Raw genomic sequence first — 57,671 nt, 5'->3', positions numbered from 1 at the left:
CGTTCTCCTCGTCCTGGAGCAGTCGCTCCTCCGCCTCGGCGAGGTCCTCGTCGGACTCGGCTTCGAGCTCCACGAGGGCCTGCGCCTCGACGATCATGCGCTGTTCCTCACCGTCCCAGGCCAGCGCCATCGTGCCGACCCGGAACTCCTCCTCGACCGGTGTGTCGAGCGGGGCGGTGTCGGAGATCTCGGTGGGCGTTATGGCGGGCACGGCGGCGTTGCCGCCGCTACGGCGTACGACCTCGTCGAGCAGTTCTTCCATCCGCTCGGCGAGTGCGGCGACCTGGGTCTTCTCCAGGGCCACGCTGGTCACCCGGGATCCGGCGGTGGCCTGGAGGAAGAACGTACGGCGCCCGGGCAGACCGACCGTGCCGGCCACGAAGCGCTCCGGCGGGTCGTAGAGGTACACCTGACGGGACACGTCCTGTCTCCATGGGAATCGTGAGTGCGTGAACGTCCGTGCGGGAGCGTGACCGCGCGAACCGCTTCACCCTACTGCGGCCGACGATCACGGTGCGCCCGCGCCGCCCCCGACCGTGGCCTCGTCGCCCGGCGGTTCCTCGCGCGGCGCCAGGGAGGCGAAGTCACCGGTGTCCCCGAGACGCACGAGGAAGGGCCGCAGCCTGGTGTAGCGGATGACGGTGATGGAACACGGTTCCACGGAGATCCGCTGGAAGAGGTCGAGATGAAGTCCGAGCGCGTCCGCCACGAGCGACTTGATGATGTCACCGTGCGAGCACATGAGGTACACGGCGTCGGCTCCGTGATCGCGCTCCACGCGCGCGTTCCACTCGCGCACCGCCTCGGCGGCGCGGCTCTGCATGGCGCGCATGGACTCGCCGCCGGGGAAGGCGGCGGCCGACGGGTGCGCCTGGACGACCTGCATCAGGGGTTCGTCCATCAGTTCGGCGAGCTTGCGTCCGGACCAGTCGCCGTAGTGGCACTCCCCGATCCGGTCGTCGGTGTGCGCGCGCAGTCCCGGGCGGGCGTCGAGCAGCGGCTGGAGGGTCTCCTGGCAGCGCTGCAACGGGCTGGTGACGACCTCGGTGACCGGGAGGTCGGCCAGCCGCCCGGGCAGTGCGGCGGCCTGCGCGCTCCCGCGCTCGTCGAGAGCGACGCCGGGCGTCCAGCCGGCGAGCAGTCCCTCGGTGTTGGCGGTGGAACGTCCGTGCCGGACGAGGATCAACGTGGGCATGCGAACCAGCGTAGGCGCACCGAGGGGTGCGCACCGGTTTCACAGGAAGGAGAATGCGCTCCGTGATCGTCGACTGCGCCGTCTACCGCGGCGGACACCGTATCGAGGGCCCCGAGGATCTGTCGGACGCCCTGGCCGAGGCACGGGCGGCCGGCGGGTTCGTCTGGATCGGGCTGCACGAACCCTCGGAGAAGGAGTTCGGCCTGGTCACCCAGGAGTTCGGGCTGCACCCGCTGGCGGTCGAGGACGCCCTGAAGGCCCACCAGCGGCCCAAGCTGGAGGTGTACGACGACTCGCTGTTCCTGGTGCTGAAACCGGTCGTGTACGAGCCGCAGAGCGACGCCGTGTCCACCGACGAGGTCATGGTCTTCCTCGGCGACGGGTTCGTGGTGACCGTGCGGCACGGCGAGGGCTCGTCGCTGGCGGCCGTACGGCGGCGGCTGGAACAGGAGCCGCAGATCCTGGCCAAGGGCCCCACGTCCGTGCTGTACGCGATCTGCGACGGTGTCGTCGACCACTACCTGGACGTGGCGAGCGAACTCCAGACCGACCTGGAGGAGCTGGAGGCGGAGGTCTTCTCGCCGGACGGCGGCGCGCGGAACACCGCGTCCCGCATCTACACCTTCAAGCGGCAGATCCAGGAGTTCCGGCGGGCGAGCGGACCGCTGGCGCTGCCGCTGGCCCGGCTCGCGGGCACCGGGCAGTACGGTGCGTCGGTGCCGTTCGTGAACGACCGGGCCCGGCCCTTCTTCCGCGACGTCAGCGACCACCTCACGCGCGTGAACGAGTCGGTCGAGTCCCTGGACCGGCTGGTCTCGGACATCCTCTCGGCGCATCTGGCGCAGACGGGCGTGCGGCAGAACGACGACATGCGGAAGATCTCCGCGTGGGCGGCCATGGCGGCGGTCCCCACGATGATCGCGGGCATCTACGGCATGAACTTCGAGCACATGCCGGAGCTGCACTGGGTGTGGTCGTACCCGGCGCTGATCGGGCTGATGGCGGTCTTCGAGGTGCTGCTGTACCGGCAGTTCAAGCGGCGGGGCTGGCTGTAGCCGCGCGGTGCCGGCCGCGGACCTCAGGCGTACTCGGGTGCGGGGCTGGGGGAGCCGCCGAGCGCGTCGCGCCGCCGGGGCATCTCCAGGGACACCATCCGCCGCCAGCCGGCGAACCGCTCCCAGGCGTAGACGGCGTGGATGCCGGCCGCCAGCAGCGCCGACCTGGCCCTCGACCAGCCGAGGAGGCGTCCCATGTGGGCCATGACGGCGAGGCTGACGTCCCGGTAGACGAGGATCTCGGTCAGCGCGCACTCGCGCAGGGTCCGCTGGATCGCGCGGCCGTGTCCGGCACGGGCGAGGCGCAGGAGTTCCTCGTGGCAGTAGGCGAGGTGGTTGTCCTCGTCGTCGGAGATCATCTTCACGGCGTGGCCGATGTCGGGGTGGTCGGCGAAGTACCTGCGCAGCAGCCGCATCTGTTCGGAGGCCCGCTGTTCGGTGACCCGGCTGTGCGCGAGGTAGGTGACGATGTCGGAGACGGTCAGGCGCTGTTCGCCGCGGAGCTTGTCATGGGCGAGGCCGATGCCGTGCTGCTCCAGGAGCATCGTGTAGTCGGTGTCGGGCGGGACGGGGACGGGGGCCAGGCCCCGCTTCCTGATCAGGGCGTTGAAGATCCGCCCGTGCTTGTCCTCGTCGGCGCCGTGGCGGGCGATCTTGGGAGCCAGCCCGCGTGCGGCCGCCGGGACGAGCGCGGCGATCCGGCCGTTCTCCCAGCCGCCCTGCGCCTCCCCGCTGGCCGCGATGGAGCAGAAGAGCCGGAAGGCCCGGTCGTCGTCGAGGATCTCCTGGAACAGACTCTTGGCCGAAAGCATCGTGGGCACCCTCTCTGCCGGACTCCGGACTCCGCAGGATCCGCAGCACTCCGCAAAGACCGAGTCAAGTGCGGCGCGAGAGGTGGTGCAACAGGTGTGTCCGACGACTGCGCCGAAAGAATGACCCGCCGGGTCACCACGAAGGCGTAACCGCGCGGGCCCGGGCGCGTTGTTCCGCGTGACGGCCGTGGCGGGGAAGACCCCCGAGCCCCCACCACGGCCGCGGAAACGTCCTCGTCACGCCGTGGGTCACGCGAGACCGGCGAGCTCCATGGCCTCGGTGCCCGCGCGGAGCGAGGCGAGCCGCTCGTCGAGCGTGAATCCGGCCGGCGCGAGGGTCAGGGTGGTGACGCCGGCCGCCGCGTAGGCCTTCATCCGGTCCGCGATCCGCTCCACGGAACCGAGCAGCGTGGTCCGGTCGATCAGGTCCTGCGGCACGGCGGCCGCGGCGCCCTCCTTGTCGCCGGCCAGGTACTTGTCCTGGATCTCGGCGGCGGCCTTCTCGTATCCCATGCGCTGGGCGAGCTGGTTGTAGAAGTTCTGCTTGCGGCTGCCCATGCCGCCGACGTAGAGCGCGGTGTACGGGCGGAAGGTGTCGGCGAGCCGCGCCACGTCCTTGTCGTCGCCGACGGCGAGCGGGAGGGTCGGGCAGATGTCGAACCCGTCGAGGGTCTTGCCCGCCTTCTCCCGCCCGGCGCGCAGGTACGAGACGGCGGTGTCCTCGAGGTGGTCGGCCGAGGGGAAGATCAGCAGGGCGCCGTCGGCGATCTCACCGGTCTGTTCGAGGTTCTTCGGCCCGATGGCGGCGATGTACAGCGGGATGTGCTCGCGCTGCGGGTGCACGGTGAGCTTGATGGGCTTGCCCGGGCCGCCGGGCAGCGGCAGCGTCCAGTGCTCGCCTTCGTACGACAGACGCTCGCGGGTCATCGCCTTGCGCACGATCTCGACGTACTCACGCGTGCGTGCCAGCGGCTTGTCGAACTTGACGCCGTACCAGCCCTCCGAGACCTGCGGCCCGGACACGCCGAGGCCGAGGCGGAAGCGGCCGCCGGACAGCGAGTCCAGCGTCGCCGCCGTCATCGCGGTCATCGCGGGCTGACGCGCCGGGATCTGGAAGATGGCCGAACCCACGTCGATGCGCTCGGTCTGGGCGGCGACCCAGCTGAGCACGGTGGCCGCGTCGGAGCCGTAGGCCTCGGCGGCCCAGCACACGGCGTAGCCGAGCCGGTCCGCCTCCTTCGCCACCGCGAGATTGTCCGCGTCCATCCCGGCGCCCCAGTAACCGAGGTTGATCCCGAGCTGCATGCCCGATCCCCTTACCGCTCAGTAACGTCCCTTTGTGCGGAGACCTTAGCGCGGGGGCCTCCGGCCGGGGAGCCGGGTGGGGCGCGGCACGCGGGCGGGTGGCCGAACCGGCGGAGCGCGAAGCGCGGCGAGTGCGGTCCGTCCCCGCGAAATCGGTTGTCCACAGGCAACCCACGCACTACCCCTGGCCAGTAATCTCGGCGACCATGGAGCAGAGGCATCTCGGCCGCACCGGCCTGCGCGTGTCCCGCATCGGCCTGGGCACCCTCACCTGGGGCAGGGACACCGACGAGCACGACGCCGCGGACCTCTTGAAGACGTTCTGGGAGGCGGGCGGCAGCCTCGTCGACACGGCGGACGTCTACGGCGACGGCGAGGCCGAGTATCTGCTCGGACGGCTCATGGAGGGCCTCGTGCCACGCCGTGACCTGGTCATCTCGACCAAGGCCGGCAGCGTGCCGGACCCCGACCGGCGCTTCGACGGCTCGCGCGGCCACCTGCTCTCCGCGCTGGACGCCTCGCTGGCCCGCCTCGGCACGGACTACGTCGACCTGTGGCACATCCACGCCTTCGACCCGGACACCCCGCTGGAGGAGACGCTCCAGGCTCTCGACCTGGCGGTGGGCAGCGGCCGGGCGCGCTACGCCGGTGTCTCCAACTTCTGCGGCTGGCAGCTCGCCAAGGCGGGGACCTGGCAGCTGGCGGCGCCGGGGATCCGCACCCGACTGGCGAGCACGCAGCTGGAGTACTCGCTGCTCCAGCGGGGCGTGGAGCGTGAGGTGCTGCCGGCCGCGCTGGACCTCGGGATAGGACTGCTGCCCTCCTCGCCGCTCGGGCGCGGGGTCCTCACCGGCAAGTACCGTCACTCCACTCCCGCGGACTCCCGGGGCGCCTCCGAACACCTGGCGCCGTTCGTCGCGCCCTATCTCGACGACACCGCGAGCCGCATCGTGGACGCCGTGACGACCGCGGCGGACGGGCTCGCGGTGACCCCGCTCCAGGTCGCCCTCGCCTGGATCCGCGACCGGCCCGGCGTGGCCGCGCCCATCGTCGGCGCGCGCAACGCGCAGCAGCTCACGGCCGCGTTGTCAGTGGAGGCCCTTAGTCTTCCTGACGAGATCTGCCGGGCGCTCGACGACGTGTCGGCGCCCGTGCACCGCTATCCCGATCACGACTGGAGCACGCTGTGAGCACGGAGCCGGAGACCACGGAGGACGCCGGGGCACCGACCACCGCAGACCCGGAGGCCCAGGGCGCCGCCGCGGCGTCGGCGGTCCCCGCGGAGGACCCGGGGGACGGCATCGACGCTGCGAGCGGGGGCGGATCGGAGGCCGGGGACGGTACCTCGGCGTCCGCCGGAGCCGACGACCGTGACGGCACGGCACGCGAAGACGACGGCGACGGCGACGATACGGCCGCCACGGCCGCGGCCGGCGGGGAAGCGGGCGGGGAGGCCGGCGTCCAGTTGTCGGAGGCCCAGGCCGAGATCGCGGCGCAGCAACTGGAGCGGGAGCGGATCGAGCGGCGCAAGGCCGAGAAGTCGGGGCCCATCGACAGTGGGGCCAAACTCAGCGGGACGGCCGCCGACCTGCTCGCGGCCGTGCGGGCGGTGGAGAGCGGCGAGAAGCCCGTCACCACCGCGTTCGGCGGACCGGAACCCACGCCGCGCCGCGCCGCCCCCGAGCCGGTCCGGCGCCCGCAGCCGGTGGCCGCGGCGACCGGGGGCCTCGCGTCGGGGCCCGCGCCGGACTCGGTGGAAGCGGTACGGCAGGCACTGGCCGAGGGCGGCGCGCCCGAGGCACTGGCGGTCCAGGTCGCCACGGCCCTCGGCGAGGGCGCGGACGACATCCTGCGCGCCGATCCCTGGCAGCTGTTGCGGATCGCCGGAGTGCGGCCCGAGCAGGCCGACGGGTTCGCGCGGGCGCTGCTCGGCGCGGACTGCGCGCCGGACGACGAGCGGCGGGGCCGCGCGGTCACCGCCTGGCTCCTGGAGCAGGCGGCCCTGGCCGGGCACACCGCCCTGGAGATGCCTGCGCTCACGACCGCGCTGGCCCAGCGGGGCGTGCCGGAGCCGGACGCGGCCGTCCAGAGCGCGCTCGCGGAGGGCGAGGCCCTCGTCTTCCAGGACGCCCTGGACGAACCGGGGGCCGCGGCCGGGCGGCGGGCCGACACGGAGGACCCCGAGGAGGAGGAGGAGCCCCGCCCGGTCCGGATCCTGGTCGGCCTGGAGCGGTACGCGCTCGCCGAGGAGAGCCTCGCCGACGCTCTCGCGCGCGTGGTCAACTCCGCGGCCAAGGACGCCGCGGCGGACTGGGAGCCGGCGGCGGCCTCGGCCACCGGCAGCGCGGCGGAGCTGATCCGCGCGGTCGCCGGACACGGCCTGGTGCTGCACACGGGCGGCGAGGCGGCCCGCGCCGAACCGGCGGCCCTGCTCGGCGCGGCCCGCGCGCTGGGCCTGCGCGCCGTCGCGGCCTGCCACACGGCCGACGGCCGCGATCGGCTCGGTGCCACGCTCGACATCGCGCTCGGCGGCGCGGGGGGCGCCGGTGTCGTCACCGTCGCCGGGCTGCTGTCCGGCGCCGAGGGCCCCGGGCGGGACCCGGAAGGCGCGCTGGACCTGGACCTGCTGGTCCTGCTGGACGCGCCGCAGCTCGACGTGGAGAGCGCCGCGATGGTGGCGGAGTCGCTGCCCGACGGCGCCCGGCTGGTGCTGAGCGGTGATCCGGCGGTGCTGTGGTCGGCCGGACCCGGCCGGGTCTTCGCCGATCTGCTCGCCGCGCGGGTCTGTCCGCAGGTCGCCTCGCGCACCCCGGACCCCGGTCCGCTCGGTGAGCTGGTCTCCGGTGTCGGCGCCGGCGAGCTGAACCAGGTCGACGCGCCCGGCAAGGAGATCGTGATCGTGCCGGTGCGGGACGCGGGCGAGGCCGTGCACCGGACCGTGCAGCTCGTCGCCGACTCGGTGCCGCGGGCCTTCGGTGTGCCCGCCGAGCAGACGGTGGTGATCACCCCCGGTCATGGCGGCGCGGCCGGCACCCGTGCGCTCAACGCGGCGCTCAAGGAGCGGCTCAACCCCGGCCCCGGACGGTTCGGCGGCTTCGACCCCGGTGACCGGGTCGTCCACTCCCCCGGTCCCGGGCGCGCGCTGCCGGGCCAGGTGGTCAAGGCCGACGCCGAGGGGCTGCACCTGTCGTGCGCGGGCGAGCCCGTCGTCGTACCGAGGGAGCGGGTGGAGCAGTCCGTGCGGCACGGATGGGCGCTGACCGCGCACCAGGCGGTGGGCGGCAGATGGCCCGCGGCGGTCGTGGTGCTGCCGGGCGACGCCGCGCAGGCGCTCAGCCGGCCCTGGATCTACACGGCGTTCGGCCGCGCGGAGCGGCATCTGTCGGTGGTGCACGGCGTGGAGCAGGCGCTGCCGAAGGCCGTCGCCGAGGCGCCGGCGAAGCCCCGCACGACCCGGCTGCCCGCCCTGCTGCGCAGCCAGGTGCCGACGGCGGGCTGACCGGGTCCGGCCAGGAGCGCGCGGAGCGCGGGGAGTGGCCGAGCAGCGGCGGAACAACGATGACGGCGGCGCCGGGAGAGGTGTCTCCCGGCGCCGCCGTCATCAGCGCCACATCGGCCGAACCGGCGTCGCCCGGCCGGGACCGTCCGGCCCGGCCGGAGCCCGCTAGCGGCGGTCGGCGTCCAGCCGCTCCAGGTCCGGGTCCTCGGCGTCGTCCGGATCGGCGTCGAGGTCGGCTTCGAGATCCGCGTCGAGGTCGTCGTCGACGGCGTCCTCCTGGAGGTCGTCCTCCAGATCGTCGCCCTCGTCATCGGCCTCGACCTCGTCCGGGTCGTCGGCATCGTCCGGGTCATCGGCGTCATGAACATCATCGGTGTCGTCGTCGAACACCGCGCTGACGTCGAAACGGCAGACCACCCGCTGCGGGTCGACCTGCTCGAACGGGGCCTCCAGCCACTCTCCGGGGTCGGCCTGTTCGTCCGCGGCCGTCACCCAGAGCGTGGAGTCGCCCTCCTCCAGTCCGAACTCCTTGTGCCGGGAGGCGATCTCGTCCGGCTCGAACTCGCCGAACAGGATGCCGAGCGCCCCGTGGACCGTACCGGCGACGTCCTCGCCCACGCCCTCGTCGTACTCCGCCGCCTCGACCCGCTGGGCCTGCGCCAGCAGCCGCTGGGGCTCCGCCACGGCGTAGTCGCGGCGGATCAGCACACTGATCGCGCTCGGTTCCTCGGGGCCCGCGTACGGCGGCAGCGAGTCGTCCGCACCGGGGATCTCGAAGGGCGTGACCTCGTCGTAGCGGTCGTAGAGCAGCTCGTCGTAGACCTCGGCGGCCGCGGCCAGCTGGTTGAACGCTTCGTAGACGGCCGGATCGTCCTCACCCGACCTGCGTTCGACCGCGGCCAGGTGGCGGTCGAGCGCGGTCTTGACCGCCTCGGCGGCGGCTCGTACCTCGGCAGCGGTGGGCTGCGCAGCATCAGACATAGTGCAGACGCTATCCGTACCGAGCCCCAGCCCGCACAATAGATGCGATGCCGGAATACGAATTTGTCGACGTGTACGTACCGCGCGGGGTTACCCGCAAGGACGCCACACGTCTGCTGACGGACCATGCCGAGTACGGACACTGGGAGTTGGACCGTCTCAGCCTGATGCGGGACGGCAGCCGCAGGGTGCGGCTGCGCCGGCGGATCATCCGCCAGGTAAGAGCCACGTGGTGAGCTGAGGCGGCGCGACAACGGAGCGGGCCCCGCCGAGGCGGGGCCCGCTCCGTTGTGTCGACCGTCACGTCGAGACCGTGTCGACCCTCACGTGAAGGCCGTGCCGACCGTCACACCGAGGCGCGTGCCTTGCGGTAGAGGACGGCTCCCGCCAGCAGCGCGCCCGCGCCGACCGGGAGGACGAGTCCCATCGGCAGCTCGCTGCCGGTCTGCGCCAGCTGCGCGGTGCCGTGGGACTGGCTGCTCACCGACCGCGGGGCCGGCCGGTTGACGTGCGGAGCGGTGCCCGGCGTCTCGTGGTGCGCCACGGGCGGAATGTTCCGCGTTTCGGGGTGCCCGGGAGTGCCGGGCTCTTCCGGCGGCGTCGCACCGACACCGGAGGGCGGGGTGTGGTGACCGTTGCCGCAGTCGTTGCCGAAGGCGGGGTTGGCGATGCCGATGACGTCCACGCTGTTGCCGCAGACCTCCACCGGCACGTCCACCGGTACCTCGACGTGGTTCCCGGAGCCCACCCCGGGCGAACCGCCGGTGTGCCCACCGGCGTGCGCGCCACCGGACCCACCGTGACCGCCGGAGCCGCCGTGACCGGCATGGCCACCGTGACCGCCGTGACCGGAGCCACCGTGACCGCCGTGGCCCGTGTGGCCGCCACGACGGCCGAAGCCGCCGTGACCTCCATGGCCGCCACGGTCGCCGTAGCCATCGTGATCGTCATGGCCGTAACCGCCGGACGGGGAACCGCCCCCGCCGCGGTTGGCGCATTTGTTGCCCATGGCCGGGTTGAGGACGCCGACCACGTCGACCGTGTTTCCGCACACGTTCACCGGCGCGTTCACCGGTGCCTGCACGGTATTGCCGGACAGTACGCCCGGAGAATTCGAACTGGAGCCGCTCGCCCCGGAGTCGGCGTGGGCATAACCACCGGCGGCGGCCATCGCACCGGTCGCCGCCATCATGGTCATGAGGCCTTTACGGGTGACCTCTCGCATGCTGAATTCCTGTCTTTGACCTTTGCCTGGAAAGACCGGTCGGCCCCGGAGCGCATGGCGCGCGCTCCGGGGCCGACGGCATGGACGACCCTCAGAAGGGCGACGTCAGTCGTTGACGCAGGTGTTGCCGAAGGCGGGGTTCAGCAGCCCGATCACCGAGATCGTGTTGCCGCAGACGTTCACCGGCACGTGAACGGGCACCTGAATGACGTTGCCGGACGCGACGCCCGGGGAGTGCACGGCGGCACCCTGGGCACCGGAGTCGGCGACAGCCAGGCCCGCGCCCGCGAGAACCAGACCACCGGTGGCAGCCGCAGCAGCGACGACCTTCTTGATCATTATTCCTCCTTGTTGGCAAAGCGATCCAAAGCCGCGGATCGCATCACCAGTAACGAGGAGGTCCAGCCGAGGCTACGAGCTAATGAGACCATTCACTCTTCTCAGCAACGACCGCACGCGCTGCCGATTCCGAAGTGTCGTTTCCCCGGGCGCATTCAGGACGCGTCGATGAACCGGTCGAGCACGCGCACGCCGAACTGGAGGCCGTCCACGGGCACGCGCTCGTCGACGCCGTGGAACATGCCGGCGAAGTCCAGCTCAGGCGGCAGCTTCAGCGGAGCGAAGCCGAAGCCCCGGATGCCCAGGTCGTCGAAGGACTTCGCGTCCGTGCCGCCGGAGAGCATGTAGGGGATCGCCTTCGCGGCCGGGTCCTCGGCGAGCAGCGCGGACTGCATGGCGTCCACGAGCGCCCCGTCGAAGGTGGTCTCGACGGCCTTGTCCGTGTGCACGTCCTCACGTCGTACGTGCGGCCCCAGGATCCGGTCGAGGTCGGTCAGGAACTCCTCCTCGAAGCCGGGCAGGAAACGGCCGTCGACGTGCGCGGTCGCCTCGCCCGGGATCACGTTGACCTTGTAACCGGCGTTCAGCTGGGTGGGGTTGGCGGTGTTGCTCAGGGTCGCGCCGATGAGCTTGGCGATGCCGCCGAGCCGGGCGAGGGTGCCCTCCATGTCCTCCGGGTCGAGCTCGGTGCCGAGCGCGTCGCCGAGTTCGTCGAGGAAGGCCCGGGTCGTCTTGGTGACCCGCACCGGGAAGCGGTGCCGGCCGAGCCGGGCGACGGCCTCGGAGAGCTCGGTGATCGCGTTGTCCCGGTGGATCATCGAGCCGTGCCCGGCCGTGCCGGCCACGGTCAGCTTCATCCAGTGCATGCCCTTCTCGGCCGTCTGGATGAGGTAGAGCCGGCGCTGCTCGCTGACGGTGAACGAGAACCCGCCCACCTCGCTGATCGCCTCGGTGACGCCGTCGAAGAGGTCACGGTGGTGGTCGACCAGGTAGCGGGCGCCGTAGGTACCGCCCGCCTCCTCGTCGGCGAGGAACGCCAGCACGATGTCGCGGGGCGGCCGGCGCCCGCTGCGCAGCCGGTCGCGCACGACCGCGAGCGTCATCGCGTCCATGTCCTTCATGTCGACCGCGCCGCGGCCCCACACGCAGCCGTCCGCGACCTCGCCCGAGAACGGGTCGTGGGTCCAGTCGGCCGCGTTGGCCGGTACGACGTCGGTGTGGCCGTGGATCAGCAGGGCGGGCCGGGACGGGTCCTCACCCTCGATCCGGGCCACGGTGGAGGCGCGCCCCGGGTGCGACTCGAAGATCCGCGGTTCGAGGCCGACCTCGGCGAGCTTCTCGGCGACGTACTCGGCCGCCTTGCGCTCACCCGGACCCGAGTGGTCGCCGTAGTTGCTGGTGTCGATCCGGATCAGCTCGCGGCAGAGGTCGACGACCTCGTCCTCGCCGGTGACGCCCTTGGCCGTGTCCGTCTGGCTCACGCTGGTTCCTCCCGCTGTCACTGCTGGTGGTTCCCTTCATCCTCTCTCTCCCCAGCCCGCCGCCCAAGACCGCTCCCGGTCCGTCACACCCCGTTCACGCGGGGCGGGCGGCCGCCCCGGCGACCTGTGATCGGCCACCCCCGAAAGCCTGGTAATGTTTACGTCGTCGCCGCGAGGGAAGCCCCGCGCGACAGACACCTTGTCCGGGTGGCGGAATGGCAGACGCGCTAGCTTGAGGTGCTAGTGCCCTTTATCGGGCGTGGGGGTTCAAGTCCCCCCTCGGACACCAGCCGAATCCCCCCCGGCCGCTCAGCGGCCGGGGGGGATTCGTCGTTTCCGCCCGCGACGCTCGCGGACGGCCGAGTCCGTCGGGTGTCATGGGCCCCGTCGAGGGGGCGGTCTGATTCCGCAAGATTCCTGCCCGCCCGGATCGCCCGGATCGCCCGGAGAAGTGCCAGGTCCCGCCCACCGCTCAACCCTCGCGCCTCCTGCGAACGGCAGTTCGCGCACGACGAGTTCGTCCCGTGGGGCGATGGGTGAGTCGAGCGTGACGAAGTAGTCGCGGCGGGCGGTGAAGCCCTGGAGGGCGTTCATGTAGTAGGCGACCCAGGTGCGGGGGCTGCCGTCGACCGTCTTCACGCCGTAGTTCCAGCTCTGCCAGCGCTCGCGGCGGGGCGGCATGCTGGAGGGGTCGGTGTGCAGGACCGCCCGGGTGGAGCTGTAGCGGACCTTGCCGAGGATCTCCGTCTGGCGGGGGGTCGGGCGCTCCAGCAGGGCGAGGGTCTCGTCGGCGTGCGCGGCGAGCACGGCGTAGTCGTGGCGTTCCTCGCCGGCCGCGGTGGCGACGACGACCGTGCCGTCGGGCTCCTCGCGGACGCGGGTGACGGGCGTGCCGGTGCGGACCCGGCCGTTGACGGCGGACCCTGCGGACGTACTCGATGCTGCCTCCCGAGACCGTCTTCCAGGCCACCGAGCGGCCACCGAGGCCGCCGGGGTCGTGGGACATGAAGAAGGCGATGACGGTGGTGGCGGGCATCTCCCAGATGAGTTCCGCGGGGACCGACCAGACGGCGGTGGCGAGCAGCACGACATAGCCGTACCTGAAGGCGTCGGTGTAGCCGCCGCGGTCGAGGTACTCGCCGAGCGACAGGTCGGTGCGTTTGCGCAGGAAGTCCCGGGGCGCCTCGCGGTGGAAGCGTTCCGCGTCCCGCCACAGGGGGAGGAAGTCCGCCGGGTAGCGGGCGGTGATCTCGTCCTCGGTGAGCTCGAACTCGGCGGTGCCGTAGTCGTATCCGCGGTCCAGGTCGAAGAAGTCGAAGCCGCCGGTGTGGTCGATGGCCCTCGCGCCGAGCTTCTCGAAGAACGCGGTGAGGTCGGGGTACGTACGGGCGTTGAAGACCACGAACGCGGTGTCGACGCCGATCGTCCGGCCGTCCTCGTCGACCTCCACGGTGTGGGCGTGACCACCGGGGCGGTCCTGGCTCTCGTAGACGGTGACGTCGACGTCTTCCGGCAGGTGGTACGCGGCGGAGAGACCGGATATTCCGGCTCCGACGACAGCGACTCGGGTCATGGCGGGTGGGCACCTCGGCTCGAACGGTTCTCCGGACAGGGCACGTTGTGGGAGCGGGCTCGTTGAGCGACGGCCGACGCGCAGAGGGCTGATACCTCTGAAGGGGGCGGTCCGCGAGTTGCCCGGCGGATGGCGCAGAAGAACCGTAGGCCGGGCCGGAAATCGAGGTCAAACGGTCCATCGGTGCGCGGGAACCGCCGATCGAAGGCTCCGATGACGGCCCGGAGGGGGTGTCCGGATCGGCCAGGAGCGCGGCACCGCGGGCGCGGGCCCGGACCGCCGGCTGCGTCCGGGGATGAAGGGCTCGGTGTTCGTGTTCTGGAACACCGAGCGGGACCAGCTACCGGTCGCCTGGGACGAGGCCCGGCGGCGGCTGGACCAGCAGGCCGACAAGGAGGCACAGGCGACATGAGTACGGTTTCGGCCGAGTCCGAGGACGCCGGGTCGGGACACCCGTCGGCCCCCTCGGCACCCCCGGCTCCGTAGGTGACGGCCGTGGCCCGGTACGGCGGCAGCGGTTCGGGGCGCTCGTCGCCGCCGATCGCGGACTCCGTGCGGGAGGCGTTCACGGCGGGTGTGCACAGTTCGCTGTGGGTGGTCGCGGGCGTGGCCTTCGTGGCCGCCGTCCTCGCCTCGGCACTGCTCGCGGGGCGCCGCCCGGCAGCGGGTTAACGGCGCTCCGCCCCAACGAACGGCTCCCGACCGCCGGTTGTGTGGGCCATCTCTCCCCGGCTCGGCAGAACCGCAGGTCAGAGGCGGTCTGTCGGGCCGCCGCAGCCCTCCGTGCACCCCCCGGACGGCCCTCCCGAGTGGCAGCGCCAAAGGCCCGAGCCTAGCGTCGTACTAAGATTTCCGGTTTGTTACGGTGCCGAGCCGGACAACCCCAGGCAGACCTGCGGGCCCGACGGCGCCCCGGAGGCTTCCGGGATCGAGACGCGAGGACCCGATGGCAGCCATACACGAGAGCAGTGTTCTCGGCGTGCTCGACGACGAGATCCGCGCACGGTTCGGCGATCGAGCACGCTTCTCCGGGGGCCAGGCCGCCTCCCCGCGCACGCTCGTCGACGTCTTCGACGCGTCCGTGCGCTCGCACCCCGACGAGCTCGCCCTCGACGACGGCACGGTCCGCCTCAGCTACCGCGGGCTCGCCGTGGAGGTGGAGAAGCTGCGCCGCCGGCTGGCGGCGGCCGGGGTCGGCCTCGGCGACCGCGTGGGCGTCCGCGTCCCCTCCGGCACCAACGACCTGTACGTGGCGATCCTCGCCGTGCTCGCGGCCGGTGCCGCCTATGTCCCGGTGGACGCCGAGGACCCGGACGAGCGGGCCGAGCTGGTCTTCGGGGAGGCTCAGGTGAGGGCGGTCGTCGGCGCCGGTCACGACCTCACCGTCAACGGCCGCTCGGACACCCCGGCGGGCCGCCCCGACGCCGGGCACGACGCCTGGATCATCTTCACCTCCGGTTCCACCGGCAAGCCCAAGGGCGTCGCCGTCACCCACGGCAGTGCCGCCGCCTTCGTCGACGCGGAGGCCGCGCTGTTCCTCACCGACGACCCGATCGGGCCCGGCGACCGGGTCATGGCCGGGCTGTCGGTCGCGTTCGACGCGTCCTGCGAGGAGATGTGGCTGGCCTGGCGCTACGGCGCCTGCCTGGTGCCGGTCCCCCGCTCCCAGGTCCGCAGCGGCGCCGACCTCGGCCCCTGGCTGGTGGAGCAGGAGATCACCGTCGTCTCCACGGTGCCGACGCTGGCCGCGCTGTGGGAGCCCGAGACTCTCAACGACGTACGGCTGCTGATCTTCGGCGGCGAGGCCTGCCCGCCCGAGCTGGTGCAGCGGCTGGTGACCGAGGGCCGCGAGGTCTGGAACACGTACGGGCCGACCGAGGCGACCGTCGTGGCCTGCGCGGCCCTGATGTCCGGCGAGGAGCCGGTGCGGATCGGGCTGCCGCTGCGCGGCTGGGAGCTGGCCGTCGTCGACGAGGCCGGGGAACCGGTGGCGATGGGCGACAGCGGGCAGCTGGTCATCGGCGGGGTCGGGCTCGCCCGGTATCTCGACGCCGAGAAGGACGCGGAGAAGTACGCGCCGCTGCCGTCGCTCGGCTGGGAGCGGGCCTACCGCAGCGGCGACCTGGTGCGGGCCGACCCGGAGGGACTGGTGTTCCTGGGCCGGGCCGACGAACAGATCAAGCTCGGCGGGCGCCGGATCGAGCTCGGCGAGGTGGACGCGGCTCTCCAGGCGCTTCCGGGGGTCGCGGGCGCCGCGGCCGCCGTACGCACCGCCCGCAGCGGCAACCAGCTCCTGGTCGGCTATGTCGTCATCCAGGACGGCTGGGACCAGGCGGCGGCCGTCGAGAAGCTGCGCGCCGAGCTCCCGGCCGCCCTGGTCCCCCTGCTCGCCCCGGTCGACGACCTGCCGACCCGGACGTCCGGCAAGGTGGACCGCAACGCCCTGCCCTGGCCCCTGGAGGGCCTGGAGAGCGGCACCCGGACCGAGCAGCTCTACGGCACCGAGGCGTGGCTCGCCGAGCAGTGGACCGAGGTCCTCGGCATCCCCGTGGCCGGTGCCGGCGACGACTTCTTCGCGATCGGCGGCGGCAGCCTGGCGGCCGCCCAGCTCACCACCCGGCTGCGCACCCGCTACCCGAGCGCCGCCGTCCTCGACATCTACCAGCAGCCGACCCTGCGCAAGCTGGCCCAGCGTCTCGAGGCCTCGGTGCAGAAGGCAGGCGAGAGCCGCCTCATCGCCCCGGTGCCCCGGCGCGCCCAACTGGTCCAGCTGCTTCTGCTCGTTCCGCTGTTCACCGTGCTCGGGCTGCGCTGGACGGTCGCGCTGGCCGCGGTCGGCAACGTACTGCCCGGGTACTCCTGGCTGCCGACGGCGCCCTGGTGGCTGGTGGTGGCCGGGGCCGTGCTGTTCTACAGCCCGCCGGGCCGCCTCGCGATCGCGGCGGGCGGGGCCCGGCTGCTGCTGCGGGGCGTGAAGCCCGGCCGGCACGCGCGGGGCGGCGGCGTCCATCTGCGGCTGTGGACCGCCGAGCGGCTGGCCGAGTTCAGCGGGGCGACCTCGCTGACCGGCTCCTGGCTGGAGCGCTACGCACGCGCGCTGGGCGCCAAGGTGGGCCCGGACGTGGACCTGCACTCGCTGCCGCCGGTCACCGGCCTGCTCAAGCTGGGCCGGGGCGCGGCCGTGGAGTCCGAGGTCGACCTCTCCGGGTACTGGCTGGACGGCGACCGGCTGGAGATCGGCGCCATCAAGGTGGGCGCGCACGCCGTGGTCGGCACGCGCAGCATCCTGTTTCCGGGCGCCCGGGTGGGCAAGCGGGCCGAGGTGGCCCCCGGCTCGGCGGTCACCCGGCAGATCCCGACCGGCCAGCGCTGGGCGGGCGCGCCCGCGGTCAAGCTCGGCAAGGCCAAGCGCAACTGGCCCAAGGAGCGGCCGCAGCGGGGCCGGTATTGGCGGGTGATGTACGGCGTGACGGGCGCGGCGCTGACGCTGCTTTCGGTGGCTGCGGCCGGTGCCGCGCTGCTGGTCGCCCGGCAGTTCGTGACGCCCGGTACCGGTCTCGGCGGGGCCCTGCGGGGCGCCGCGCTCGCGCTGGTGCCCGCCACGCTCGCCTACGGCCTGGCGTACGCGCTGCTGCTGCTGGTGGGTGTACGGCTGCTGAGTCTGGGCCTGCGCGAGGGCACGCACCCCACGCACAGCAGGGTCGGCTGGCAGGCGTGGACGGTCAGCCAGCTGATGGACCGCTCCCGCCAGACGCTGTTCCCGCTGTACGCCGGGCTGGCCACGCCGGTGTGGCTGCGGCTGCTGGGGATGCGGATCGGGCGGGGCGCGGAGGTGTCCACGGTGCTCGCGCTGCCCAGCCTGACCACGGTCGGCGAGGGCGCGTTCCTGGCCGACGACACCCTGACCGCGCCGTACGAGCTCGGCGGCGGCTGGGTGCGGATCGGGCGCGCGGAGATCGGACGGCGGGCCTTCCTCGGCAACTCGGGGATGACCGCGCCGGGCCGGTCGGTGCCGGACGGCGGTCTGGTCGGCGTGCTGTCCGCGACGCCGAAGAAGGCGAAGAAGGGCAGCTCCTACCTGGGGCTGCCGCCGGTGAAGCTGCCGCGTGCCGCAGACGCCTCGGACCAGAGCCGGACCTACGACCCGCCCGCCCGGCTGCTGTGGGCGCGCGGCCTGGTGGAGCTGTGCCGGATCGTGCCGGTGTTCTGCTCCGCGGCGCTCGCCGTGGCGACGGTGGCGGCGCTGTGCGCCCTGGGCGGCTGGGCTCCGGCGCTGTCGGGGCTGGTGCTGCTCGCGGCGGGAGCGGTCGCGGGTCTCATGTCGGTGGTGGCCAAGTGGCTGCTGGTGGGACGGCACCGCGCCGCGGAGCATCCGCTGTGGAGCGGGTTCGTGTGGCGCAACGAGCTGGCGGACACCTTCGTGGAGGTCGTGGCGGTGCCCTGGCTGGCCGGCGCCGTACCGGGTACCGCGGTGATGACGGCGTGGCTGCGCGGGCTCGGCGCGCACATCGGCCGGGGTACCTGGGTGGAGAGCTACTGGCTGCCGGAGACGGACCTGGTGACCCTGGAGGACGCGGCGACCGTGAACCGTGGAAGTGTGCTCCAGACCCACCTGTTCCACGACCGGATCTTGCGGACGGGTACGGTGGTCCTCCGTGAGGGCGCCACCCTGGGTCCTGGCGGGATCGTGCTGCCCGGCAGCACGATCGGGGCCCGTACCACCCTGGGTCCCGCGTCGCTCGTCATGGCGGCGGAGTCCGTCCCCGACGACACCCGCTGGCTCGGCAACCCGATCGAAGCATGGCGTACCTGAGCGCGGGCCTCTCGGAGCCGGTGGGCGACGCAGCACCGGCACGGAGGACCAGTACAGCGCAGGGAGCGGACACGGCAGTGGCAGTTCAGCAGTCAGTGGGCCCGGACCCGTACTTCCCGGACAACGGCGACGCCCGCTACCGGGTGCACCGCTATGAACTCGCGCTGGACTACCGCCCGGGTCCGAACCGGCTGGCCGGCACGGCCCGGATCAACGCGATCGCCGGCCGGGTCGCGCTCAGCGAGTTCCAGCTCAACCTGGCCGACTTCAGGATCGGCCGGGTCCGGGTGGACGGCCGGCAGCCGCACTACACGCACCGCGGCGACCGGCTGCGCATACGTCCCGCCAAGCCCGTGCGGCCCGGGGCGGCCTTCACGGTGGAGGTGCACTGGTCCGGCAACCCCAAGCCGGTCGGCAGCCCCTGGGGCGGCCTCGGCTGGGAGGAGCTGACGGACGGGGCGCTGGTGGCCAGCCAGCCCGTCGGGGCGCCGTCCTGGTACCCGTGCAACGACCGTCCCGCCGACAAGGCCTCGTACCAGATCTCCGTCACCACGCCGTCCGCGTACGCGGTGGTGGCGGGCGGGCGTCTGCTCACCAGGACCACGAAGTCCTCGACGACCACCTGGGTCTACGAGCAGTCCGCGCCGACGTCGAGCTATCTGGTCGGGCTGGCGATCGGCAAGTACCAGACGGTGCTGCTGGGCGATCCGGGGCTCGGCGGGGTGCCGCAGCACGGGCACATACCGGCGCAGTTGCTGCCCGAGTTCTCCCGGGACTTCGCGCGCCAGCCCCAGATGATGGAGCTGTTCCAGCGGCTGTTCGGGCCGTATCCGTTCGACGAGTACGCGGTCGTCGTGACGGAGGAGGAGCTCGATGTGCCGGTCGAGGCCCAGGGGTTGTCGCTGTTCGGCGCCAACCATGTGAACGGGGAGCGCGGTTGGGAACGGCTGGTGGCGCACGAGCTGGCGCATCAGTGGTTCGGCAACAGCGTGTCCATCGCCGACTGGCGGCACATCTGGCTGAACGAGGGCTTCGCGAAGTACGCCGAGTGGCTGTGGTCGGAGCGTTCGGGCGGCCGCAGTACGCACCAACTCGCGGCCGCGGCGCACCGGTTGCTCTCCGCGATGCCGCAGGACCTGCGGCTGGCCGACCCGGGGCGCAAGTCGATGTTCGACGACCGGCTGTACGAGCGGGGCGGGCTCACCGTGCACGCGGTGCGGTGCGCGCTGGGCGACGACGCCTTCTTCCGGATGCTGCGCGGGTGGGCCGTTCTGCACCGGGGCGGCGCGGTGTCGACCTCGACGTTCATCGCGCACGCGGCGCGCTTCGCGGCCGAGCCGCTGGACGACCTGTTCCACGCCTGGGTGTACGGGGGGACGCTGCCGCCGCTGCCCCTGCCGTAGCGGGGGCCCGTCCGGCCCGCCACCGCGGCCCGGGTGACGGTGCAGCACAATGGGGGCATGTCCCGACGCACCCCGCAGCCCCGGCGCCACGGCGCCGCCGACGTCCCCGCCTCCTGCCCCTGCGGTCTCGCGGAGACGTACGAAGGCTGCTGCGGCCGGTTCCACCGGGGCACGGCCGCGGCGCCGGCGGCCGAGGCGCTCATGCGGTCGCGCTACAGCGCCTTCGTGCGGCGCGACGAGGGGTATCTGCTGCGGACCTGGCATCCGCGGACCCGGCCGGCCCGGCTGGACCTCGACCCGGGGACGCGGTGGACCGGACTGGAGATCCTGGGGACGGCGGACGGCACGGCCTTCCACACCTCGGGGACCGTGACCTTCCGGGCCTCCTACCGCGGCGGCTCGCTGCACGAGCGCAGCCGGTTCGAGCGGGTCGACGGGGCCTGGGTCTACGTGGACGGGGAGTTCCCGGACTCGACGGGCTGAACGGACCGACGGGCCACGGGGACTGACGAGCTGAACGACCGGCGGGCTGACCGGACCAGCAGGCCGCGCGGACCGGCGGGCTGAGCGGACCAGCGGGCTGAACGGACCGGACGACCCGCGGACCGTGCCCGATGTCCGGTCAGGGTGCCAGGATGTCCAGTTCCTGGAGCGCGCCCTCCGCGATCTGCCGGGTCAGCTCCTGCGCGCGGGCCGCGTCACCCTCGCGTACCGCCTCCGCGACCTGGACGTGCAGGGTGACGGCCGCCGGGTCGGGGTCCTCGAACATGACCTCGTGATGGGTGCGGCCGGACAGCACCTCGGCGACGACGTCACCGAGGCGGGCGAACATCTCGTTGCCGGAGGCGTTCAGGATCACCCGGTGGAAGGCGATGTCGTGGACGAGGTAGCCCTCCAGGCGGTGACCGCGCGAGTTGGCCACCATGCCGAGGGCGCACTCGGTGAGTTCGGCGCACTGCTCCGGGGTGGCGAACTTCGCGGCCAGGCCCGCCGCGACCGGTTCGACCGCCGAGCGCAGCACGGTGAGCGAGCGCAGCTGGCGCGGCCGGTCGGCGCCGGCCAGCCGCCAGCGGATGACCTGCGGGTCGTAGACGTTCCACTGGGCCGTGGGCAGGACGGTCACGCCCACCCGGCGGCGGGACTCGACGAGGTGCATCGACTCCAGCACCCGGACCGCCTCGCGCATCACGGAGCGTGACACCTCGAAGCGCTGCGCCAGCTCGTCGGTGCGCAGGACGCTGCCCGACGGGTACTCACCCGCGGTGATCGCGGGGCCGAGGGCGTCCAGTACACGGCCGTGCAGCCCCCGGTCCGAAGTGGTCATGCACTCAGAGTACGGGGTGGATCACCGAGCCAAAAAGTCAGACTTATTTGTCACAGACACTTGAATTCGTCGTACCTAATCGGTTTCAGTGTCGTCGACACCAGGTGTCGACGAAGACAGTGAGGCAGTCATGAGTACCCCGCAGGTTGTCGTGGTCATGGGGGTGGCGGGCACCGGGAAGACCACCATCGGTCCCCTGCTCGCCGCCCGGCTCGGCGTTCCGTACGCCGAGGGCGACGACTTCCATCCCCCGGCCAACATCGCCAAGATGTCGGCCGGCGTCCCGCTCACCGACGAGGACCGGTCGCCGTGGCTCGACGCCATCGGCGGCTGGGCCCACGAGCGCGCGGGACTCGGCGGGGTGGTCAGCTGTTCCGCGCTGAAGCGGTCCTACCGCGACCGGCTGCGGGCCTCGGCCCCCGGCCTGCTCTTCGTCCACCTCGCGGGCGACCGGGCCCTCATCGAGGACCGGATGGCGCACCGGCAGGGTCACTTCATGCCGACGGCACTGCTGGACTCCCAGTTCGCCACACTCCAGCCGCTCCAGGCGGACGAGGCGGGGGTCACCGTGGACGTCGCCGGCGGACCCGAGGAGATCACCGCGCGCGCCACGGCCGCGCTGGACGACTTCGGCCGGGGCGCACCGTCCCGCACCCGCGCGCAGTAACCCCTCATCCCCACCCCCTCCATCCCAAGGGAAACCCCCGTGACCAGACTCAGCGTCGAGATGCTGGCGGCGGACAGCGTCGAGCCGATCACCTCGGCCGGCCATGCCCAGCTGGGCATCGCCGTGCTGGCGGGCATCGCCGTCATCGTCCTGCTCATCACCAAGTTCAGACTGCACGCCTTCCTGGCGCTGACCATCGGATCGCTCGCGCTCGGAGCGTTCGCGGGCGCACCGCTCGACAAGGTCATCACCAGCTTCACCAGCGGGCTCGGCTCGACCGTGGCCGGCGTGGGCGTACTGATCGCGCTCGGCGCGATCCTGGGCCGGCTGCTGGCCGACTCCGGCGGCGCCGACCAGGTCGTCGACACGATCCTCGCCAAGGCGAGCGGCCGGGCCATGCCGTGGGCGATGGTGCTGATCGCCTCGGTGATCGGTCTGCCGCTGTTCTTCGAGGTCGGCATCGTGCTGCTGATCCCCGTGGTGCTGATGGTCGCCAAGCGCGGCAGCTACTCCCTGATGCGGATCGGCATCCCGGCACTGGCGGGTCTGTCGGTCATGCACGGGCTGATCCCGCCGCACCCCGGCCCGCTCGTCGCGATCGACGCCGTCAAGGCCAACCTCGGCGTCACCCTGCTCCTGGGCATAGTCGTCGCGATCCCCACGGTGATCATCGCCGGTCCGCTGTTCTCGAAGGTCGCCGCCCGCTGGGTGGACGTCCCGGTCCCGGACCGGATGCTCCCGCCGCGCGCCTCCGAGGACCTGGAGCGACGCCCGGGCTTCGGCGCCACGCTGGCCACCATGCTGCTGCCGGTCGTCCTGATGCTGTCCAAGGCGCTGGTCGACATCGTCGTGGACGACCCCACGCATCGGGTGCAGCGCGTCTTCGACGTCATCGGCTCGCCGCTGATCGCCCTGCTCGCGGCCGTCATCGTGGGCATGTTCACGCTGGGCCGGGCCGCCGGGTTCACCAAGGACCGGCTGTCGACGACGGTCGAGAAGTCCCTCGCCCCGATCGCGGGCATCCTGCTGATCGTCGGCGCGGGCGGCGGCTTCAAGCAGACGCTGATCGACTCCGGTGTGGGCCAGATGATCCTGGACATCTCCAAGGACTGGTCGATCCCGGCCCTGCTCCTGGCCTGGCTGATCGCGGTGGCGATCCGGCTGGCGACCGGTTCGGCGACCGTCGCCACCATCTCCGCGGCCGGACTGGTCGCGCCGCTGGCGGCCGACATGTCGACGGCCCACACCGCTCTGCTGGTCCTCGCCATCGGAACGGGTTCGCTCTTCTTCAGCCATGTCAACGACGCCGGCTTCTGGCTGGTGAAGGAGTACTTCGGGCTGAGCGTCGGCCAGACGATCAAGACGTGGTCCGTCATGGAGACGATCATCTCCGTGGTCGGCGGCGCGTTCGTCCTGCTGCTGTCGCTGTTGATCTAGCGGACCGGCTCCACACGGCGCCGCCCCCGCCGGGCGGCGCCGCACTCCGCCCCCTGCGCCACGGTGAGCCGCTGTCGTCCCTGCCTGGGCGCAGCGCCTTCCCGTGGCGCGGGACAGGTCCCATGATGGTGAGTCCTCTTCTGCGATGACTTCGGGGGCGTCATGGCGGCTTCACTGGGGGTGCGCGTCGCGGTGGTGTGCGTGGCGGGGACCTTGGCGATCCTGACCACGGTCGCGTCCGGCGACGGCAGAGGCCATAGAAACGATTCGTCCGACACCGGCACCTCGGGCGGCGTATCGGGCGCCGCCCCGGACGGCGGCCCGGACGGCCACCCGAGCGGCGGCCATGGCCCTACGGTCACCGGCGGCACGCCGACCCGGTCGCCCTCGCCGGACCCCGCCGGGAAGGACGGCGACGGGGACGGCAGCGGCGGCGGATCCGGCTCCCCCGCCGGGTCCGGAACCTCCGGCGGCGCCGGCTCAGGCGGCGGTGGGGACGTCGTCGGGTTCGGGTGGCTCCCGTGGGGGCCGCATTCGCCGAACACCGGGCAGACGCCCGACCCGGGCAGCCTCTACGACGTCCTCGGCGAGGATCCCTCCCGGTGCGCGGCCGTGCGCGACCGGACCGCGGGGAACGACGACCCGGCCTGGCAGGTCCTCCACGGACTGGCCGAGGCCTGTCTCGCCGTCCAGGGCGGGGACGGCAGCTGGCGGCGGGCGGCCGAGGACCACGCGGCGGTCGGGGGCGGACCGGCCGACTGCAAGGGCGCCACCGCCCACCGCGTGCTGGGTGACCTCCTGCGCTTCCACCGGCGGCACCCGTCGACGACGGTACGGCTGACGGGTTCCTCGCCGGACGGCGGCGAGAACGCCTGCGACTTCCGGATCGTGTCCGTGTCCGTGGGCGACGACCACGAGGCGAGACCCGGCGAGGTGGCGAGGATCAGGCTCCGCGGCACGTTCTTCGACAAGGGTGAGCTGCTGAGCGGGGAGCGCGTCGTCCTCATCGGCGGAACGCCGGTCTCCTTCCCCGAGGACCAGCCCGACCACGCCTCGGAGCCCGGCGACTCGATGACCTTCGACGCCTTCGTCCCGGAGCCGCGGGAGCAGCCGCCCGGACACCCCCGGCCGGTGGAGGTGACCGTCGCGTACGGCGACCGGCCCGAGCAGCGGGCCACCTTCCGCGACGCCTTCGTTCTCGTCGACCCGAACGCGTCGCCCAGTCCCTCCCCCGTCATGTCCTCGACGACCGCACCGCGATCGTCCCCACCGCTCGCGGCCGCCGCCCGCCCTTGAACGGCTCCGCCCGTCCGTGAACGGCTCCACCCGTCCGTGAACGGCTCCGTCCGTTTGCCGCGCGGGCTCACGGGCGCCAGTCGGGGTGCTCCCGCTCGGCCCATCGCGGGCTCACCGATCCGGTCCGCATGCCCCGGCGGGCCTCCGGATCGCCCAGGGCCATGCCGATGTGGCCGGCCACGACGATGCCGACGGTGAGCGCGAGCCAGTCGTGCACGAAGGTCGCGCTGGTCCGCCAGAGCAGGGGCGTGAGGTGGGTGAACCACATGAGCAGGCCCGTGCCGAGCATCACCAGCACGGCCCCGGCGATCCAGGCCGCGTAGATCTTCTGGCCGGCGTTGAACTTGCCCGCCGGACGGGACGCCCGGCGCCGGTCCCGGCGCAGGGCCGCGCGCAGCCAGACCCGGTCGTGCGGTCCGAAGCGGTTGAGGTGTCCCAGGTCGGCGCGGAAGGCCCGGGAGGCGAGACCGGCCAGGACGGGCACGGGCAGCGCGAGGCCGGCCCACTCGTGGACGCGGACCACCAGCTCCCGGCGGCCGACCAGCTCGGCGAACTGGGGGACGTACAGACAGGCGGCCGTCACCACGCAGACGCCCATCAGCACGGCCGTGGTGCGGTGCACCCACCGTTCTGCCCGGGTGAAGCGGTGGACGCGGCCCGGCGCGACGGGCGCCTCAGCTCGTAGGGTCATCGTCCCGTCCGTTCGATCGGCCCACCCAGGCGTCGACGTCGTAGCCGCGGTCCTCCCAGTAGCCGGGACGGACGTCCTCGGTGACCGTGATGCCGGAGAGCCACTTGGCGGACTTGTAGAAGTACATGGGGGCGACGTAGAGGCGGACCGGGCCGCCGTGCTCGTGGCCCAGGTCCTTGTCCTGCATACGCAGGGCGATCAGGACGTCGGCGCGGCGGGCCTGCTCCAGGGTGAGGCTCTCGGAGTACGCGCCGTCGAAGCAGGTGAAGCGGACGGCCGTGCCCTTCGCCCGCACGCCGGCCGCGTCGAGCAGCTCGGACAGGCGCACGCCCTCGAACGGGGTCCCCGGCACGCGCCAGCCGGTCACGCACTGCACATCCCTGACCATCCGGGTCTGGGGCAGGGCGCGCAGGTCGGCGAGGGTGTAGTCGGCGGGGCGGTCGACCAGGCCGTCGATGGTGAGGCGGTAGTTCGCGGCGTCCTTGTGGGGGACGGAGGAGGTGACGGAGTAGTACCGGAAGCCGCCGCCGTTCGGCAGCAGGCCCGTCAGTCCCGTCGGGTCCTTCTCGGCGGCGCCGCTGAGGAAGGACTCCAGGCCGCGTTGCAGGGTGGGCGCGGTGAGCACGCCGAGCGCGCCGAGGCCCAGGGTGCCGAGGAAGATCCGGCGGCCGACCGGCGTGCCGCGCTGCTCCTCGGGCGATTCGGAAGTCACCCCCTCATTCGAACACCCGTGACCCCGGTGGGGCCAGGGATCGCGGCGGCCCGTCAGACTTCCGTAACCACTTCTCACCCACCTCTTGAGGTGCGGTCGCCGGACACGGGGTCACCACCGGGGTCACCGGCCGCCGAGCACGTGGTCACGGGCGGCGCGGAAGGCCGCGCGGGGGTCGCGGTCCGCGTACGCCCAGGGCGCGCGGGTGCCGTGGCCGCCGATGCGCCGGAACAGCACGGCCGCCTCGGCGGTGCGGCCCGCGCGGTGCTCGGCGTGGGCGAGGAAATTGAGGTCGACCAGGTGGCGGGGGTGGCCGTCGTGCTCCCACTCCAGCCACCAGTCGAAGGCGGCCCGTGCCGCCCGCCGGGCCCGGCGGCCGGTCCAGTGCTCCGAGGCGGCCGGGCCGGCGGGCTCGGCGCCGACGGCGGCCAGCACGCGGTAGCGCTCGGCGCGCGCGACGACCGGCAGGATCGCCAGCGGGGAGTCGGCGGGCGCCCGCTCGGCACACGCGTCGGCGAAGCCGTACACCTCGTGGTGCGGGTCGGGGCCGGCGGCGGGGCGGCGCTCGGCGAGCCGGCCGACCAGCAGATGGTGGGCGTGGTGGTGCTCCGGGCAGCGCTTGCGGACCTCCTCGAAGGCCTCGGCCACGTCCTGGTCGCCGCCGAGCGTGCGGTCCAGCAGGAGCAGGCCGAGCCAGGGGGTGGGGTCTGCGGGCGCGAGCGCGGCGGCGACCCGGCTGGCGTCGCGGGCACGCTCCGGCCGCTCCCCGCCGCGCAGGGCGCGCCGGACCAGGGCCAGGGCGAGCAGGGCGGCGGCGGCGGCGGAGCCGGGATCGGCGCGCAGCCAGTCGCGGGCCCCGGCGGCGCTGTGCGGATCCCGGGCGAGGACGGTCACGCGATGGCCGCGCCGTTCCCAGTCGTCACCCGTACGGAGCAGAAGTGAGCGAACGGCCTGCCACCGCCCCTGCCCCAGTGCGGCGCACGCGAGCGCGAGCGCGGTGTCGTCCAGGGCCGCGCCGAAGGTCCGGCCCGGAAACGGGCCGTCGTGGTCACCCGAACGCGGACCGTCGTCGTCAAGGGAAGGCGGGGGTAACGCAGACACCGCGGGACTTACCTCGTGCTCCTCGTATCGCTCGCACGCCTTCGTGCTGCCGCGCACGGCTCGTGCCACCTCGCACCGCCGCGCGCTTCCTCGCGCGACCCGGCCGGGTACCGGCCACGCCCCGGGCCGATCACTCACAGCAAACCCTCAGCCGGCGCATGCAGTCAAGCGCCACGGGAACATGGAACGCGTCAACTTCCCCCGGATGACGGGGAATTGTGATCAACGAGCTGGACGGAACGCGGGTGGCGGGCGGGTTCCGTAGCCCTGAAGGGTGACACTCGGTGTCCTGAATGTGGCGTAGGCCATGGCGTCGAGGCGCGGGGCGACGGACGATGGCGGGACGGCCGCGCGGCCACCCGTGATCGACCGGGTTCCGTGGTCGCGTCAGCCCGGGTTCCGGGCACCGCCGGAGGCGACGTTTCCGGGCACTCCCAGGGGCACCGAGGGCCCTGGGCCGCTAGAGTCGGCCATCGACGACCCCGTGGCCCGGCCGGATGATCGAGGTACGCAGCGTGTCGGTTCTGGTTCTGATTCTCGCCGTGAGTGCGGCCTGTTGCCTCGGCTTCGGGTTCGTGCTCCAGCAGAACGCGGCCGAGAAGGCACCCCTCAGCGACTTCCTGTCGCCCCGGCTGCTGCTGGATCTGATGAGGGTGCCTCGCTGGCTGGGCGGCATCGCGCTGATGGTGGCCGGCCTGGTGCTGGGCGCGATAGCGCTGGGCAAGGGCGAGATCTCCCTGGTGGAGCCCCTGCTCGCGACGAACCTGCTGTTCGCCCTGGCCCTGTCCCGTCACCAGACCCGGCAGCCGCTGGGCCGCCAGGGCTGGGCGGGCCTGCTGCTGCTCGCGGGCGGCGTGACCACGTTCATCCTGGCCGGTGAGCCGCGCGGCGGCCACGCGATCACCGATCCGCTCCGGCACTGGCTCATCATCGGCGCCATGATCGGTATCGCGCTGCTGCTGACGACCTGGGCGAAACGGTCGCGGATGAGCGCGGGCCCGCTGCTGCTGGCCGTGGCGGCCGGCCTGCTGTACGGCGTACAGGACGCGCTGACGCGGGTCACCGGGCAGCGGTTCTCCGCGGGCGGCCTCGCCGAGGTACTGACCAGCTGGCAGCCGTACACCGTGCTGGTGCTGGGCGTGACCGGCCTGGTGCTGGTCCAGAGCGCGTTCGAGACGGCGCCCCTGCGGATGTCCCTGCCCGCTCTGACCGCGGCCCAGCCGCTGGCCGGGATCCTCTGCGGCGTGGGCTTCCTCGGGGACCGGCTGCGCACCGACACGGGCGCGCTGGCCTGGGAGGCGGCGGGACTCGCGGCCATCGTCGTCGGCATCGTCCTGCTGGGTCTGCACCCGGCGATGCCGAGCGGCACTGGCAAGCCCGAGCGGGTCCGGGACCTGCAACCGCGCTGACCCCCGCGCCGTCGGGGCCCTGCTTGGATGGGCCCATGAGCGCTGCTGACGAGATCCTCGACATCGTCGACGAGCACGACCAGGTCATCGGACGGTCACCCCGGGGCGAGGCCTACGCGCGGGGCCTGCGCCACCGCTGCGTCTTCGTCCAGGCCCGCGACCGGGCCGGCCGTCTCTTCGTCCACCGCCGCACCCCCACCAAGCTGGTCTTCCCCTCCCTGTACGACATGTTCGTCGGCGGGGTCGTCGGGGCGGGCGAGGCCTACGACGACGCGGCCCTGCGGGAGGCCGAGGAGGAACTCGGCGTGAGCGGACTGCCCCGCCCGGAGTTCCTCTTCAAGTTCCTCTACACCGACGACGCAGGGCACAGCTGGTGGTCGGCCGTCTACGAGGTCCGCTGCGACCTGCCCGTGCACCCCCAGGTGGAAGAGGTCGCCTGGCACGACTTCCTGCCCGAGGAGCAGGTCGAACGACGCCTCGCCGAGTGGGAATGGGTACCGGACGGCCTGGCGGCGTACGAACGCCTCAGGGAGTACCGGGCACGAGGCTGAGCGGGGCCGGAGCGGCCGGAGCCGCGGTTCTCGGAGCGGGGCGCCCCCCGGTACCGGGGTCGGGTGTCGAGCCCGGGGCGACCAGGGGAGCGCCGTCCGGACGGACCCCCGGTAGTGTCCTGCGCGTGATCGAGTTCGCACGGAACGTCCGGTTGTGGTTCGCCCCCCAGCAGATCCGCGAGGAGGGCGGTACGCCCGACTACCGGTTCTCGCTGGCGAACGAGCGCACCTTCCTGGCCTGGCTGCGCACCGCCCTCGCGCTGATCGGCGGCGGGTTCGCGGTGGACCAGTTCCTGCCGGACCTGCGCTGGGGCTGGCGGGTCGGACTCGCGCTGGCGCTGCTCGCGGCGGGCGCGCTGTGCTCCCTGCGCGCCGTCGACCACTGGGTGCGCTGCGAGCGGGCGATGCGCCGGGGCGAGGATCTGCCGGCGACGCGCTTCCCGGCGCTGCTCGGTGTGGTCGTCGCGGTGGTGGCCGTCGCCATGGTGATCGTCGTCCTGGTCGGATGGGACGGATGACCGACGCCACGCCCTCCCCCGGACCGACCCCGGAACCACGCCCGGACGCCATCCCCTCCCCCGAGCGCACCCCTGAACCACCCCCCGGCCCTGACCCCGCACCACGCCCCGGAGCCACGCCGTCCCCCGAGACCGGCCCCGCACCACCCCCCGGCGCCACACCGTCCCCCGAGACCGGCCCCGGCCCCGGCGCGCGGCCGGAGCGTGATCCCGGGCTTCAGCCCGAGCGCACGCGGCTCGCCTGGCGGCGTACGACGCTGTCGAGCACCGTGGCCGCGGTGCTCGCCGTCAAGGCCTGCCTGCACCGCGGCCCGACGGCCGCCGGCATCGCGGCCTGCGTCCTGTGCTGCGCCCTCTGGCTGGCCTTCCTCCTCCTCGCGCACCACCGCGTACGCGCCCTCGACGCCCCCCGTCCCCGGGCACTGGCCCCGCGTCACGCGACGGCGGCGGTCCTGTGCACGCTCGCCCTGGCGCTGTGCGCGACGGCGCTGGTCGTCTAGGACCGGCGGTGCGGGTCAGGCCACCAGGACCGGACCGGTGGTGTGGATCAGGCCGCGGACGGGCGGTCCGGGTGCTTAGTCGCCGTCCGTGTCCCACTCCACCGTCAGCACGATCTTGCCCCGGGTGTGCCCTTCCTGGCTGAGCCGGTGGGCCTCCGCCGTGCGTTCCAGCGGGAACGTCCGTGTCACATGAACCGTGATCACACCCTGTTCGGCCAGTTCCGTCAGGCGCAGGAGGTCACCGGCGTCGGGGCGCACGAACCAGTAGCGGCCGCCGTAGTCGACGACGTCCGGGTCCGCGATCGACGCGAGCCGGCCCTCGGGGGCCAGAAGGTTCGCGGAGATCTTCGTCGTGTCGCCGCCGACGGTGTCGAAGGCCGCGTCCACCCCGTCAGGGGCCAGGGCGCGCACCCGTTCCGCCAGGCCCTCGCCGTAGGTGACGGGTTCCCCGCCCAGCTCGCGCACGAAGTCGTGGTGGGCCTCGCTGGCCGTGCCGATCACCCGGGCGCCCAGGTGGCGGGCCAGCTGGACGGCGATCGAGCCGACACCGCCCGCCGCCGCGTGCACCAGGACGCTCTCACCCCGCTTCACCTCCAGCACCTTCGTGATCACCTGGTAGGCGGTCAGTCCGGCCAGGGGCAGCCCCGCGGCCTCCTCGAACGAGAAGTTGCGGGGCTTACGGGCGAGGGTGCGCACCGGGGCGGCCACGTACTCGGCGAAGGTGCCCCGGCAGAGGTAGTCCTCGCGCACGTAGCCGATGACCTCGTCGCCGACCGAGAACTCCGGGACGGACATGCCGGGCTGCACCACCACGCCCGAGACGTCCCAGCCCGGGACCACCGGGAAGACGGTGTCGAGGATCCCGTCCAGGTGGCCCTCACGGCACTTCCAGTCGACCGGATTGACGCTCACCGCCCGGACCTTGACCAGCACCGTGTCGGGCCCGACCTTCGGGTCGCGCACGTCCCCGTACTCCATGACCTCGGGACCGCCGTACCGGCTGTAGCTGATGCCCTTCATGGGACCGACCCTCGGGGGTCCCCGGACGCCACGCAAGCCGGATGCCCTGATATGCGGCGTTCGCGTGGCAGCCTGTCGGTCGTCTCCACCCGTACCTCGAAGGTGAGCACCATGACCACCCTGCACCAGGAACACGACTCCCACCCGCACGCCCACGGCGCGGACTGCGGCCACGCGCGCCTACAGCACGGCGACCACGTCGACTACGCCCACGACGGCCACCTGCACCGCGAGCACGAGGGGCACTGGGACGAGTGCGAGCCCGGCGGGCACACCGCGCACACCGGCCACGACCACCGGCACGACGAGAACTGCGGCCACGCGCGCGTGCGGCACGGCGACCACGTCGACTACCTCCACGACGGCCACCGGCACGCCGAGCACGACGGGCACTGGGACGACCACTGACCTGACGCGGGCTGACCGCCCCCCTGGCCCCTCATCCTCATCGCCCCGACTGCTCGACCACCCGTCTGCGCGACTACTCGGCTGCTTGCCTGCCGACAGCCCGGCGACGGAATGTCGTCCTCCACGGCTCCCCGCGAACCCCCGCGGGGAGCCGTCGGCCTATCGTGGCCCCGATCACCTTCGGCCGACCCACTGGACGACATACCGACCGGTCGGCATCATGAGTCGGGTCACGTTCACCCGCCCGTAGGAGCGATGTATGAGCCCCGACCATCCGCCCGGACTCGATCTCGACCGGCTGCGCGGACTGCTCGACCGCGAGCGCCCCGGTCTGGTGCACGGCCCCCTCACCGGCCGGCTGATCGAGGGCGGACGGTCGAACCTGACGTACGAGATCGCGGACGGCGCCTCGCGGTGGGTCCTGCGGCGTCCCCCGCTCGGCCATGTCCTGGCCACCGCGCACGACATGAAGCGCGAGCACCGCGTGATCAGCGCCCTGCACCCGACGGCGGTGCCGGTGCCGCGCCCGGTGCTGCTCTGCGAGGACGAGGAGGTGCTCGGATCGCCCTTCTACGTCATGGAGTTCGTGACGGGCACCCCGTACCGCACCGCCGACCAACTCGTCCCCCTCGGCGCCGAGCGCACCCGGAACGCGGTGCTCTCGCTCGTCGACACCCTCGTCGGACTGCACGCGGTCGACCCGGCCGAGGTGGGGCTGGCGGACTTCGGCCGCCCGGAGGGGTTCCTGGACCGGCAACTTCGGCGCTGGGGAAAGCAGTTGGACGCCTCCCGCAGTCGCGAGCTGGCCGGGATCGACGAGTTGCACGCGGCGCTCGGCCGGGAGCTGCCCGACTCCCCCGCCCCGGCGGTCGTGCACGGCGACTACCGGCTCGACAACGTGTTGATCGGCGAGGACGACACGATCAAGGCGATCCTCGACTGGGAGATGTCGACGCTCGGCGATCCGCTGACCGACCTGGGCCTGCTGGTGATGTACAGCATGCCGCTCGGCCTGCCCCAGTCGCCCGTCTCCACCACCGCGGAGGCCCCGGGCCACCCGACGCCCGCCGAGCTGATCGAGCGGTACGCCGCCGGCTCCGGGCGCGACGTCTCGGCCGTCTCCTGGTACACCGCGTTCGCCTGGTTCAAGCTCGCGGTGATCCTGGAGGGCATCCACTACCGCTACACGCTGGGCCAGACCGTCGGCCGCGGCTTCGACCGCATCGGCGAACTCGTCCCCGTCTTCATCGAGCACGGCCTGACCACGCTCCACGACGGTCTTCAGGAAGGCTGATCCACATGGACTTCGCGTTCGACGCCCGCACCGAGGAACTGCGCGCCAAGCTCCTCGCCTTCATGGACGAGCACGTCTACCCGGCCGAGTCCGTCGCCGAGGAGCAGCGCGCCCTGCTCGCCTCGCCGTGGGACACCCCGGCCGTGGTGGAGGAACTGAAGGCGGAGGCGCGCAGGCAGGGCCTGTGGAACCTCTTCCTGCCCGACGCCGAGTACGGCGCCGGCCTCACCAACCTCCAGTACGCGCCGCTCGCCGAGATCACCGGCCGCTCCCCGCACCTCGCGCCCACCGCGCTGAACTGCGCCGCGCCGGACACCGGCAACATGGAGGTGCTCGCGCAGTTCGGCGACGAGGCGCAGAAGAAGCAGTGGCTGGAGCCGCTGCTCGCCGGTGAGATCCGCTCGGCGTTCGCGATGACCGAGCCGGAGGTGGCGTCCTCCGATGCCACGAACATCACCACGCACATCGAGCGGGACGGCGACGAGTACGTCATCACCGGCCGCAAGTGGTACATCTCCGGGGCGATGAACCCGGACTGCAAGATCTTCATCGTGATGGGCAAGACGGACCCGGACGGCGCCGACCCCCGCCGTCAGCAGTCCATGGTGCTCGTCCCGCGCGACACCCCCGGCGTCACGGTCAAGCGCGCCATGCGGGTCTTCGGCTACGAGGACCACTCGCACGGCGGCCACGCCGAGGTGGTCTTCGACCACGCGCGCGTGCCGGTGTCGAACCTGATCGGCGAGGAGGGCGGCGGCTTCGCCATCGCCCAGGCCCGCCTCGGTCCGGGCCGTATCCACCACTGCATGCGGCTGATCGGCATGGCCGAGCGGGCGATCGAGCTGATGTGCCGCCGGGCCGTCGCCCGCACCGCCTTCGGCAAGGCGCTGGCCCAGCAGGGCGTGGTCCACAACTGGATCGCTGACGCCCGGGTCACCGTCGAGCAGCTGCGGCTGCTGGTGCTGAAGACGGCCTGGCTGATGGACACGGTCGGCAACCGGGGCGCGCACACGGAGATCCAGTCCATCAAGATCGCCACCCCGCGCGCGGTGGTCGACATCCTCGACCGGGCGATCCAGCTGTACGGTGCCGGCGGCGTCAGCCAGGACTTCCCGCTGGCCGAGCTGTACGCGGGCGCCCGCACCCTGATGATCGCCGACGGCCCGGACGAGGTGCACCAGCGCTCACTGGCACGGCGGGAGCTGAAGAAGTACCTGTAGGACCGGAAGAAGCCCCCGGCGGCTTTCCCCGCCGGGAGCTTCTTCTTCGACCCGATGGGTCAGCGCACGTACGGCAGCTCGATTCCCGCCTCCTTCGAGACGGTCTCGTAGGCCGACAGCATCGCCGAGACGTGCTCCTGGACTTCCCGCAGGGAGAACAAGAAGCTCGCCACGCTCGCCGCCAAAGACGTGCGCACATGGCTAAACCAGCTCCGCACCACCTGCCAGTGCTGCGCCCGCAGCCTCGACGCCACCCGCAACCGGCCCCGCTGCTGCGCGACCAGCACATGCTGCGACAAGCGACTCCGCGCTGACCCTCGCCTACATCTACTCCGTCCTCAAGTCCGCCCTGGAGCACGCCGTCCGAGAGGACGAGATCCCGCGCAACTTCGCCCGCAACGGCACACCCCGCCCCGCCGCTTCGAACCCCTCACCGCCGACGAAGCCCGCACCCTGCTCACCGCCGCCCAGGGCCACCGCCTCCGCGCACTGTTCGAACTCGCCCTCCGCACCGGACTGCGCAAGGGCGAACTCCACGACCTCCGCCACTCGACCGCGATCCTCCTCCTGGAACAAGGCGTCGAACTCACGTCATCGAGGAACTCCTCGGGCACGCCCACATCGGCGTCACCGCCACCGTCTACCCCCACGTCCGCCTGCGCCTCCAGCGCGACGCCATCGACCTTCTCGGCCGCACCCTTGGCAAGCCCTCAGAGGCCGCCCCCGACGACGGCGACGAACCGCCACTTTGTGCAGCACCCGTCCGCTGACGTTGCCGTCAGGGCATGCAAGGAGCCCCACCGAGAAGAAATTCGGTGGGGCTCCTTTGTGGCCATCAGAGTTGTGAGCTGGGACTTTGTGCGCTCGCCCTTCGACCCGTTCCGATCTTGACGTGAGTTTCTACGGCAACGTGCCAGACCAAGTCCGGTGAATGCCCCCAGGAGGCACGTGCACTATCCAGGAATGACGTCAACATCATTCTGCGACAGAATCTCAAGAAGTAGATCGAATTTGGAAATTGGCCCGCCAGTAATATCCATTACTGCAGACAAGGAAGAACGCGCGACGGAAATATTCTGCCAAATCAGCCGAACCGGAGCGCCTTGGAGATAATCCTCGAGAGACTCTTCCAATTCGGTAAAACTCTGCCCGATATACCCTCCCGGGCCACGGAAAGCCTCACCAATCGCACAGAAGAAGCTCGCGACATCCTCGATGTCATCACCTCCCATAACAACCTCCCGAGGGGGAACCGAATACTCCCCCTTAGAAGCAGATTCGGCGTACCTGAGCCCGGCTACTTCTAGCCATGCTTCACGGGATCCGACCTGAAGCGTGCACCATTCGCCACGCCGCGGTTGGGAAACGCGGAACCTGTCCCACAGCCTGCGGGCCTCGGCATGCGGAGGCAACCCCGTTTGTGCCGTGACGACTAGATATTCCGGCGTATCTCCGACTACTAGCGTGGCGCCCCACAGTGGGTAGCGCCCCATGGGCCGACCTTCGGTGTCGAGGACAAGGACCTCGATGTCACCCCTAAGCGTCTCGATCGGCGCGTCCAGGGTCGGCCGCACAAGCCTGAAGGTGACTCGGGCGTTCTCGGCTTCAAGGAACGCGCCGAAGTCGTCGTCGCTGTAGCGCCCGACAAAAAACCCTTCCAGATCGCAAGCGAATACGAATGCGTCGCTTTCCTCGAACCGGACAGAATATTTCACCAACAACGTCGCCCTCCTTCCACCGAGAACACGTCGAATCAACAGGAAGGAATAACGGTGATCTTCTTGTACTTGACTATCGGGTCCGTGTAGCCATACTCCCCAAAGCGGTTCGGACCGACGATCCTGTATGTATTACCCTTCCCGGGAACCTCCCATTCGCGCGAGCCCTGGAAACCCGACTGCGCGTGAGGACCCCACTTGGCCGCGTGCCTCGCCGATTCGCGCCCTTGATAAAGCTTTTGAGTAGGATCCGTGGGGCTTACCGTGCGTGGGGTCCCCTGCCCGGCCTTAATCCTGGCAAGCTCGTCCGCAGCCCACCCAGGAACAGTGCTGTCGTTGTGCACCAGCACCGGCGTTGTGCCGGCGAGCACATAGTACGTGTGCAGGTTCGCGATGGTGAGGTTGTGGACCGTGGCCCGGTCGGTCCAGCGGAGGACCGCCGCGATCCGTACCTCGGTTCCCTTCGAGGTGCTGAGGAGTTCACCGGCGGTGAGGTCGGTGGCGTCGACCCACTTGCCCAGTTCCGGCACCCAGAACGGATGGCCGTCGGTCGCGGTGACGGAAGCGGTCAGCTTCTTGCCGTCGACCTCGATGGCCAGGGTGATCCCGACCAGGTGCTTCAGACCCTTGCCGGTGATCTCGGCGGTGACCGTCTCGACGGTGGTGCGGCCGGTCTTCGGGTCGGTGGCCAGGACCTTGTCGCCGGTCCTGATGTCCTCGATGGGCTTGGTGGTGCCGTCGGCCATGAGGACTTCGGTGCCGGGCACGAAGCTGTTGCAGGGGCGTGGGCGTTCCGCACCCGCCGCTCCGCCGAGGTACGCCAGCAGGACCTCGCCGATGATGCCCTTGATGACCTTGCCGCGGGCCACCGCCTTGGCCTCGTCGTCGCACTGGGCGGCGTGGTAGGCGCAGTAGGTGGCGGCGATCTCCTTGGCCACCGCCGGATCGGCGTCGTCGCCCTTGTCGAGGATGTACTTGTACGCCTGCCGGCAGCCCTCACGTCCGTAGCACGCGCTGCCCTTCTCGGCGCTCTCGTAGACCGGGTTGTCCCAGAAGTCGTCCGAGAACTCCCCGATCATGCTCCGGGAGAAGTAGTCCGACAGCTTGGCCATGTCGTTCGTGAGCGGCGTGTTCGACGCCACCCACGCCCGGTGGCGGGCCTGCTGACGCTTGTAGATGTTGCCCCGGTAGAAGTCGGACGTGCCCGTCTTCGGGTCGTAGCCGACTTCCTGCTGCTGATGCTTGGAGCAGTACTTGACGTCGTACTGGCAGGAGTTGGGCTTGGAGCCGATCTCCGTGCCCGCCGGGTCCGAGTAGGTGAGGGGGTTGTTGTCGGCGTAGGTGTAGCCGTGCATCTGCTGCGGGTCGGTGGCCGTGAGGATCGGGTCGACCGACAGGAAGCGGCCCGTCGCCGGGTCGTATTCACGGGCGCCCAGGTGGGTCAGGCCCGTCGTGGCGTCGGCGGTGCCGCCCACGAAGCCCTTGGTGCCGGGCCAGTTGTTCGGCTCGGCGCCGCGGACCTCGCCGAACGGCTTCGTACGGCGCTGGGTGAGCGCCTGGCTGGTGGCGGCGACGGACAACTGGGCCGTGCCGTGGTGGTCGGCCAGGGTGAAGGAGATCTTGCCGTCGTCGCTCTGCACGGCCTGGTGGCCGCCGCCGAGGTCGAAGTAGCGGGTGCCCTTCGCCACGGTCGCGCCCTGCGGCAGGGTGACCTCGGTGGTGCCGAGATAGAGCGTGGTCTCGGTCGGGGTACGGCCGATCAGACGGTTGCCGTCGGCGTCGTACAGGTACTCGGTGACCTTGTCACTGCCGCCCTCCACCGGCTGGGTGACCTTCGCCAGATGGCCCTCGGCGTCCCAGTCCAGGGTCTGGGAGGTGCCGTCGCCGAGCAGACGGGTGTGGGTGTCGCCGATGTCGTCGTAGGTGAAGCTGTCGGTGGACTTGACGGTTCCGGTGGTGTTGTCGACCGAGGCCAGCTTGTGCGAGCCGAGCTTCGGGTAGTTGTAGACGCGCTCGGTGTCCGGCCCGCCCGTGGTGCTGTGCCCGGTCTCGGTGAGCCGGTTGCCGACCACGTCGTAGGTGTAGGAGTCCCAGTAGGGGGCCGGGCCGCCCAGCACACCGGTGGCGGGGGCACTCGCGCAGGCCGTGGTGGCTTGCGTCCACGCCTCGGTCGCGCGACCCAGGTAGTCGTAGGTGAAGCACTGGTTGTCGGTGCCGGAGCGCGAGGTGTCGGAGACGGACAGGACGTTCCCGGCCTCGTCGTACTTGTAGGTGTTGTACTGGTCGACGCCCGCGATGTCCTGACGGTCGACCCTCGAGGTGGCCAGCCGCTGGGTGCCCCACTCGTAGGTGTTGGTCTCGTACGTCGCCTTGCCGCCGGCCGCGGCGAACGAGTACTGGAGCGGCTTGCCCGTGTAGCTGTAGGACGTCGAACCGGCCAGGCTCTGCGGACCGCTGACCCCGATGGGCCGCAGCGTGCCGTCCTGGTAGGTGTAGGCCACGGTGTTGGCCGCCAGCGAACCCGCCTTGGGGTAGCCGACGCCCTCCACCGTGCCGGAGGCGTTGTACGTGGTCGCCGACAGGTAGGTGCCCTGGAGCGCGCCCTCGGTGGAGGGGATGGTCACCGAGGTACGCAGCGGCCGGTACAGCCGGTCGTAGGCGAGCACCTTCGTGCTGTACGCCTGGCCGCCGCTGTAGCGGATGGACTCGGCGAGGTGCCCCTTGGCGCCGCTGACCGTGTCGTAGACCCACTTGGCGCGCAGGGTGCCGGTGGCGGAGCTCTCGCGCAGTTCGGTCTGGCGGCCCTGGCCGTCATGGATATGGGCGAGAACGGTGCCTCGGGCGTCCCTGGTGGTGGTCGGCAGCCCGCGGTCGTCGTAGTCGGTGTGGCCGGCGCCCTTGTCGGGGTCGGTGGTGTCGGTGAGCCGGCCGAGCAGGTCGTACGTCCAGGTCCAGGCGTTGCCGGCCGGGTCGGTGACCTTCGTCATCTCGCCACGCGGCGAGTAGGTGTACCGGGTGCTGTCGTAGGCGGCGTCGGCGTCCCGGCTGTGCAGCAGGCGCGCCTCCGTGGTCTGGCCGCGCGAGTCGTTCAGCGTGGTGGTGGCGGTGCCGCCGACCGGCGGGATGACCGTGGTGCGGTCGCCGCCGTAGATGGTCCTCGTGACGCCGAGAACCGTGCCTCCGTCGCCGTTGCCGGCGACGTGCTTCAGCTCGGTCTCCCGGCCGAGGCCGTCGTAGGTGTGCCGGCTCTGGGTCTCCACGCCCAGCGCGTCGTCGAGCTTGAAGAGGGTCGTGGAGGGCGCGGTGGTGGCGGTGTAGTAGGAGGCGAACTCCTTGGTGGTCAGGCCGCGTTCGTCGTAGAACGTGTCCGTCAGGAGCGTGCCGCCGTCCGGCCCCGGAGCCTGGGTCTGGCGGGGACGCAGGAGGCCGTCGTAGAGGACGTACGAGGTGTCCTGGGCGCCGCTGTTGCCGATGGTCTTCGTGCCGATCGCGATCGGCTTGCCGTCGGTGATGGTGTACGTGAACTCGTAGCTCGGGGTCTGGCCGGTGGTGCGGTCCGGGAGCCACACCTTGGTGTTGCGCCCCAGGGCGTCGTACGCGTAGGTGGTGACCTTGCCGTTGGTGTCCGTCTCGGTCAGCGGCTGGCCGCGCAGCGCCTCGAAGGTCTGTGAGGTGCTCGTCGCGGTGGTGCTGTCGCCCGGGGTGACGGGCGGCATGGTGACCGTGGTGCCGGTGGCGAAGCCCGTGGTGGGGGTGAACGCCGTGGTGGTGGTGCGGCCGTCGCCGCGGGGGGTCCGGGTGAGCGTGCCGCCGGAGGTGACCGTGACGTCCGCGGTCAGGTCCGTGGAGGTCAGCATGCGCCCGTAGGAGTCGAAGGTTGAGCTCGACTCGAGGTAGACGGCCGTGCCGCCGTCGTACTTCTTGAGCTTGGCGACGCGGGTGACGTCGCCCTTCGTGGCCGCCGTGCCGTAGGCGCCGCCGTCGTAGGCGGTGCGGGTGTCGGCGAGGACGTCGGCCGGGCGGTTGGTGGTGGCGTCGCACTCCTTGGCCACCGTCTCGACGCGCACCGGGGTGTTGCGGACGGCGCTGCCCGCCACGTAGGTCGTGCGGGTGCACTGGTTGTCGGCGGCGGTGCTGGTGTCACCGGAGTCGTCGGTCTGGGTGACCAGGCCGGTGGCCGTATCGAAGGTGTCGGTGGTGGACGTGGTCCGCCAGGCGGCGCCCGACCCGTCGTCCAGGGAGGTCCAGGTCCTGGTGTTCTCGGTGCCGCTGAAGTCGGCGGTGACGGTGCCCCAGTCACGTACCTTCTTCGCGGTCTCCTTGTGCCACGGCCGGCTCACCGTCCTGGAGAGCACCTTGCCACCGGGGCCGGAGTAGTTGACCGTCTTGTAGGCGAATCCCGCCGCCGAGGAGTGGTCGGTGATCGGGTCGCCCTCCCCGGATCCCAGGGTGACGCTGACGTCCTTGGTGCCGCCGCTGGTCGTCCTGCGGTCCCCGTCCATGCCGCGCAGGAAGTAGGTGTCGGCCTGCGACTTCATGGCCGAGGCGCCCCCCTGACCGCCCGAGCGGACCCGTACGTGGCCGTAGCCGCGCCAGTCGGACCAGGTCTTGAACTTGTCCTTGGTCATGCCGTCGGCGTCGTCGAAGTGCCAGGCCGCGCCGTCCAGGTAGTCGTACATCGTGACCTGGTCGGGGGCCCCGCCGGTGCGGTCGGTGGAGGTGACCGTGTCCACCACGTACTTGTTGAACCACTGCCGTTCGGGGTCGGTGGTGGAGCTGCCTCCGATGTACTGCGGGAAGCAGCGGGTGGTGTTGGTCTCCGGAGTGGGCAGCGCGTCCGCGTCGCACACCGGGGCCGAGTAGCCGACGTCGATCTGTCCACCGGACTCGTCGGCGACGGTGGAGAGCCGGGCCTTGATGAAGGGGGCCCAGCCGTCGCCCGTCCTGTCCAGCCGGTTGGCGAGCTGGGTGTAGGCGAAGGTGACCTTCGGCAGGGTGATCGTGGTCGTGCTGTCGTGGCCGGTGCGCTGGACGGAGTCGAGCAGCAACTGGTAGTCGATGTCGGCCTGGCCCCAGCGGTGGGCGAGCTTCCAGTCGTCGACCTTGCTGTAGGCGCCGGAGACCAGGACCTCGGTGCTGACGTCGGTCAGCCGCTTGCGGGTGAAGAACACCGGGGAGAGCCGGCCGTTGTCACAGTCCTTGCCGGCGTCGCAGTTCTGGTCCCAGGGGGTGTCGTACCAGTAGAACGCGTCCTTGGTGATCGAGGAGCAGTCGGTGCCGCTGTCCGGGATGCAACGCTCGGAGCTGGTGAAGTCGACCTTGGCGAGCGCCTTCGCCGAGTACACGGCGGTGGACTTCAGGCCGTACTCGATGCGGTCCAGGGTGCCGCCGCGGACGTACGGGGTGTCGTCGGCGGCCTTGAGGTTGCGGCCGTAGGAGTTGGTCTCCTTGTCGTAGTAGTACGCGGCGGCGTTGCCGTGCGTGTCCACGACGTAGTCCAGGTTCCAGCGCCAGCCCTGCTGGCACCAGGAGTCCGCGAAGGCGGTGGCGTGGCAGGGTTCTCCGGTGTCGTCGCCGTAGACGGGGACGGTCCAGGCGGAGTCGGTGGTCTCGCTGCCGCTCGCCCAGCCGGGCAGCCGGTTGTAGCCGAAGTAGTACTGGGTTCCGTCGGGTGTGGTGACGCGCCAGTACTCGTCGTTGCGGGCGCCGTTGGAGCGGACGTCACCGGTGGAGCCGTAGATCCGGTCGATCTTGGTGCCGTCGTCGTTCTTGAGCTTCCAGGAGTTGGTGCCGTTCGGGACCAGTTCGCCGCCGGCACCGTTCAGTTGCAGCACCGCGTTGTCGTAGCCCCAGCACAGGTCGCCGGGCTCGTTGCCGTCGGCGTTCTTGACGTCGTCGTCGGAACAGCCCTTGTAGCGGCGCTCGATGTATCCGGGTGACAGGTCGAAGCCGTCGCCGACCCAGGAGGACTGGTTGTTGGTGTTGCCCGTGCGGCCGTCGACACCACCGGAGGAGTAGGACAGGGAGAGGTTGGGCACGAGGCCGCCCGGCACCTGCGGCACCGCCATCGGGTACGACCAGGCGAAGGAACCGCTGTTGAGGTCGGTGCTCCAGTTGGCGGACGCGGACAGCGAGGTCGCCTTGTAGTCGCCCAGGCCGCCGGCGGAGTCGGCGACCGCCGCGAGCACGGTGGCCGACGAGCCGCTGAGGGTGACCGCGTTCGCGGTCAGGGTCCTGGTCTCGGGGTCGTTGACCGTCTCGACCGGCTCGGCCGTCCGGCACTGCGGCTTCCGCGGGGTGCTCAGCACGCAGGCGGGCAGTTCGACGAGCCTGAGCCGGTCCGCGTAACCGCCGCCGTACGCACCGGCGAAGGAAGAGTAGTCGAGCCCGGCCCGGACCTGGCCGGCGTCCTGCGGGCGCTCGGCACGCAGCGTGAAGGCGGGGCCGTTCAGACCGGCCTTCTGCGCGAACGCGCGGTCGAGGACGCGGGCGGCGACCGTGCCGGTGGCCGCCTTCTTGGCGTTCTTGCCGCCCTTGACGCGCGCGTCGAGCGTCAGGGGCAGGCCCTTGACCCGGGACGCGGACCTCGTCGCCGCCGCGGCCGGGGTCTTCGACAGGTCCACCGTCGCCGCACCGGGCTTCGGCCAGGCGGTGGCCGGCGGCTGCTGCGGGGTGCGGGGGGTCTTCATGACCTTGCGGGGCAGGGCCTTGCCCGCCGGGCCTCCGGCGAGTGATTTCTCGGCGGCGGGCAGTGCCGGCCGGTGCCAGCCGTCGGCGAGTGCCGGGGCGGCGACCCCTTGGAGCAGGGTCGCGGTCATCACCGAGGCCGTGGCCAGGGCGATTTTGCGTCGTGGTGTGCGGAACGGGCGGAAAAGCCGCCGTGGTACGGATCTCATGATCATCCCTCGTAGTCCCCTGAGCGCTTGACCGGGTGCCGCGGGCGCGGCGGCACGGCGGGGTGTGAAGAGCGGGGTCGTCCCCGCGACGCCCGGCCCGTTCGAACGGGGCCCGGGCGTCGCGGGGGATGGTGGCCGGACGGGATCAGTCGTCGCCGGGTACGGCGGTCTCCACGCCCGGCATGCCGACGGCGAGGCGGCTGATCTGCTCGTCGGTCAGCGCACCCTGGAAGGTCCACAGGTCCGACACGGTGCCGGGGAAGTACTCGCCCCAGGTGCTGGTACCGGTCTTGGCGCGGCCGAGCTGGAGGTTCTGCGCGGCCTTGAACGTCACGACGTTCTCGCCGGACGAGTCGATGTCCGTGCAGCCCGCCACATCGGGTTCGCCGTCCTCGTTGCTGTCGGCGCAGGCCACGTCCTGCAGTTCGCCGTTGACGTAGAGGCGCAGGTCGCGCGCGAACCCGTCGTAGACGACCGCCAGGTGGGTCCAGTCCTGGACGCTGAAGAACTGTCCGTTCTCCACCTGGGTGGCGGTGGCGCTCGTGCTGTCGGCGTCGGCGGTCTCGATGCGCCAGCGTCCCGGGTCGGTGTCCGTGGAGCCGGGCACGTAGCGGACCGCGAAGGCGCTCCTGGCCGTTCCGGGCGCGCTCAGCAGGGTGACGTTCCCGGTGGGCTGGGCCGCGGCCTGGACGAAGCCGCTGACGGTGAAGCTGGCGCCGGTGTCGACCGTCGTGGCGCCGCTCGCGGTGGCCGCGTAGTCGTCGACGCCGTCCAGCGTCAGGCCGCCGTCCACCCAGCCGGAACCGGTCGCGGCTCCGTTGAAGAGGGTCATGCCCGCGCCGGTCGTGGAGGCGTCCGGCGTGACCGGCGGGCTGCCGGTGGCCGACTCGAACTTCCAGCGGGCGCCGACCAGGGGGCGCTGCTTGAACAGCTGTTTCACCTCGTCACCGGAGATCGCCCGGTCGTAGAGGCGTGTGTCGTCCATGGCGCCCTTGAGCGGGCTGCCCAGGGTGCCGTCCGCCTTGTAGGTGGCGCCCAGGGTGACCTGGCCGACGGCGAGCCAGGGGGTGGTGAAGGCGGCCGTGGCTTCCAGGACACCGTTGACGTACAGCCGCATCTGGCCGGCGTCCACGTCCTGGACGGCGACGACGTGGTTCCACTCGCCGAGGCGGGCCGCCGCGCAGTTGGTGTTGGCCGGGCACGCGGACTGGGTCGCGCGCACCACCGTGGAGCCGGTGGTGTCGCTCTGCTCCCGTATGAAGACCCAGCCGCCGAGCGCGGAGGAGTGGTAGACCTCGAAGCCGGGGTTGACGGTGCCGGCCTGGGCGATGGCCGTCATCGCCTTGGCTTCCTTGTTCTTGGGCAGTTTCACCCAGGTGGAGACCGCGAAGCTCTGCGCGGTGTCCATGATCGGGCGGCCGGTGGTCGCGTAGTCGTCGACGCCGTCGAACTCCACCGCGCGACCGTTGACGCCGGTGACCCCGGAGACGGCGCCGTTCTTGAGCTGAGCGGCGGCCACCTGGGCGCGGCCGGTCAGCGCGGCGGCGTCCGCGGCCTCGTCCATCGGGAAGACCAGCTTCGCCGGACGGGCGTTGGTCACCGGCAGACGGTCGTGCAGCCGGGTCACCTGGGCGTCGGTCAGCTGGTAGTCGAAGAACTGCGCCTCGTCGAGGGAGCCCCGGAAGAACCCTTCCACGGTCCCGTAGTGGGAGGCGGCGCCGAGGATGGTGCGGCCGCGCGCGTCCCAGGGGGTGGTCGTGTAGGGGGCGGTGGCGACGAGCTGGCCGTCGACGTACAGCTTGAGCAGCTGGCTGGGGTAGTTGAAGGCGGCGACCAGGTGGGTCCACGTGTTGACCCGGGACGCCTGGCAGGCGGTGTCCCCGCTCGCGCAGGCGGGCTGGACGGCCCGGGCCACCGAGGTGCCGGACGCGTCGGTGGTGTGCCGCAGGAACACCCAGCCGCCGAGCGCGGTGGAGTAGTAGATCTCGTAGCCGCTGGTGTTGGAGCCCGCCTGGGCGACGGCGACGGGCGCGCCGGTCGGGTTGCCCGGCAGCTTCGCCCACACCGACACCGAGAAGCTCTTGGCGGTGTTCAGGACCGGGGAGTCGGCGGCCGCGTAGTCGTCGGTGCCGTCCAGCTCCAGGCCGTGGCCGGAGACTCCCTCGCCGCCGGGCTCGGCGCCCGCGTACAGCGTGGCGGGCCACTCGCCGCCCGTGCCGGTGACCTCGCCGGCGCCGGCGCCCTCGTCCATCTGCCAGGACAGCCGGTCGGGCTGACCGGAGCGCACCCGGAAGGTGTAGGTGGTGGGTTCGGAGCCGTTGCCGGCCGCGTCGAAGGCCTGCGCGGTGATGAAGTTGACGCCCGGCTTGGTCGGCATGAACTTGATGGTCTTCACGCCGCCGCCCGTGGTGGTCAGGACGTTGGCGCTGCTGGGCGAGGTGTTGACGCCGAACCAGTACTTGGTGACGTCGGTGGAGGTGGTGTCGACGGAGAAGGTGCCGTACCGCCCGACGCCGTCCCACCAGGGGTCGTTCAGGTCCTCGGAGTCGGACGCGCCGTACTGGGCGGAGCTGATCACCGGCCCGACGGGCAGGCTGGTGTCGTACAGGAAGTGGCAGCCGTGGGAGCCGGTGTAACTCCAGGCCGACCACTGGGCGCCGTCGTAGGAGTGGACGTGCCACTCCACGTGCTTGTTCTTGGGGATGCTGCCGGGCAGCACCATCGAGAAGTCGGAACCGCTCTTCTTGCTGGTGGTCCTGGCCGAGGTCCAGCGGGCCTTCCAGCCGGCGCCGTCACCCGCGTCCCAGGAGGCCTGGAACTGCACGGAGACCGCGTCTCCGTCGGGGTCCTTGACATCGTTGGCGCGGATCGTCGCCGTGGAGCGGATACGCACCATCTTGTCGGAGGCCACGCACGGGCCGCCCGGGCTCATGGTGAGCTGGGAGAGATTGATCTTGTTCGGCGGGCGGTTGTACCGCACCCGCAGGTAGGCGTCGTCGGAGAACCGCTTCCAGGTGTAGCGGTCGCCCTCGTCGCCGGCCCTCATCCCGAAGGTGACGGCCGACCACTTCTTCGCCGCGGCCGTGGCGACGGCGTCCTTCACGTCGAACTCCGCGTCGGCGGCGGAACAGCCGTCGGCGCCGTAGGCGAAGCTGAGGGTCTTGAGGCGGTCGATCCAGAAGTCGGAGTTGTCCTGGCTGTTCCAGGTCGTGGACGAGGAGATGCCCTTCGTCCGCCAGAGCTGGACCTCGCGCTTCTCGCAGGAGGCCGCGTGGGTCTCCCGGACGACGAACTCGGCGGACAGGATCGTCCGGCCCGCGAACTTCGTGGTCGGGATCTGGTAGAAGAGCCTCTTCACGTCGTAGGGGGCGCAGTAGTCCCAGCCGCAGTAGCCCAGGCCCGCGTCGGAGTCGCCGTTGAACTTCCACTGCGGTGAGCCCGCCCAGTACCTGGACACCATGGTCCAGGAGGTGGCCTTGGGCGAGTACCACTGCGGGTCGATGTAGACGGGGTAGACGGTGTCGGAGCCGGTCAGCAGCTCCTTGTCCGGGGTGAGGACGAGTGCGTCCCCGCCGTCGGCGACGTCGACACCGACGCGCTCGACCCGGCCGGAATCGGCGGCTGTCGGCTCGTCGTCACCGGTGGCCGGGGCGGTGGACTCGTCCGTGGCGGCGGTGGCCGTCCGAGCGGCCGCGCCGGCGGTGGTGGCCGCGGTCACGGACGAAGCGGCCCGCGGCCCGCTCGTCCTCGCGTTCGCGGGGTCGGCGCTACCGGCGGTGCGCGCACCCTCCTCGCCGGTGCTGGAGTCCCACATGACCGGCGTCGGCGCCTCGAACACCACGCCGCCCGCGCCCTTGTCGACGGCCTGGAGGCCGCCGTTCGCGGTCTCGCCCACCGCCATCCCGTCGGCGTTCAGCTTCAGTCGCAGCTCGGCGAGTTCCTTGCTGCGCGCGGCCACGGCCGTCTTCACGACGAGGAGTTGTGTGAAGCCGTCGGGCCGCGCCGCGAGGCGCAGGTCCACGTCCGGCAGGATGTCGGTGTAGAGGGCGGTGTCCCCGTCCAGCCGCGGCGCGGGTACGGCGCCCGGCCAGGAGAGTTCGAGCGTCCGGCCCGCTCGGTCGAGGCGCACCAGCGGCCGGCCTTCGCCGCCACCGGAGAACTCCAGCCCGACGGTGGCCGCCCTGGGCGCCACCATCCCCCCGTCGGCCTTGGCCAGCGCGGTGTCGATCGGCTGCCAGTTGCCGTTGATCCGGGTCCGCACCGGGCGCAGGTACTCCCGCGCCTCCAGGTCGCCTTCCGGAGTGGCGTAGACGTCGCTGCTCTCGCCGCGCAGCGAGGCCACCTCGACGCTCTTGCCCGATCGCCTCGCCGTCGCGATCGCCTCTTCCTCGGAGGCCGCGGCGGTGGCCGCGGAGCCACTCCCGGCGCCGCCCGTCCCGGTCGATACGCCCTTCGTCGTCGGCGTACCGGACTGCGGGCGGGCGGCCGCCTCGGCTGGGAGCGCTCCCAGCTGCAGCAGCCCCGCCATCAGGGCGATACCTAAGCCGAGCACCACCTCATGGCCGACTCTCGGGCGCTTCCTACCACCGCTCGACATCCACTCACACTCCCCCACTTGACATGATCAATTCATAGCGTGGGAAAGCTATGGGCGGATGGTGGCGTGGCGATGAAGAGAAGTCGTCCGAACGGTGAATTCCCGGCAGGTCGATGATCAAAAACACCGCACCCGCACGCCGCTGATCGCCGACGGCTCCTCTGAGCCGGACACGGGCCGGTGAGGGCGACTGTGCGCCCCCACCGGCCCCGTTCCCCGAGGTGTTGGTCAGTTCGTGGTCGCCGAGAGGGTCCGCTCCTGCTCGCACTTCAGGCCCCGGACGGTACGGCCGCAGCCCTCGCGGCGGAGCGTGCGCTCGCCGCCGGCGTCACGCCCGGGAGCTTCTGGCGCTCCGGGCGTACCAGGCGCTCCGGGGCCCTCCCCGCCCTACGGACGCAGTGCCCGCAGCAGCAGGTCGGCGAGCTGGTCGGCGACTTCCTGGGCGCCGAGCGGGCCGTCGGGGCGGTACCAGGTGGAGAGGTGGTGGACGGATCCGAAGTGGTAGTCCACGACCAGGTCGGCCGGGGTCGCCGTGGAGAACACCCCGGCCTGCTGGCCCTCCTCGATCAGCGCGCGGAAGCGTTCGTGGTAGCGCCGGCGCTCGGCGCGCACCTGTTTGTTCTTCTCGGGGCTCAGGTGGTGCATCGAGCGGAAGAAGATCGACGCGTCGTCGAGGTTCTCGATGGTCGTGACGACGACGTCGGCCGCCGCGGCCCGCAGCCGCTTCTCGACCGGTTCGTCGGCGTCCGCGAACGCGTCGAGCCGCTCCTGCTGGACGCGCAGCACGCGCGCGTACACCTCGTGCAGGAGGTCGTCCTTGGAGCCGAAGTAGTGGTACAGCGCCCCCTTGGTGACGCCGGCCGCCTCGACGATCTCCTGCACCGAGGTGCGGTCGTAGCCCTGCTCGGCGAAGAGCCGGGTGGCGGCGGCGAGGAGCCGCTGCGGAACCGGAGCTCCGTCCCCGTCGGTCGTCCTGGGCACTGCCGCCACCTGCCTTCCGTCGACGCCTGTCGGCTGTCGTCCACCGGCCTGTCCGCCGACCTCGCTGTCGGCTTGTCTGCTTGTCCGCCGGTTCGTCTACTGACTGTCGTGCGCGCGGGAACGAAGTTCCCGACGGAGGATCTTCCCACTCGCCGTCTTGGGCAGCTCGGCCAGCACCTCCACCTGGCGCGGATATTTGTAGGCGGCCAGTCTCTCCTTGCAGTACGCGGCGAGCTCGTCCGGGTCCGTCTCGGCGCCCGGGCGCAGGCTGATGTAGGCCTTGACGGTCTCGCCGCGGTACCCGTCGGGCACCCCGACGACGGCCGCCTCGCGTACCGCCGGATGCGTGTAGAGGACGTCCTCGACCTCGCGCGGCCACACCTTGAAGCCGGACGCGTTGATCATGTCCTTCTTGCGGTCGACGACGTACAGCCAGCCCTGCGGGTCCATGAAGCCGATGTCGCCGGTGCGCAGCTCGCCGTCCGGGAAGGTCTCGGCGGTGGCCTCGGGGCGCCGCCAGTAGCCGGGCACGACCTGCGGCCCGCGGACGACGATCTCGCCCTGCTCGCCGAAAGGCACCTCCGCGCCTTCGTCGTCGACGATCCGTACGACCGTGTCGGGGCCGGGCACTCCGACGGCCAGCGTGCCGGAGACCGGGTCGACGGGGGCCTCCAGGGCGGGCGGCACGGCCGCGCACGGCGCGGTGCACTCGGTCAGTCCGTAGCCGTTGCGGATGTAGGGACCGAAGCCGGCCCGGAACTTCTCCACCAGGGCGGGCGGCAGCGGGGCGCCGCCGGAGGAGATGTTCACGAAGGAGGAGAAGTGGTCCGGGGAGACGTCCGGGTGGGCGGCCAGGGCCATGAAGGCGGTGGAGGGGCCCACGGTGTACTGCGGCCGGTGCTCGGCGAACGCGTCCAGCACGACGCCCGCCTCGAAGCGGTACGTCAGCACCAGGGTGCCCGCGCTCTCCAGACACGCGCCGAGCTGGCAGACCATCCCGGTGATGTGGAACAGGGGGGCCATCGCGTAGTAGACGGGACCCTCCGGCAGCGCCAGTCCGGTCCGCTGCCGCTCGGCGTTGTACATGATGTTGCCGTGCGTGTTGGTGGCGCCCTTGGGGGCGCCGCTGGTGCCCGAGGTGTAGCTGATCAGCGCGATGTCGGCGGGGCCGGGGTCACGGTCGCGCGGCGCCTTGTGGCCCTGCCGGGCGACGGCCGTGAGGTCGTCGGCGTCCAGGGCCTGCGGCAGCCGCTCGAAGGTCAGCACCCGGGCGTCGCCGCGGGACTGGAAGTCCAGCTCGCAGCCGGTGAGCACGATCCGTACCGGCGAGTCCGCGGCCGTGGCGCGCAGATACGACTCCCAGGCGCGGTCCGAGCAGATCAGCGCCGCCACCTCGCCGTCCCGCAGGACGTGCGCGACCTCCCCCGACTTGTACATGGGGTTGACGGGGACGACGATCGCGCCCGCCTTCCAGGCGCCGAGCAGGGCCAGGACGAAGTGCGGCGAGTTCTGCAGCAGGACGGCCACCCGGTCGCCGCGCTCCAGACCGCGCTCGGCCAGGTGACCGGCGACGGAGTCGCTGAGCTCGTCGACCTCGCGGTAGGACAGCCGGCCGTCGAAGTAGGCGAGGAAGGGGCGGTCGGGGGTCTCGGCGACGGCCCGGCGCAGGGCGTGCACGAGGGAGTCTGCGGGGTCCGCCGGGGCGCGCTGGGCGTCGCTGAGGAGGGCGAGCCAGGGCTTGGCGGCATAACGGGAGTCGGTCACCGTCCGGCCTCCCACTTCTGCTGGAGGTGGTTCATGTTGGTCAGCCAGCGGTCCGGCTCGACGGCCCTGACCTGGTAGTACCCGGCGACCTCGGGGTGCGGCAGGATCAGGAAGCGGTCTTCCTCGATGCCCTTGAAGAGGGCGTCGGCGACGTCCTGCGGCTCGATCGCGGTCGGCTGGAGGACCAGGTCGCCCGCGCTGCCGGTGGCGGCCAGCATGTCGGTGCGGACGCCCTGGGGACAGATGGCGTGGACCTTGATCCCGCGGTGGCGGTAGGTCAGCGAGAGCCACTCGGCGAAGGCGTACGCGCCGTGCTTGGTGACGCTGTAGGGCGCGGCGCCGATCATGGTGAGCAGCCCGGCCGCGGACACGGTGGAGACGAACCGTCCGCTGCCGCGCTCCAGCCAGCCCGGGATCAGCGCCTCGGCCGCGCGCACGTGGGCCATGACGTTGACGTCCCAGGCCTGCGCCCAGACCGGCTCGCCGGCCGCTTCCGAACCGCCCGAGCCGACCCCGGCGTTGGCGCAGTAGACGTCGACCGTGCCGCCCAGCGCGTCCCGGGCGTCGGCGATGACGAGGGAGGCGTCACCGGGAACCGCGATGCCGCCGATCTCGTCGGCGACGGCCCTGGCCTTGTCGGCGTCGAGGTCGTTGACCACGACCCGGGCCCCCTCGGCGGCGAAGCGGCGGGCCAGCGCGGCCCCGATCCCGCCTCCCGCTCCGGTGACGACCACTCCGGCATCCTGCACGGCTTCCACCATCGGTCTCCTTCGACACGACGCGAATCGGCTCTGCTGCCTCGACAGACTAACCGGTCGGTATGCACCAGAGGAAGGGTCTCTGGAGCACCCTAAGGGCCGCGGAGCCGTATCGATGTGCGGTTCCGTCGCACGGCGCGACACCCAGGAACGGCTCGCAACGTCACCTCACGGAGGACCCCCATGCGCCTCTCCCGACGCAGTCTGCTCACCTCGGCGACTGCGGCAACCGTGTCACTCACCCCCACCACCGCCACGTTCGAGCCGAGCAGACAGCTGCGCACCGGCTTCGAGCGGCTCGCCGCGGACGGCTACGCGCCGCTCGCCGGGCAACGCGTCGGCGTCGTCACCAACCCGACCGGCGTCACCAGGGACGCCCGCCACATCGTGGACGTCATGCACGCCGACGACCGGGTGAAGCTGGCCGCCGTCTTCGGCCCCGAGCACGGCTTCCGCGGCACGGCGCAGGCGGGCGGCTCCGAGGGCCGCTACGACGACCCGGCGACCGGGCTGCCGGTCTACGACACCTATCTCAAGAGCGGCCGCCCGCTGGCCGACGTGTTCACCGCGTCCGGCGTCGACACCGTGGTCTTCGACATCCAGGACGCGGGCGCGCGCTTCTACACGTACATCTGGACCCTGTACGACTGCATGGAGGCCGCCCAGCTCGCGGGCAAGCGGTTCGTGGTCCTGGACCGGCCGAATCCGCTGACCGGGCGTGCGGCCCAGGGGCCGGTGCTGCACCGGGAGTTCGCGACGTTCGTCGGCCGGCAGCCGATCGCGCAGGCGCACGGCATGACGGTCGCGGAGCTGGCGCGGCTGTTCAACGAGGAATTCCTCGCCGCGCCGGTGGCGCTGGAGACCGTCCTGATGAGCGGCTGGAAGCGGTCGCAGTGGTACGACGCCTCCGGGCTGCCCTGGGTGCCGCCGAGCCCGAACATGCCGACGCCCGACACCGCGCTGGCGTACGCGGGGACCTGCCTGTTCGAGGGGACGAACCTCTCGGAGGGGCGGGGCACGACCCGGCCGTTCGAACTGCTGGGCGCGGAGGGCGTCGACGGGCGGTGGGCGGCCGCGGTGAACGCGCTGGGGCTCCCGGGCGTGCGCTTCAGGGAGGCGTACTTCGCCCCCACCTTCTCCAAGTTCCAGGGCAAGACCGTCGGGGGCGTGCAGATCCATGTGCACGACCGCGGCGTCTACGACCCCGTACGCACCGGCATCGCGCTGCTGGTGACCGCCCGGCGGACCTGGAGCGGCTTCGCCTGGCGCTCCGACGACTGGATCGACAAGCTGACCGGTTCGGCCCAGGTGCGCACCGCGATCGACGCGGGCGCGGACGCCGATGAGGTGGTGGCGGGCTGGCGGCAGGAGCTGACGGCGTTCCGGCGGGTGCGCGGGAAGTATCTGTCGTACGGATGACCCGTGACGTATGGCCAAGGTCCCCTGTTGGCAGGACCATGCGCCCATAGCGCACCACCACGGGGTACCAGGGAGCCCGTCATGGCAGAGCCGTCGATGAGTGTGACGCCGTACTGGGAGCTCACCTTCGACGCGGACGGCGACGTGGACGGCCCGGAGCGGGACCGGTTGCTGGCCGGGGTGACCCGGCGCGGTGTGCGCGATCTGATCGTCTTCGCGCACGGCTGGAACAACGACCGTTCCGGGGCGACCCGGCTCTACAGCCACTTCTTCGCGCCGTTCCCCGAGCTCGCTCCGACGGCCAGGATCGGGTACGCGGGCGTGGTGTGGCCCTCGATGCGGTTCTGCGACGAGCGGATCCCGGACTTCCCGCGGGCGGTGGCGGCCGAGCCGCCCCGGCGTCCGGCGCTCGACAAGGACACCCGGCACGCGCTGCTGGAGACCTTTCCGGGCCGGGCGATCGTGGTGGAGCAGCTCGCGCGGCTGCTGGAGCAGCAGCCGCGCGAGGAGGCCGAACTGGAGGAGTTCGGGCGGCTGGTCCGGCTGCTGGTGGAGGTGGTGGCGCCCGGTCCGCAGGCCCTGTTCGCGGCGGACACCCTGGCGGAGGGGGTGCCGCAGGACGAGCCCGAGATGTTCTCCGGGTCGGTGGCGGCGCTGTGCGAGGAGTTCGCGCGGGCGCTGGCCGAGGTCGACGCACCGGGCGCGACGGCGGGGTTCGCGGTGCCGAACCCGTGGGACGGGGCGCACGAACTGCTGCGGCAGGGGACGTACTACGCGATGAAGCGGCGGGCCGGGACGGTGGGCGAGCGGGGGCTCGGGCGGGTGGTCGGTCAGCTGGCGGACGCGGCGCCCGGGGTGCGGGTGCACCTGGTCGGGCACAGCTTCGGCGGGCGGCTGGTGGCGTTCGCCCTGCGCGGGCTGCCCGAGGGCGTGCGCACGGTGAAGTCCGTGACGCTGCTGCAAGGGGCCTTCTCGCACTACGCGTTCGCCACCCGGCTGCCCCACGACGCCCGGGCGGGAGGCGTGTTGCAGGGCCAGCAGAACCGTGTCGACGGTCCGCTGGTGTGCTGCCACTCACGCCACGACTCCTCCCTCGGGGCGCTGTACCCGCTGGCGTCCCGGATGGCGGGCGACACGCGGGGCGTGGCCGAGGGCTTCGATCTCGGCCGGGCGCTGGGCGCCAAGTGGGGGGCCATGGGCCATGACGGGGTGCAGGCGGTACCGGGCACGCGGCGGTTGCGGCTCGACGAGGCGTTGCGTGGTCCGCTGCCGGTCTCGGGCTGCGTCAACGTCGACGCGACGGCGGTGGTCAGACGCGGCGGGCCGCCGAGCGGGGCCCACAGTGACATCGTGCACCGGGAACTGGCGCAGGTGGTGCTGGCGGCGGGCCGCATCCACTGATCCGGCCCGCCGCCGTGGTGGGGTCAGCGATGCGAGGTGAACTCCACGACCTGCTGGTAGGTGGGCCGGTTCTGCCAGCTGATGTTGCCGTGCTTGATGCCGCCGAGGGTGCGCTGGACGATCGAGTCGGCGCACCACTGGTTGCCCGCGGCGCACAGGGTGTCGCCGGGGTAGACCTGGGCGGCGGTCTGTCCCGCCGCCTGCTTCAGCGTGCTGATGAGGAGGTCCCGGCAGGCACCGAGGCTGCCGCCGCCGCAGTACTTCTGCCCCAGCGGCCCCGCCACGGGGTCACCGAGCACGGCGCGGACGTCCTTGTCGACATAGCTCCACCAGCCGTACTGGAAGGAGCTACCCGCGTGCGCGCCGGTCGGGCCGTGGGCGGCCGACGGGGTCTCGTCGATGGGCAGGTTGGCGGTGAAGGCGGTGTACAGGGCGGTGCCGAGGCCGGGTTCGAACTCGGCCTTCACCAGCAGCGGCCACCAGGCGTCCAGGATGCGGATCGCGTCCGCGTTGGCGTACGTCCTGGAGCCCGCCGAGGTCTCGGTGCGCCGGGCGCCGGCCGTGAGCCAGGTCTGGAGCTTGCCGACGGCCGCGGCGGCCGTGGTGTCGGTCACCGGCGAACTGTTGACGACCCGCAGCAGGTCCGGCAGCACGTCCTCGCCCCGCAGGTCGGCGAGCGCCGCGTCCGCCATCGCCTTCACCAGGGCCGTCCTGGTGACCCCGCCGGCCGTGACGAGTCTGCGCACCCGGTCGTCGAGGAGGTTGCCGCGGTGCACGGAGCCGTCGCCCCAGGACGCGGTCGTGTAGTCCTTGGCCTGCTTGTTGTTCCAGGAGATGTAGTAGTCCTGGTCGACGGAGTTGGGGTGGGCGGAGGCCGGGGTGTAGTCGGCGGTGTTGGTCGCCGGCTGCCAGCCGCGCCACTCGTAGGCCTGCTGCGCCCACACCGGGAACTCGGCGTCGACTCCGCTCGCGCGCACCGGGTTGTCGCCGCTGTTGTAGTACGCGGTGTGCGCCGAGTCGGCGTAGAACCAGTTGAAGGTGTAGTTGATGTGCTGCGTCGCGGCCTGGAAGGACGCCGGGCCCGTGACGTAGTCGGGGTCGTTGAGCATCTGGAAGCCGATGATCGAGTCGGCCTCGTGCAGGTAGGAGGAGCGCAGGGTGGTGTAGGCGACCTTCTTGCCGCCGACGGTCGCCCGGTACTCCACGGGGCCGTACTTCGTGCGGTGGACCCGCATCGTGTAGGAGCCGGCCGCGGTGCCGTCGGCCGTCGTCGGCTTCCAGGCGTTCTTCTGCTCGATCTTCTCCATCGCCGTGCAGGTGCCGCGGTACAGGTAGTGGTAGTCGTCCTGGCACAGTTCGACGGCGTAGGTGTCGATGATGTCCTGGCCGGAGGTCGTGGCGCTCCACGCGTAGTCCTGGCCGCGGCCCAGTTCGACGTACATGCTCAGGCCCGCGAAGGAGGCGCCGCGGGCGCTGATGCCCGGGCCCTGGATCTCCTGGAGCATGAGCAGCTGCGGGGCGAAGTAGCCGGTCTGCGGTCCGAAGACGGCGATCGGGTGGCCGCTCGCGGTGGACCTGCCGCTCACCACGAGGGCGTTGGACATGCCGCGTCTGGCGGAGCTGAGCGCGTTGGCCGCCGCGGTGCCGGCGGCGCTCGCCGCCGTGGCGGTGGCCGCGCTGCCCGTACGGTCGTACACCAGTGGTTCCTGGGCCACCGAACCGGCGTCGGGCAGGGCCTCGCCCTGGGCGTCGTCGGGCTTGACGGCGTAGGGGAAACTCTCGCCGTTGTGCACGGTGAGGGCGGCCTCGGCGTCGTTGCGTTCGCGGAAGGACTCCCAGACCCTGGTGCCCTCCACCACGCCGTACTTGGCCTGGGCGGCGAGCAGGGACACGGCGTTGTTGACCTCGCCGCCACCGCCGGAGCCGAACAGCGAGCCGATCACCGAGGCCAGGGCCACCAGGTCGGTGATCTTGAAGTGGTCGATGGTGCCGGCGTTGGTGATGGAGTCCTTGTGGCCGGTGAGGACGTACTCACCGGGGAAGTAGCGGCCACTGTCGGAGGCGTCGATGTAGGAGTTGACGCCGGCGAGGTAGGCGTTGGCGTCGGCGAGCGCCTGCTGGCCGCGGGCGCCGTTGCCCGCGACGGCGTTGTCGATCTGCGCCTGGAGGTCGGCCTCGGTGTACGGCGCGCTGCGGTAGAACTCCTGCTCGAGGCCCTGGTTGGAGGGCGCGCCGCCCGCGAACGTGGTCAGCTGGCCGCGCCCGACGTGCCGGAAGACGTCCATGAGCCACAGCCGGTCCTCGGCCGCGGCGTAGCCGGCGCCGAACTCCGTGCCGTACCGGGTGGTGCCGGTGATGTGCGGCACACCCGTCTTCTTGTCGCGCACGATCTTCACGTCGCTGCGGCCCGCGGGGCTCTCGGTGGAGGCGACCTGATCGGACGCGACGCCGAACGAAGCGTCGTTGAAGAACGTATTGATCTTGTCAGTGGTGAGCGTGGCGTAGCCGGTGGCCAGGTTGGCGTAGGGGCCGAGCTGGTCCTCGGCGTGGGAGGGCTGGGTGCCGAAGGCCTGGTTGAGGATGATCTGGGCGAGGGTGGCGTTGCCGTTCTCGCCCGGCGGCAGGATGTCGGAACACTGTCCGCCGCAGTAGTCGCCGGCCGCGGCGGCCTCGGCGGCGACCGTGGACTCGGCGGCGACCGCCGTCTGGGAGAGCGGCGACAAAAGACCGGCGATCAGGACGCATATGGAAGCCGTCTTCAGGAACCCGGTCAATCTGCCGGGAGTTCTCAGTCTGACGAGAGGTGTTCGTGGGGTGCGCCCAGGCATGTCAGCTCCTAGCGACGGGGGTGGGCCGGACGTTACCGCCGGTATCCCCGGGATTGAAGGTGAACATGCGTCAGTTTTCGGAGTCGTGGCTCCGGCTTATGAGGGCAATCGGAAATCGGATGGAGCCGAATCGGGTGTCGATACGTCTACTCGACGACGTCCGTACGACGACGCCGAAGTGACCGAAGTACAGGTGCAGATGTGACGGAGGTGCAAGGCGATGGCCGGTTTCCGGAGTCTGGCGAGACAGGTACGAGATCCGCGCTGTGATCTGGCGCTGCGGCGCTACTCGTTGCGCAAGTGCCTGGAGCGGTTCGCTCCTTACGGGCACAGGGCGACCTGGGACCATCTGTGCTCCCGGTCGGGGTTCGGCCCCGAGGACCGCTCTCCCGACCCTGCGCGGCTCGTGGCCGCGTTGGAGGAACTGGAGGAGGCACGGGCGGTATGGCTCGACTATGAGATCGAGTTCGCCGAGCGCCGCAAGAAGGAGAAGCACGACGGGCTGCGCAGGCCCGGCAGCGTGGACGACTGGCACCGGCTGACCTGGGGGGGATTCGGTGTCGCCTGGTGCGACAACCCGGGGGTGCACCCGCGGGCGCCGCTCGGCGAGGTGCTGCGCAGTCTCATCGAGGCGCTGGAGCGCGAACCGGGCGCGGCCTGCCCGGTGTGCGACGGCGACCGCCTGTTCTGGAAGTACGACCTGGACCACGAACCCTCGTCGGGTCCGGTCTGCGCGGACTGCGGAATCCTGGTGCCGCGGCCCGTCCTGACGCCCGAGGCCCTGGCGTACGCCAGGCGGGGGCGACGGATGCTGATGTCGGCCTGAGAGCACGCCGGGGGTGCGCCGGGGATGCCGCACCCCCCTGATCACCACCGGGTGGCACCATCGGGGCATGGTGCAGGTCTGTCTCAACGGGCGCAGAGACGCCTCCGACGGCGCGGTGATCCCGCTCTCGCCGCAGGCGCTGGCCGACTCCGCGGCGGACGCGTTCGCGGCCGGGGCCAGCGATGTCCACGTCCACCCCAAGACCCCCTGCGGCCAGGACAGTCTGTCGCCCCGGGTGGTGGCGGCGACGCTCACCGCGATCCGGTCCCGGGTGCCGGCGCCGGTCGGGGTGACCACGGCCGCCTGGGCACAACCCGATCCGGCGGCCCGTCTGCGGCAGATCCTCGACTGGACGGTGCTGCCCGACCACGCCTCGGTCAACTGGCATGAGCCGGGCGCCGAGGAGCTGGCCGGCGCCCTGCTCCGGCTCGGGGTGGGGGTGGAGGCCGGGGTCTGGTCCGGCACGGACGGCGCGGCCCGGTTCGCCCGCTCCCCGCTCGGTCCGAGGGTGCTGCGTGTGCTGGCGGAGGTGACGGATCCCGACGCGGCGACGGCCGAGGAGTCGGCGCGGGGCCTGCTGGCCGGCCTCGGCGGCGCACACGGCCGGCCGGTGCTGCTGCACGGTGAGGACGGCGGGGCGTGGCCGGTGCTGCG

42 protein-coding genes, 1 tRNA gene and 3 pseudogenes (2 of these 46 running past the window's edge) are annotated in these 57,671 nt (G+C 71.8%); 24 read left to right on the top strand and 22 right to left on the bottom strand.

From position 1 onward, the window contains the following. On the bottom strand, positions 1-421 hold the 5' portion of the coding sequence (locus ACWCQK_RS30875; RefSeq protein WP_451160528.1) for a DUF3090 domain-containing protein. It extends 170 nt beyond the left edge of the window; 421 of the gene's 591 nt are visible here — the first part of the coding sequence; its start codon is at positions 419-421; its stop codon lies beyond the left edge, outside the window. Positions 422-508: 87 nt separating this feature from the next. Then, positions 509-1,195 carry a histidine phosphatase family protein gene (locus ACWCQK_RS30870; protein ID WP_451160526.1) on the bottom strand — a complete coding sequence of 229 codons (687 nt, stop codon included), beginning with the start codon at positions 1,193-1,195 and terminating at the stop codon, positions 509-511. 62 nt (positions 1,196-1,257) lie between these two features. Between ACWCQK_RS30870 and corA the strand changes: the two genes are divergently transcribed. Beyond that, positions 1,258-2,250 carry a magnesium/cobalt transporter CorA gene (gene corA / locus ACWCQK_RS30865; RefSeq protein WP_451160540.1) on the top strand — a complete coding sequence of 331 codons (993 nt, stop codon included), beginning with the start codon at positions 1,258-1,260 and terminating at the stop codon, positions 2,248-2,250. 23 nt (positions 2,251-2,273) lie between these two features. Here corA and ACWCQK_RS30860 read toward each other — a convergent pair whose 3' ends face one another. Together ACWCQK_RS30860 and ACWCQK_RS30855 are read right to left on the bottom strand one after the other, a co-directional pair. Then, on the bottom strand, positions 2,274-3,062 hold the full coding sequence (locus ACWCQK_RS30860; protein WP_451160524.1) for a ferritin-like domain-containing protein: 789 nt from the start codon (positions 3,060-3,062) through the stop codon (positions 2,274-2,276). A gap of 249 nt (positions 3,063-3,311) precedes the next feature. Beyond that, positions 3,312-4,367 (bottom strand): LLM class F420-dependent oxidoreductase, encoded by a 1,056-nt coding sequence (locus ACWCQK_RS30855; protein ID WP_451160522.1) that lies wholly within the window; start codon positions 4,365-4,367, stop codon positions 3,312-3,314. A 206-nt stretch (positions 4,368-4,573) separates the two neighbouring features. Between ACWCQK_RS30855 and ACWCQK_RS30850 the strand changes: the two genes are divergently transcribed. Beyond that, positions 4,574-5,557 carry an aldo/keto reductase gene (locus ACWCQK_RS30850; RefSeq protein WP_451160520.1) on the top strand — a complete coding sequence of 328 codons (984 nt, stop codon included), beginning with the start codon at positions 4,574-4,576 and terminating at the stop codon, positions 5,555-5,557. After that, positions 5,554-7,866 carry a helix-hairpin-helix domain-containing protein gene (locus ACWCQK_RS30845; RefSeq protein ID WP_451160518.1) on the top strand — a complete coding sequence of 771 codons (2,313 nt, stop codon included), beginning with the start codon at positions 5,554-5,556 and terminating at the stop codon, positions 7,864-7,866. Before ACWCQK_RS30850 ends, ACWCQK_RS30845 begins: the two co-directional genes overlap by 4 nt. Positions 7,867-8,031: 165 nt before the next feature. Here ACWCQK_RS30845 and ACWCQK_RS30840 read toward each other — a convergent pair whose 3' ends face one another. Then, positions 8,032-8,847: a hypothetical protein gene (locus ACWCQK_RS30840; protein ID WP_451160516.1), complete on the bottom strand. Its 816-nt coding sequence runs from the start codon at positions 8,845-8,847 to the stop codon at positions 8,032-8,034. A 47-nt stretch (positions 8,848-8,894) separates the two neighbouring features. On the opposite strand from ACWCQK_RS30840, the gene ACWCQK_RS30835 reads away from it, so the two are divergent. Continuing rightward, a complete protein-coding gene (locus tag ACWCQK_RS30835; protein WP_451160514.1) occupies positions 8,895-9,083 on the top strand; it encodes a DUF5703 family protein in 189 nt (62 codons plus the stop codon). A gap of 110 nt (positions 9,084-9,193) precedes the next feature. Here ACWCQK_RS30835 and ACWCQK_RS30830 read toward each other — a convergent pair whose 3' ends face one another. The 3 genes from ACWCQK_RS30830 to ACWCQK_RS30820 form a co-directional block, all read right to left on the bottom strand. Continuing rightward, the gene (locus tag ACWCQK_RS30830) at positions 9,194-10,072 is read right to left on the bottom strand and encodes a chaplin (protein WP_451160512.1); all 879 of its coding nucleotides are present in this window, start codon (positions 10,070-10,072) and stop codon (positions 9,194-9,196) included. A 105-nt stretch (positions 10,073-10,177) separates the two neighbouring features. Then, the gene (gene chpH, locus ACWCQK_RS30825) at positions 10,178-10,411 is read right to left on the bottom strand and encodes a chaplin ChpH (protein WP_385784729.1); all 234 of its coding nucleotides are present in this window, start codon (positions 10,409-10,411) and stop codon (positions 10,178-10,180) included. Positions 10,412-10,566: 155 nt separating this feature from the next. After that, positions 10,567-11,892, bottom strand: a complete 1,326-nt coding sequence (locus tag ACWCQK_RS30820) for a M20/M25/M40 family metallo-hydrolase (RefSeq protein ID WP_385784726.1) — start codon at positions 11,890-11,892, stop codon at positions 10,567-10,569. A 201-nt stretch (positions 11,893-12,093) separates the two neighbouring features. Between ACWCQK_RS30820 and ACWCQK_RS30815 the strand changes: the two genes are divergently transcribed. Continuing rightward, positions 12,094-12,181 (top strand) — tRNA-Leu (locus ACWCQK_RS30815). An 86-nt stretch (positions 12,182-12,267) separates the two neighbouring features. On the opposite strand, the gene ACWCQK_RS30810 is transcribed toward ACWCQK_RS30815, so the two are convergent. Next, positions 12,268-12,873 carry an FAD-dependent oxidoreductase gene (locus ACWCQK_RS30810; protein ID WP_451160542.1) on the bottom strand — a complete coding sequence of 202 codons (606 nt, stop codon included), beginning with the start codon at positions 12,871-12,873 and terminating at the stop codon, positions 12,268-12,270. Between the two features lie 190 nt (positions 12,874-13,063). After that, a pseudogene (locus ACWCQK_RS30805) lies at positions 13,064-13,465 on the bottom strand (FAD-dependent oxidoreductase); the annotation flags it as partial. Positions 13,466-13,960: 495 nt separating this feature from the next. Here ACWCQK_RS30805 and ACWCQK_RS30800 point away from each other — a divergent pair. The 4 genes from ACWCQK_RS30800 to ACWCQK_RS30785 all read left to right on the top strand — a co-directional run bounded on the left by ACWCQK_RS30800 (position 13,961) and on the right by ACWCQK_RS30785 (position 20,164). After that, the gene (locus ACWCQK_RS30800; protein ID WP_451160510.1) at positions 13,961-14,137 is read left to right on the top strand and encodes a hypothetical protein; all 177 of its coding nucleotides are present in this window, start codon (positions 13,961-13,963) and stop codon (positions 14,135-14,137) included. A 274-nt stretch (positions 14,138-14,411) separates the two neighbouring features. Then, complete coding sequence (locus tag ACWCQK_RS30795; RefSeq protein WP_451160508.1) at positions 14,412-18,278, top strand: Pls/PosA family non-ribosomal peptide synthetase; 3,867 nt, start codon at positions 14,412-14,414, stop codon at positions 18,276-18,278. 77 nt (positions 18,279-18,355) lie between these two features. Next, a complete protein-coding gene (locus ACWCQK_RS30790) occupies positions 18,356-19,681 on the top strand; it encodes a M1 family metallopeptidase (protein WP_451160506.1) in 1,326 nt (441 codons plus the stop codon). Between the two features lie 57 nt (positions 19,682-19,738). Then, complete coding sequence (locus tag ACWCQK_RS30785) at positions 19,739-20,164, top strand: YchJ family protein (protein ID WP_451160504.1); 426 nt, start codon at positions 19,739-19,741, stop codon at positions 20,162-20,164. Positions 20,165-20,303: 139 nt separating this feature from the next. Here the strand turns inward: ACWCQK_RS30785 and ACWCQK_RS30780 are convergent, their stop codons facing one another. Beyond that, positions 20,304-21,005, bottom strand: a complete 702-nt coding sequence (locus tag ACWCQK_RS30780; RefSeq protein ID WP_451160502.1) for a FadR/GntR family transcriptional regulator — start codon at positions 21,003-21,005, stop codon at positions 20,304-20,306. A gap of 130 nt (positions 21,006-21,135) precedes the next feature. On the opposite strand from ACWCQK_RS30780, the gene ACWCQK_RS30775 reads away from it, so the two are divergent. From ACWCQK_RS30775 to ACWCQK_RS30765, 3 genes are all read left to right on the top strand, one after another. Next, entirely contained in the window at positions 21,136-21,672 is a 537-nt protein-coding gene (locus ACWCQK_RS30775; protein WP_451160500.1) for a gluconokinase, read from the top strand. A gap of 39 nt (positions 21,673-21,711) precedes the next feature. Beyond that, on the top strand, positions 21,712-23,109 hold the full coding sequence (locus ACWCQK_RS30770) for a GntT/GntP/DsdX family permease (RefSeq protein WP_451160498.1): 1,398 nt from the start codon (positions 21,712-21,714) through the stop codon (positions 23,107-23,109). A gap of 162 nt (positions 23,110-23,271) precedes the next feature. Further along, positions 23,272-24,405, top strand: a complete 1,134-nt coding sequence (locus ACWCQK_RS30765; RefSeq protein WP_451160496.1) for a hypothetical protein — start codon at positions 23,272-23,274, stop codon at positions 24,403-24,405. 67 nt (positions 24,406-24,472) lie between these two features. Here ACWCQK_RS30765 and ACWCQK_RS30760 read toward each other — a convergent pair whose 3' ends face one another. The 3 genes from ACWCQK_RS30760 to ACWCQK_RS30750 form a co-directional block, all read right to left on the bottom strand. Beyond that, the gene (locus tag ACWCQK_RS30760; protein WP_451160494.1) at positions 24,473-25,096 is read right to left on the bottom strand and encodes a cytochrome b/b6 domain-containing protein; all 624 of its coding nucleotides are present in this window, start codon (positions 25,094-25,096) and stop codon (positions 24,473-24,475) included. Beyond that, positions 25,080-25,808, bottom strand: coding sequence for a molybdopterin-dependent oxidoreductase (locus ACWCQK_RS30755; protein ID WP_451160492.1), 729 nt, complete (start codon positions 25,806-25,808; stop codon positions 25,080-25,082). Before ACWCQK_RS30755 ends, ACWCQK_RS30760 begins: the two co-directional genes overlap by 17 nt. 123 nt (positions 25,809-25,931) lie before the next feature. Further along, positions 25,932-26,909 carry a hypothetical protein gene (locus ACWCQK_RS30750; protein ID WP_451160490.1) on the bottom strand — a complete coding sequence of 326 codons (978 nt, stop codon included), beginning with the start codon at positions 26,907-26,909 and terminating at the stop codon, positions 25,932-25,934. A 515-nt stretch (positions 26,910-27,424) separates the two neighbouring features. Between ACWCQK_RS30750 and ACWCQK_RS30745 the strand changes: the two genes are divergently transcribed. The 4 genes and pseudogenes from ACWCQK_RS30745 to ACWCQK_RS30730 all read left to right on the top strand — a co-directional run. Beyond that, the gene (locus ACWCQK_RS30745) at positions 27,425-28,318 is read left to right on the top strand and encodes a DMT family transporter (RefSeq protein WP_451160488.1); all 894 of its coding nucleotides are present in this window, start codon (positions 27,425-27,427) and stop codon (positions 28,316-28,318) included. Between the two features lie 35 nt (positions 28,319-28,353). Next, positions 28,354-28,869 (top strand): NUDIX hydrolase, encoded by a 516-nt coding sequence (locus tag ACWCQK_RS30740; protein WP_451160486.1) that lies wholly within the window; start codon positions 28,354-28,356, stop codon positions 28,867-28,869. 125 nt (positions 28,870-28,994) lie between these two features. Beyond that, complete coding sequence (locus tag ACWCQK_RS30735; RefSeq protein WP_451160484.1) at positions 28,995-29,387, top strand: YidH family protein; 393 nt, start codon at positions 28,995-28,997, stop codon at positions 29,385-29,387. A gap of 191 nt (positions 29,388-29,578) precedes the next feature. Then, a pseudogene (locus ACWCQK_RS30730) lies at positions 29,579-29,887 on the top strand (DUF202 domain-containing protein); the annotation flags it as partial. A 75-nt stretch (positions 29,888-29,962) separates the two neighbouring features. On the opposite strand, the gene ACWCQK_RS30725 reads toward ACWCQK_RS30730, so the two are convergent. Further along, the gene (locus ACWCQK_RS30725) at positions 29,963-30,907 is read right to left on the bottom strand and encodes an NADP-dependent oxidoreductase (RefSeq protein ID WP_451160482.1); all 945 of its coding nucleotides are present in this window, start codon (positions 30,905-30,907) and stop codon (positions 29,963-29,965) included. Between the two features lie 111 nt (positions 30,908-31,018). Between ACWCQK_RS30725 and ACWCQK_RS30720 the strand changes: the two genes are divergently transcribed. The 4 genes and pseudogenes from ACWCQK_RS30720 to ACWCQK_RS30705 form a co-directional block, all read left to right on the top strand. After that, positions 31,019-31,315 carry a hypothetical protein gene (locus tag ACWCQK_RS30720; RefSeq protein ID WP_451160480.1) on the top strand — a complete coding sequence of 99 codons (297 nt, stop codon included), beginning with the start codon at positions 31,019-31,021 and terminating at the stop codon, positions 31,313-31,315. Between the two features lie 259 nt (positions 31,316-31,574). Continuing rightward, positions 31,575-32,609 carry a phosphotransferase family protein gene (locus ACWCQK_RS30715; RefSeq protein WP_451160478.1) on the top strand — a complete coding sequence of 345 codons (1,035 nt, stop codon included), beginning with the start codon at positions 31,575-31,577 and terminating at the stop codon, positions 32,607-32,609. 5 nt (positions 32,610-32,614) lie between these two features. Next, a complete protein-coding gene (locus tag ACWCQK_RS30710) occupies positions 32,615-33,829 on the top strand; it encodes an acyl-CoA dehydrogenase family protein (protein ID WP_451160476.1) in 1,215 nt (404 codons plus the stop codon). 159 nt (positions 33,830-33,988) lie between these two features. Then, positions 33,989-34,599, top strand: a pseudogene (locus ACWCQK_RS30705) (tyrosine-type recombinase/integrase); the annotation flags it as partial. Between the two features lie 183 nt (positions 34,600-34,782). On the opposite strand, the gene ACWCQK_RS30700 reads toward ACWCQK_RS30705, so the two are convergent. From ACWCQK_RS30700 to ACWCQK_RS30675, 6 genes are all read right to left on the bottom strand, one after another. Next, a complete protein-coding gene (locus tag ACWCQK_RS30700; RefSeq protein WP_451160474.1) occupies positions 34,783-35,544 on the bottom strand; it encodes a hypothetical protein in 762 nt (253 codons plus the stop codon). A 38-nt stretch (positions 35,545-35,582) separates the two neighbouring features. Then, on the bottom strand, positions 35,583-42,365 hold the full coding sequence (locus tag ACWCQK_RS30695; RefSeq protein WP_451160472.1) for a polymorphic toxin-type HINT domain-containing protein: 6,783 nt from the start codon (positions 42,363-42,365) through the stop codon (positions 35,583-35,585). Between the two features lie 223 nt (positions 42,366-42,588). Then, a complete protein-coding gene (locus ACWCQK_RS30690; RefSeq protein WP_451160470.1) occupies positions 42,589-46,971 on the bottom strand; it encodes a LamG domain-containing protein in 4,383 nt (1,460 codons plus the stop codon). A 456-nt stretch (positions 46,972-47,427) separates the two neighbouring features. After that, positions 47,428-48,021, bottom strand: a complete 594-nt coding sequence (locus ACWCQK_RS30685; RefSeq protein ID WP_385779617.1) for a TetR/AcrR family transcriptional regulator — start codon at positions 48,019-48,021, stop codon at positions 47,428-47,430. A gap of 96 nt (positions 48,022-48,117) precedes the next feature. Beyond that, positions 48,118-49,785 (bottom strand): class I adenylate-forming enzyme family protein, encoded by a 1,668-nt coding sequence (locus ACWCQK_RS30680; RefSeq protein WP_451160468.1) that lies wholly within the window; start codon positions 49,783-49,785, stop codon positions 48,118-48,120. Next, entirely contained in the window at positions 49,782-50,546 is a 765-nt protein-coding gene (locus tag ACWCQK_RS30675; RefSeq protein WP_451160466.1) for an SDR family oxidoreductase, read from the bottom strand. Before ACWCQK_RS30675 ends, ACWCQK_RS30680 begins: the two co-directional genes overlap by 4 nt. A 180-nt stretch (positions 50,547-50,726) precedes the next feature. Between ACWCQK_RS30675 and ACWCQK_RS30670 the strand changes: the two genes are divergently transcribed. Together ACWCQK_RS30670 and ACWCQK_RS30665 are read left to right on the top strand one after the other, a co-directional pair. Then, positions 50,727-51,962: an exo-beta-N-acetylmuramidase NamZ family protein gene (locus ACWCQK_RS30670; RefSeq protein WP_451160464.1), complete on the top strand. Its 1,236-nt coding sequence runs from the start codon at positions 50,727-50,729 to the stop codon at positions 51,960-51,962. Between the two features lie 81 nt (positions 51,963-52,043). Beyond that, positions 52,044-53,363 carry a serine-threonine protein kinase gene (locus ACWCQK_RS30665; protein ID WP_451160462.1) on the top strand — a complete coding sequence of 440 codons (1,320 nt, stop codon included), beginning with the start codon at positions 52,044-52,046 and terminating at the stop codon, positions 53,361-53,363. Between the two features lie 23 nt (positions 53,364-53,386). Here ACWCQK_RS30665 and ACWCQK_RS30660 read toward each other — a convergent pair whose 3' ends face one another. Then, positions 53,387-56,191, bottom strand: a complete 2,805-nt coding sequence (locus ACWCQK_RS30660; RefSeq protein WP_451160460.1) for a penicillin acylase family protein — start codon at positions 56,189-56,191, stop codon at positions 53,387-53,389. A gap of 220 nt (positions 56,192-56,411) precedes the next feature. On the opposite strand from ACWCQK_RS30660, the gene ACWCQK_RS30655 reads away from it, so the two are divergent. After that, positions 56,412-57,017, top strand: a complete 606-nt coding sequence (locus tag ACWCQK_RS30655) for a hypothetical protein (protein WP_451160458.1) — start codon at positions 56,412-56,414, stop codon at positions 57,015-57,017. Between the two features lie 67 nt (positions 57,018-57,084). Continuing rightward, positions 57,085-57,671: the 5' portion of a 3-keto-5-aminohexanoate cleavage protein gene (locus tag ACWCQK_RS30650; RefSeq protein ID WP_451160456.1), read on the top strand. Its footprint extends 133 nt past the window's final position; 587 of the gene's 720 nt are visible here — the first part of the coding sequence; the start codon lies at positions 57,085-57,087; its stop codon lies off the right edge, out of view.

Source organism: Streptomyces sp. NPDC002306 (assembly GCF_053593435.1).
This window is presented reverse-complemented; position numbering and strand designations above follow the sequence as displayed.

Bases quoted from the DNA above. Each gene is read 5' to 3' on its own strand.
- ACWCQK_RS30655 (WP_451160458.1), top strand. From the start codon at position 56,412: ATGGCCGGTTTCCGGAGTCTGGCGAGACAGGTACGAGATCCGCGCTGT.
- ACWCQK_RS30795 (WP_451160508.1), top strand. From the start codon at position 14,412: ATGGCAGCCATACACGAGAGCAGTGTTCTCGGCGTGCTCGACGACGAG.
- ACWCQK_RS30850 (WP_451160520.1), top strand. From the start codon at position 4,574: ATGGAGCAGAGGCATCTCGGCCGCACCGGCCTGCGCGTGTCCCGCATC.
- ACWCQK_RS30715 (WP_451160478.1), top strand. From the start codon at position 31,575: ATGAGCCCCGACCATCCGCCCGGACTCGATCTCGACCGGCTGCGCGGA.
- ACWCQK_RS30725 (WP_451160482.1), bottom strand. From the start codon at position 30,907: ATGAAGGGCATCAGCTACAGCCGGTACGGCGGTCCCGAGGTCATGGAG.
- ACWCQK_RS30690 (WP_451160470.1), bottom strand. From the start codon at position 46,971: ATGGCGGGGCTGCTGCAGCTGGGAGCGCTCCCAGCCGAGGCGGCCGCC.
- ACWCQK_RS30710 (WP_451160476.1), top strand. From the start codon at position 32,615: ATGGACTTCGCGTTCGACGCCCGCACCGAGGAACTGCGCGCCAAGCTC.
- ACWCQK_RS30660 (WP_451160460.1), bottom strand. From the start codon at position 56,191: ATGCCTGGGCGCACCCCACGAACACCTCTCGTCAGACTGAGAACTCCC.
- ACWCQK_RS30835 (WP_451160514.1), top strand. From the start codon at position 8,895: ATGCCGGAATACGAATTTGTCGACGTGTACGTACCGCGCGGGGTTACC.
- ACWCQK_RS30765 (WP_451160496.1), top strand. From the start codon at position 23,272: ATGGCGGCTTCACTGGGGGTGCGCGTCGCGGTGGTGTGCGTGGCGGGG.
- ACWCQK_RS30780 (WP_451160502.1), bottom strand. From the start codon at position 21,005: ATGACCACTTCGGACCGGGGGCTGCACGGCCGTGTACTGGACGCCCTC.
- ACWCQK_RS30670 (WP_451160464.1), top strand. From the start codon at position 50,727: ATGCGCCTCTCCCGACGCAGTCTGCTCACCTCGGCGACTGCGGCAACC.
- ACWCQK_RS30740 (WP_451160486.1), top strand. From the start codon at position 28,354: ATGAGCGCTGCTGACGAGATCCTCGACATCGTCGACGAGCACGACCAG.
- ACWCQK_RS30855 (WP_451160522.1), bottom strand. From the start codon at position 4,367: ATGCAGCTCGGGATCAACCTCGGTTACTGGGGCGCCGGGATGGACGCG.
- ACWCQK_RS30870 (WP_451160526.1), bottom strand. From the start codon at position 1,195: ATGCCCACGTTGATCCTCGTCCGGCACGGACGTTCCACCGCCAACACC.
- ACWCQK_RS30830 (WP_451160512.1), bottom strand. From the start codon at position 10,072: ATGCGAGAGGTCACCCGTAAAGGCCTCATGACCATGATGGCGGCGACC.
- ACWCQK_RS30720 (WP_451160480.1), top strand. From the start codon at position 31,019: ATGACCACCCTGCACCAGGAACACGACTCCCACCCGCACGCCCACGGC.
- ACWCQK_RS30785 (WP_451160504.1), top strand. From the start codon at position 19,739: ATGTCCCGACGCACCCCGCAGCCCCGGCGCCACGGCGCCGCCGACGTC.
- ACWCQK_RS30675 (WP_451160466.1), bottom strand. From the start codon at position 50,546: ATGGTGGAAGCCGTGCAGGATGCCGGAGTGGTCGTCACCGGAGCGGGA.
- ACWCQK_RS30840 (WP_451160516.1), bottom strand. From the start codon at position 8,847: ATGTCTGATGCTGCGCAGCCCACCGCTGCCGAGGTACGAGCCGCCGCC.
- ACWCQK_RS30665 (WP_451160462.1), top strand. From the start codon at position 52,044: ATGGCAGAGCCGTCGATGAGTGTGACGCCGTACTGGGAGCTCACCTTC.
- ACWCQK_RS30760 (WP_451160494.1), bottom strand. From the start codon at position 25,096: ATGACCCTACGAGCTGAGGCGCCCGTCGCGCCGGGCCGCGTCCACCGC.
- ACWCQK_RS30775 (WP_451160500.1), top strand. From the start codon at position 21,136: ATGAGTACCCCGCAGGTTGTCGTGGTCATGGGGGTGGCGGGCACCGGG.
- chpH (WP_385784729.1), bottom strand. From the start codon at position 10,411: ATGATCAAGAAGGTCGTCGCTGCTGCGGCTGCCACCGGTGGTCTGGTT.
- ACWCQK_RS30860 (WP_451160524.1), bottom strand. From the start codon at position 3,062: ATGCTTTCGGCCAAGAGTCTGTTCCAGGAGATCCTCGACGACGACCGG.
- ACWCQK_RS30695 (WP_451160472.1), bottom strand. From the start codon at position 42,365: ATGACCGCGACCCTGCTCCAAGGGGTCGCCGCCCCGGCACTCGCCGAC.